Raw genomic sequence first — 57,671 nt, forward strand, 5'->3', positions numbered from 1 at the left:
TGAAGGAAAGGTACAACTCGGTCAAGACTGGCATTAATTGCCAAGAAATATTCAACGTTGAGAATCCGTCCGAACTGGTTAAGGTTGGAAGAAACAAGGTCAAAGGAAGGAACGTGGCGGCGTTCACGATGAACGCATTCGATGGAGAGTCGACGCTCGACTCTGCCACGGTTCAAGGTGTGACCGCCCAGCCACGCATATTGATCAGCGGATCGTATGCATTCAAGGATCAACTTGATTTGCTGCCAGGAGCAGGAAACCACGCCGGTGCCGTGTCCAACCTGGGAGCAATGAACGCGGCTGGTCGACCCAGGGAAGGCCAACAGCCGATCGTCATTCCCCGCGACGGCGACACCGAATACAAGGCTCTACCCAACATTGAAGCAAACATGAGGAAATTCATGGACAGCGTTGCTTCACTTGATAGCGCCTCGGTCAACAATCCAGAGAAAAAGCTTCGCATGGATATCAAGTTTCATACCGGACTTCCACCTTGTCTCTCATGTAGTTTTGCCATGGATGAATACATGCATGGGCTGAAGGAAAAGGTCGCGAAATGGAATCTCGAGAACCGCGGGCCCGGTCGCAATGGGATCCAGATTGACGTCAGCTTCAAGTACGGATTTGATCCGACCAAGACTGAGTGATGGTGATGAAGCGCGTGGACCAGCAGCGCGCTTCGCCCGCCGGAACTGGCCCCAAATGGGGCTTGACTTCGGCGGGCAAGCTCGCGATAAAGAAAGAAAACTGAAGGTTTCGAATTCAGAATGTATGGCGCAGACCGAGATTGAAGGCTCGGTCGCCACTGCCGTTGCCTGTGGCGTTGCCGACCGTGTAGCCTGCGCCGTTGCGATTCATCATATGGCCGTAGGCTGCATACACATCGGTGCGGCGCGACAGGTAATACCGGTAGCCAAGCGCCAGCTGCGTAGCATCCTGGCGGCCGATGGTGTTGTCGTGCTTTCGCAGCCAGGAAGCCATCCATATGCCTGCGCCCTGGGGAATGGACAGGCCCAGCATGATGCTGCGGCTGTCGTGGCTTGGCCCTGGCGGGACAGCATAGCCGAAGGAATTGGCACTGTCGCGCATCTGCGTGCTGTCCGGACCTTTGTCCCTGCCGACTGCAATATGGGTTTTCGCCACGCCAAAGTCATACACGGCAGCCAGCAGCGTGTTGCTGGCTGGCTCCTGGTCCGGCTCGGGCGCCGGGGCGGCCGGATTGCTGCGCCGATGGTGGCCCACGTGCACCGCCAGAGGCCCACTGGTATAGGAAAAAGCGCCACCGGCCGCGTGGCCGCCGCGCTGTTGGCCGCTTTTGTCACCGCTGGCATAAGCCAGTTCCACGTTCACCCCGTGCCATCTCGGCGAGGCGTACTTGACCGAACTTTCCATGGTACCGGCGAAGCCCATCAGGTTTTCGGTATCGCCCGCCATACCGGTGTCGAAAGGATCGGCGGCCGCCATGGCGAGGTACTGGGGCGTGAGCTGCAGCCCCAGCGTGACCGTGCCCAGCCGGCTTTCCAGGCCGACGTAAGCCTGGCGCCCAAACAGGCGGCCGCCCTGCCCCGCCTGGCCGGTATCGGCGCGAAAACCGCTTTCCAGCACAAAGACGGCGGCGCGGCCGCCGCCCAGATCTTCCCTGCCGCGCAGTCCAAAACGCGAGCCCGACTCGACGCCGCTGGTCAGCTTGGTAAGCGCCGCCTGTCCGCCGCTTTCATGCACCAGCGCCATGTCGATCACGCCATACAGTTCTACGCCCGTCCCGGCCGCCGCGGTCCCTGCCGATGCGCTGGCCGCCAGCGCTAGCATTACTTTCCTCATTGATTCGCTGCCTCATGAAATGGCCTGCGATGAGGCCGACGATCCGATGCTGCGCGAAGCGTCGCGCCGCTGCTGCAGCGCGCCGATTTCCCGGACCGAATGAAGCAGCGGCGGCGTTGCGTGCTTAGAACAGGACTCGCGCCAGGCCAGCTTTCTCGAACAGGTAATCGCGCGAAGCTTCCAGCTTGCGCGTCAACGAAGGCACATCGACGCCGACCAGCCGTCCCTGCCACTTGCGGATGCGGCCGGCCACCATCACGGTGTCGACGTTGCTGCGCTCCATCAAGGTCACCACCGCACCCGGCGCATGGTTGAGGGGGCTGACGTTCAAGGCTTCGCTGTCCAGCAGGATCAGGTCGGCCTGCTTACCAGGGCTCAGGCTGCCGGTTTGCGACGCCAGCCGGAGCGCCCGGGCGCCGCCAATGGTCGCCCACTGCAGCACTTCCCGTGCCGACACGGGAGCAAAGGTATGATCGCCTTCCAGTGCCAACTCGTTGACCAGGCCACGCTGCAGCGTCAGCGCGCATCGCATTTGCGTGAAGAAGTCGGCCGTCATGGTGCATTCCACATCCGAACTCAGGGATGGCATGATGCCTGCCGCCTGCGCGTGCAGCAGTGGCGGCGTGCCGTGGCGCATTGCCATTTCAATCGGCACCGCCAACGAGATGGCGGCACCGGCTTCGGCCACCGCTTTCCAGGCAGGCTGGTTGATACCGGTCATATGAATGATCAGGTTATCGTCCCGCAGCAGGCCGCGTGAAATCAGATCGTCCATCACAGCCTGCGATCCCATGCCGCCTACGCAGTGGAAGACTATCTGCAGGCCCAGTTCACGCGCGAGCTGCCAGGCGCGCTCCCATTCCGGCAGATAGACTTCGCCGCCCATCGCCAGCGTGACCTGGCTTTGCGTGCCGGCGAAGTATTCGCGCTGCAGGCGAAAAATGTCATGCGGGTACCTGCAAGCCAGGCCTTGCCCCTCAAAATACCCCAGGACAGCCCGCCGTCCGGCGTCGAGTAAAGCTGCTACGGCAGCGTCGGTATGTTCCGGCGAATGGTGGATCTGCGACACGTCGAGTACACTGGTGACCCCGGCATCGAGCTGGCTCAGCGAGCCATACAGCTCACTGATATACACATCTTCCGGGCGGTAGGCAGGCGCCAGCCGGCCCAGGATGCGCTCCATGTAGTTCGGGTATTCCGGCTGCGCCGGATCGCCGGACAGGATACCGTCGGCCAGGCTGCTGCGCAACGCCGTTTCAAACTGGTGGTGGTGGGTGTCGACGAAGCCCGGCACGACAATCTTGCCGCGTCCATCGATCGTTTGGACCGGGGCGCTGATACATTGCGCCAAACCGGATCCGATAGCGGCAATCGTGTCGCCGTCAATCAGGATGTCGGCACATGCGTAATCACCGATCTGGTTGTCCATGGTAAGGATGCAGGCGTCTTTGATCAAGACCTGGACGTGATCCTTGCCGCTGTCCTGCGGCATCGCTGCGGGCTGCGTTGGCGACCGCCCGGCTTCCGGCAGCCGCGCGAGCAAGATGGCGCCGGTCGCAGTTCGGCCATCGGCTTTCGAATGATGCTGGCACATTGGGGAATTCCTTTCTGGGTTGCAGTGTTCAACCTATCCTAGGCTGCGCATGCCGGACGGTGCCTGAGCAAGCTACTTTCCCGGACCGATTTACGGACTGCGATGGAACTTTCCCGCTGCTTGATCCACTACTTGACCCGCTGTTTGCCGAGCTTGCGAACCAGCGAACGGCGGTGCATGCCCAGCTGGCGCGCCGCCTCCGAGATGTTGTAGCCTGTCTCGGCCAGGACCGCATGGATATACTCCCATTCCAGGGTCTTGACAGAAGTGGCACGGCTACTGGCCGCAATGTCCGTAGTGCCGGCCACGTGGCCAAGTGCCGCTTCGATCTCATCGGTGTTGGAAGGCTTGGACAGGTACTGGATCGCGCCCAGCTTGATCGCTTCCACCGCCGTATTGATGCTGGCAAAGCCAGTCAATACTACGATGCGCATGGCGGGATCACGCCGGTGCAGCAGCTGCACGCAGGACAAGCCTGTCGCGTGGCCTTTCAGCTTGAGGTCGACCACGGCATAGGCAGGCGCATGGCACGCCAGCCGGTCGCAGACCTCGTCCAGGCTTTGCGCCAGCAGCACCTGGTAGCCGCGGCGTTCGAACGAACGCGCCAGCGTGCGCGCAAATGCGGCATCGTCTTCCACCAAAAGCAGGATGCGCCCGGCATCAGTTGTCATGGAGCTCCTCCAGCGTAATCGCCGCCAAAGGCAGGCGCAGGCAGACTTTGGCCCCGCCCCGGCCCAGATTGGCGGCCGCCAGCGTTCCGCCTAGCCTGCGCGCCACGTTCATGGCCAGGAATAGTCCCAGTCCACCGCCCTCGCGCCCTTTGCTGGAGTGGTATGGTTTGCCGAACTGGGCCAGCATTGCGGCAGTGAATCCAGGCCCCGCGTCTGTCACCCGCACTGCCAGCATTTCGCCGTCGATGCTTGCTTCCATGCGCAGCCATTGCGGCGAGGCTTCGAAAGCATTGTCCAGGAGATTGCAGATGGTCTGTTTTATGATGGAATCGGAAACGATACGCACATCGCGCCCGATCCGGTTGTCGAACTCGAAGTCCGCTACCGTCCTGGCGATGCGCCATTCCGCTGCCAGGCCGGACAGGAAGGCATTGATGGTGGTGGGTCTCGACAGCTCGCCACGCGTCTGGCCTGCGCAAAGCAGGATGCTGCTGACCGTCGTCTTGCAGCGTCGAAGCTGCGCTTCCATCTCGCCGAGCTCTGCGCGCAATGCACGATTGCTGCTGAATTCCGGCATCCGGCGCCAGTCGCCCAGAATGACCGCCATGGTCGCCAGCGGAGTGCCCAGTTCGTGCGCCGCGCCGGATGCAAGCAATCCCAAACGGACGACATGCTCCTCTTCTACCGCCTGCTGGCGCAGGTCGGCCAGCTTGCCGGCAGTGCGGCGCAGGTTGCAAATGATGCGGCCAGTAAACATCACCAGCAGTCCTGCGATGAGCACGAAGCACAGCAACACGCCTTGAATGTACAAGCTGAAGATGCCGGAGCCAAGGTCCGCCGGCAGCTCCAGCGGCCGCGAAAAGACCGCCAGCGCGGCCAGGCAGGCGGTGCTGGCGCCGACGACCAGCCAGCTCGAACGCTGGTCGAGCAGCAGCACGCTGAGCATCACCTGCAGCAGATACAGGAAGGCAAACGGATTGGAGATGCCCCCGCTCAGGTGCAATTGCACCGTCAGGCAGGCGACGTCGGCCAACAGTGCCCACAGCAGCTCGCCGTTCGAAACCGCGGCTTCGCCCCGACAGCGCAGCACGCTGGCAATATTGAAGACGGCCAGGCATCCGAGCACACTCAGCATGGCAGGCAGCGGCAGCGGCACGCCGCAGCTTACGCTGCAAACCATGATCGCCGCCCCCTGCCCCAGCGCAGCCAGCCAGCGCAGTGCAATCAACTGCCGCATGTTCTGCCGTCCGGAGGCGTGCAAGATGTTGCCGGCGACGGTGGATGCGGCACCGGCCGCGCCGTCCTCGCTCGCCAGGGAAGCCTTCATGGCGTATGGTGCATCATGCCATTGGTCATGCCTGGCATCATGTTGCTGTTCAGGTGATGCATGACCCAGAGCGAGCCACTGAGCATGATCGCCACCAGCACGAAGGTGAAGATGAGTGCCAGCAAGTTCCAGCCCCCTTCCGACCTGGCATTCATGTGCAGGAAGCACACCATGTGTACCACGATCTGTCCAACGGCCAGGCCAAGCAGGACATAGGCCGCCGTGCTGGAGTGGACGAACACATTGCCCATCACCAGCCAGAAGGAAACGGTGGTCATGATGGCAGCCAGTACGAAGCCGATGATGTATCCGCGCAGGCTGCCGTGCGCCGGATCGTGCTGCAGGTGTTCGCTCATGGCAGCACTCCCATCAGGTAGACAAAGGTGAACACGCCGACCCAGACCACATCGAGGAAGTGCCAGAACAGCGAAAGGCACATCAGGCGGCGCCGGTTCTCCGGCGACAGGCCATGCTTCTTCAGCTGGAACAGCAGCGTGACCAGCCACACGATGCCGAAGGCGACGTGCAGCCCATGGGTGCCGACCAGGGCAAAGAACGCGGTCAGGAAGCCGCTTTGCTGGGGCCCGGCGCCTTCCTGAACCAGGTGGATGAATTCAAACAGCTCGAAAAAGACGAAGGTTGCGCCAAGCACCCCGGTGATGGCCAGCCAGCCCATTACCTGCTTCAGCTTCTGCCTTTGCATCTCCAGCATGGCAAAGCCATAGGTGATCGATGACAGCAACAGCAGCGTGGTGTTGATGGCCACCAGCGGCAAGTCGAACAGTTCGGCCCCGGATGGCGCGTTCGCGTAGCTGCGTCCCAGCACCGCATACGCGGCGAACAGCACGGCGAAGATCAGGCAATCGCTCATCAGATATAGCCAGAAGCCCAGCATGGTCCCGTTCTGCGGATGATGATTGCGCACCAGGAAGCGCGCGCAAGGGTCGGCGGGCATCGCGCCCGCGACGATAGGATGATTGGTAGTCATAAGTTCAGGCGATTTTCAGGAGACGGGTACGCATTTCTTCCGTGTGCGCGACTTGATCCGCGGGAATGTAGTAGTCGCGCCGGTAGTTAAAGGTGTGGGCCACGATTGCCGCCAGCAGCACGGCAAAACACAGCCCGGCCGGCAGCCACATATGCCAGATCAGCGTGAAGCCGAGCGCGAAACTGAGCGCCGCCAGGATGAAGCCGGCGCGGGTATTCTTCGGCATATGGATCGCAGAAAATCCGGCCAGCGGACGCTGGAAGCCGTGCCTTTTCATATCAGTCCAGGCATCATTGTCGTGTACGCGCGGCGTGATGGCGAAGTTGTAATCCGGCGGCGGCGACGCGGTCGACCACTCCAGGGTACGGCCATCCCATGGATCGCCTGTGAGGTCGCGCAGCTGCTTGCGGCGCTTGAAGCTGACCGCAAACTGCACGGCCATCGCCGCAATGCCGACAGCGATCAGGACGGCGCCCACGGCAGCGACGATAAACCAGGGCTGCAGCGATGGATCGTCGAAGTGGCTCATGCGGCGCGTCACGCCCATCAGGCCCAGCACATACAGGGGCATGAAGGCCAGGTAGAAGCCGATCACCCAGCACCAGAACGAAACCTTGCCCCAGAAGGCGTCGAGCTGGTAGCCGAAGGCCTTTGGAAACCAGTAGTTGATGCCTGCGAACATGCCAAACAGGACGCCGCCGATGATCACATTGTGGAAGTGCGCGATCAGGAACAGCGAGTTGTGCAGCACGAAATCGGCCGGCGGAACCGCCAGCAGCACGCCGGTCATTCCGCCAATGACGAAAGTGATCATGAAGGCGACGGCCCACATCATCGGCAGCTCGAAGCGGATGCGGCCGCGATACATGGTGAACAGCCAGTTGAAGATCTTGGCGCCGGTCGGGATCGAAATGATCATCGTCGTAATGCCGAAGAAGGAATTGACGCTGGCGCCGGACCCCATGGTGAAGAAGTGGTGCAGCCACACCATGTAGGACAGGATCGTGATAACTACCGTCGCATACACCATCGATGTATAGCCGAACAGGCGCTTGCCGGAGAAGGTCGAGACGATTTCCGAGAAAATGCCGAAGCACGGCAGGATCAGGATGTAGACCTCGGGATGGCCCCAGATCCAGATCAGGTTCACGTACAGCATGGAATTGCCGCCAAGGTCATTGGTGAAGAAGTTGGTGCCGAACATACGGTCCAGGGTCAGCATGCCCAGCACGGCCGTCAGCACCGGGAAGGCGGCGACGATCAACACGTTGGTGCACAGCGCGGCCCAGGCAAAGACCGGCATCTTCATCAGCGTCATGCCGGGGGCGCGCAGCTTGACGATGGTGGCAATCAGGTTGATGCCCGACAGCAGCGTCCCGACGCCCGAGATCTGCAACGACCAGATGTAGTAGTCCACCCCGACATCGGGACTCGCCAGGATTCCGGACAAGGGCGGATAGGCCAGCCAGCCGGTGCGCGCGAACTCGCCCACGAACAGTGAAGTCATGGTCAGCATGCCGCCGAATGCAGTCATCCAGAACGAGAAGTTGTTCAGGAAGGGAAAGGCGACGTCGCGCGCACCGATCTGCATCGGCACCACGTAGTTCATCAGCCCCGTCACCAGCGGCATCGCGACGAAGAAGATCATGATCACGCCATGGGCCGTGAAAATCTGATCGTAGTGGTGCGGCGGAAGGTAGCCCAGGTTCTCGCCAAAGGCCATGGCTTGCTGCGCACGCATCATCAGCGCATCGGCAAAGCCGCGCAGCAGCATCACCAAGCCAAACACCATATACATGATGCCTACCTTTTTATGATCGACACTGGTGATCCAGTCGCGCCACAATGGCCCCCAAAGCCGGTAACGGGTCAGCAGGCCCAGGATGGCGGCGCCCGCGAGCGCCACCATGATGAAGGTACCCAGCAGAATCGGCTCGTGGATGGGAACCGCATCCCAGCCCAGCCTGCCAAATATCAATTGTTTCAGGTTAGCTTGTTCGTACATAGTCAGTTCTTTCTGGTTTTAGGGCTGGCGCACTCCACCCCGCTCGCGGCCTGGGTCAGGCGCTGCGCAGCGCGCTCCGCAGCCAGTTCGGCACTGCTGCGGTGGCGGGCGACCCGGGTCGCGTTTTCGGACATCATCTCGTTCATGCATACGGCGTTGCGGTCGACACAGCGGTTGACGATGGCGCTGTACAGGCCGTCCTCGACGGCGCCGTAATAGCGCACCTTGTCGCGCGTGCTGGGTTTTTCCAGCGCCGCATATGCGGCGCGGTCCAGCTGAACGGTACTGCGCTTGGCGCCTTGCACCCACTGCGCGAAGTCTTCGCCGCTCAAGCCATGGAACTTGAAGCGCATGCCCGAGAAACCGGCCCCGCTGTAATTGGAGGAAAAGCCGTCGTAGATGCCAGGCTTGTTGATCACGCCGTGCAACTGGGTTTCCATGCCGGGCATGGCGTAGATCTGTCCGGCCAGGGCAGGAATGAAGAAGGAGTTCATCACGCTCGATGCGCTGATCTTGAAATTGATCGGCACGTCGACCGGAGCCGCCAGCTCGTTCACGGTCGCGATGCCTTGCTCCGGATAGATGAACAGCCATTTCCAGTCCAGCGCCACCACTTGCACCTCCAGCGGCTTGACCGTAGCCGGCAGCGGGCGACGCGCATCCAGGCGCTGCAGCGGGCGATAGGGGTCGAGCGTGTGGGTAGCGATCCAGGTCAGCAGCCCCAGTACGATAATGATCAGCAGCGGACCGCCCCAGATCAACAGTTCCAGGACCGTCGAGTGATCCCAGTCCGGCGCATAACTGGCTGCGCTATTGCCCTTGCGGTAGCGCCAGGCAAACAGAACGGTCAAGGCGATGACCGGGACAATAATCAACAACATCAGCAAGGTGGACACCGCGATCAGGTGGCTTTGCTGAGCAGCGATGTCGCCCGAAGGCTTCATCACCACCGTATTGCAAGCGCCAAGTGCAGCCAGTGGCACCATGAAGAGCCCGCGAAGGAATAAGGAACGTAGCATACGAATAAGTCCTGTGTTGAATGGATTCGTGCTGCCACTCTATTCCTGCCCTGCGGTCCTGCACATTGGACACTTTGTCCGCTTCGTCGCGCAAACCTCGGACCGGATGACTGCCGCCAGGGCGCACACCGGTTTTCAACCCGAATTATTGCGAATTGGAAACTCAAAGCCGGCTTTGCCCCGCGTAAACCGGACCGATTAACGGCTTTGGCTGCTTGGCGCCGCTTGTGCGGCATCGGTAGCGATGACGATACTCAGCTTGCTGGCATCAATGTGCTTGCGGAAGGCGGCATTGACCTGCCGCAGGGTGAGCGCATTGAGCTGCGTTTCCTGAGCCTTGTTCCAGGCGAAGCCGCGGGCCATCTGCATCAGGCGCAGCCATTCCCAGGCCAGGGCGTCATCCTCCGCCCGCTGCTGGGCGCGCAGCCGGAGCATGGCGGCCTTGGCACTTTCCAGTTCAGCCCGGGTAAAGCCCTGCTTGAGCGCCCGCTCCAGCTCCTGGCGGATGGCTGCCTCCAGCCTGGCCATGTTTTGCGGCGCCGCCACCGCTTCGACCGTGAAAATGCCGGCATCGTCCCGCTCGCCGGCCCGCAGTGCAGAGCCCCCCCAGTACGACAGGCCTTCCCGTTCCCGGATCCGGTCCATCAGGCGCGACTTCGCCGCGCCGCCAAACATGAAGTTCGCGGCCTGCAGCGCCAGATAATCCGGATCGTCCAGGTTCAAGGCGACGTTCATGCGGGCACCGTACATGGCGTTTTCCTTGTCCGCTGCGGCAAGCACTTTGCGGACAGCCGGGATGGCGGCGTACCGGTCGAGGACAGGGGCGTATTCCGAATTGCTGCGCCAGCCGGCCAGCTCCTCGCTGACGGCGCCGAGCAATGCCTCTTTGTCGAAGTCGCCCACCACCGCCAGTGCGCCATGCGAGGCGCCATAAAACGCGGCATGAAATGCCTTCAGGTCCTCCAGGCTCAGGACCCGTACTTCGGCGATCTGTTGCTCGAGCGTCAGCACAGCCCGCGGGTCGCCTTTGGGCCATTGATTGAAATGCAGCTCCAGTTCGCGCCGCACCATCGATGTCGGCTCACCGCGCTGCGATTCAAGGCTGAGCAGCCACTGCTGGCGCATCTGGTCGAATTCCATTTGAGAGAAGGCCGGCTCCTTCAGCACATGGGCCATCAGGCGCATGGCGGCCGGCAGATGCTGCCGCGTGGTTTCGAAATTGAATGGCGTGCCGGTGATCTTCAATGCCGCCATCTCATCGGCCAGCTGCGCCCTTGTGTATTTGCTGGTCCCGCGCATGAGCATGGCGTTCACCGCCGTCGCCACGGTCTGCTTGCCGAACAGCGTATTCTCGTTCCCCCAATGCAGCTGCAGCTCCACGGTCACGGTCTCGCCCCGGTTTTTCTTGGACAACAGCGCGAGCTTCAGTCCTCCGACTTGCGTCAGCTGCGTGCGCGCCAGGATGTTGTCGTGACTGGTGTCGAAGTACGCCCCGGCTTGTTTCCCTGCCTCGCCGCGGTAGGCTCGCAGCAATTCGGCGGCAGTCGGCGCCGTACCGATCAGCGCGCGCTGGGGCGCGTCATCCGGCAGGAAGGTGCCTACGGTGCGGTTATCGCGCCTGTAATAGCGTTCCGCCGCCTGCATGATTTGCTGCCCCGTCACCGAGGCAATAACCTCGCTTTGGCGGAACAGCAGACGCCAGTCGCCCAAGGCAATGGCTTCGCTTAACGCGATGCCCAACTGCTGCGGATTGCTCAGCGCCTTGTCAAGCGAATTGGCAAACTCGCGCCGTGCGCGCTCGACCTCTTCCGTCTCTGGTGGTGCGCTGGCAAACCCCTCCACTGCGGAGACCAGCGCATCGCGTACCGGCGCTACCTCCTGCCCCGACCTGACGACGGCGCCGAACATTTGCATGCCGGGAGCCATGCCCGCCTGGCTGATCGCAAAGACATGGGCCGCTTTGCCCGTTTCCACCAGCAGTTTGTGCAGGCGGCCATTCGGGGCGTCGCTGAGGATGGAACTGGAGAATGCCAGCGCTTCGGCATCGCCGTGCAGGCCGGATGGCACCTTGTAGCCGACCATGACGATCTGCTGGTCACCGCTGCGCCGCACGGCAAACTGGCGCTCGCCATCCTGGGCCGGCTCAACGGTCCAGAATTGCGGCAGCTCGCGCTTGGGCTTTGGGATGGCGCCGAACGCCTTGCCGATCCAGGCCAGGGTTTGCGCCGGATCGAACTTGCCGGCGACCAGCAGTACCGCATTATCGGGCTGGTAATAGGTGCGATAAAAGGCGCGCAGCCTGCCAATGTCCACATGCTCGATATCGCTGCGGTTGCCGATGGTGGCGCGTCCATAGCTGTGCCAGTCGTAGGCCACACTTTCCATGCGCTTGTGCAGCACCTCGTAGGGATTGTTTTCGCCGAGCTCATACTCGTTGCGGACCACCGTCATTTCCGCGTCCAGGTCCTTCTTCGCGATAAAGGCGTTGGTCATCCGGTCGGCTTCCATATCCAGCACCCATTTGAGGTTGTCGGGGCTGGCCTGGAACACCTGGTAGTAGTTGGTGCGGTCCTGCGAGGTGGTGCCGTTGAAATCCATGCCGCGTACCGTGAATTGGTGCATGAGGTCGCGATGCCGTGGCGAGCCCTTGAACATCAGGTGCTCGAGCAAATGCGCCATACCGCTTTCGCCATAGTTCTCGTGGCGCGAGCCCGCCAGATAGGTCATGTTCACGGTCGCCGTTGGTTTGCCCGCATCGGGAAACAGAAGCACTTTCAGGCCGTTTGCCATGCGATATTCTGTGATGCCAGCCAGCGACGGACCTTGCGTCATGCCCGGCGGGATCGCCTGCCCGAACGCAGGAGGGAGGATGCATACTCCAAGCAGCAGCGGAGCCAGGTACCGGGTTGCCATTGTGTTTTAGTCCTAGAGTGAAAACCGCATTGGAATGGAGGGCAGTCCGACAGTCGCCCCGCTGCGCAAATTCCCAGACCAAAGGAAGCCTGCCCAAGCTTCATTTGGTCCGAATTCCTGACGGGGCATCAAGGCGCAAGACTGTTGTCGGATAAGCTACGGTTCGACTCTCTCCCCTCCATCCGGTGTCTTATGCTCCCCACCCGCCCCTTGCGAGCAGTCCATACTGCCGTATGCAACTGGTTTCGCGCCAGCTTCGACTTCATGCGCGTTGCACGCGTCGTGCTGCTGATGGCCCCTACGCTGGCGTGCTTCCTGTCCACTGGCGACAGCAGTAGCCTGAAAGCTGGCTTCTTGGGTGTGCTCTTGCTGTCCGCGGCGGAAAAAACACAGCCTTCGCTGTTCCTGCTCTTACTGCACGCTGGAGCCATCCTCGGTTCCGTTGCGCTTTTCAGCCTGGCTTATCCATATGCCTGGCTGTTTGTGCCGCTGTGCGCCGCTTACGGCGCGGCAGCCGGATGGCTCGGCCGCTGGGGGCCAGCCTGGCAATCGCTTGGCAATTATGGATTCCTGGCGGCGCTATACCTGGGCTGCGAGCTCAACGCAGGCGGCGGCATTATGCTGGCGGGCTACCTGCATTTGCTGTCCTGGTCGGGACTAGCGCTGGTCCCCACAGCGCTGGTGCTGGTGTGGAAGCTGTCCGCCAGCGAAGCCGGTGCTGCAGCCGCCCTGCGCGTCTTCTGCCGTCGCCACAATATGCTGCCGGCGCGCGCATCTGACACCGAGCGGGCCCGCACCGCCAGCGATGCCGCCGTGGTGCGCTGCGCGGCCGTGCTGCTGGCCGCAGCCCTGGTGCGCTATCTGCACCTGCCGGCCGGGGAATGGCTGATCTGGTCGGCTGCCAGCGTCGTCACCGGTTCGATGCCCAGCGTGCGGCGCAAGGCTGGCGACCGTGCTGTGGGCGTGCTGTGGGGCGCCGGCGCCGGCATGACACTGTGCTGGGTGGCCTTGCAGGCGGCACCCGCCATGCTGCACACCGGTCACGCACTGCCAGCCGTATGCACCCTGGTGACCGCCATTTCCCTCGGTTGCTGCCAACGCTATCGCCTGGCGTTTGGACTGCGCAGCATGATGTGCGTGGTTCTGGCGGCGACGTCTGGTTATGGGGTTGGGGTGGCCGTGCTGCGCTCAGCCAATGTGCTGGTGGGCGGGATGATCGGTGCCGCGCTGACCCTGCTGTATGAACAGCGCGGTGCCCGCATCCCAGGGCTCTGAATCTAAGGCAGGTCAGGCTGTTCCGAGCGCCTGAATTGACGCTCCAGCTTACGGCGGTAGTTCCGGTCCGTCGCCAGGCGCGCCTTCAACTCGCGGTCCTTTGCCGCATTGACGTTCATGCTGACGCAATCTGCGAATTCATCGGTACCTGTGCGATAACCATACTGCATGCAGGACGCCGCAGCGCGGCCGGCATAGTCGGTCTGCACCGGATAGCGGTGGTGGGCGCAAGCTGTCGCGCCCAGGCAGGTAGCGAAAGCCAGCAAAAGCGTACGCGCCAGGGGGCGCTTGCCGGAGTGGGAGTGTTGCATAGGTTTTCCTTGGAATCAGGGCGAATCGATTCGCCCCATGTCCGGACACTGTAGGGCCGTCGCCAAGACTGCCGGTGCGAAGCGCCAGATTTCAGACCAGTCCGCCGGAACCGGCGCGCGTAGGTTAATGGGTCCGAAAGTTCCGCTCCGGGCGCTGCGGTCCGTGCAATTGCAGCGATTATTTACTGGCGGCCTGGCCGCACGTTACCTTCGCATGCCAATTGATCGCGGCGCCCGCGCCGCCACGCCTATGTCCAAATACCGAACAGAAAATCCAGACTTCAATCCCAACCTGCTGCTCGACACCATGAAGGAATGGCTGGGAGTGCGCACCGACTGCCGCCTGGCACAGCGCCTGGCCGTTGGCGGGCCTTCGATTAGCAAGCTCCGCCACGGCAGGGTGCCGGTCTCCGCAGACCTTCTGGTGAGCATGCATGAGGAAACAGGCCTCAGTATCCGCGAGCTGCGCTTACTGGCCGGCGATCTTCGATGGCACACGGGAAAGTCCGCGCCAACGATGTTGCCGACGCAAGTGCCACGGATGTTGTCCGATCATGCCCGTCTTTGCGCCGAAATGGCACGCGTCCGAAAGCGCGTTTCCAGCGGCGTCGCGCTGCGCATTGCCGCCGGCACACCAGGCATGCACGATGCCCTTTACGGGTAACCATACGCCGCTCAATCATTGTTCCCCCCGGCGTAGCCGATCCGCAGTTCCCCACCATCGTTAAAAGGAGTAAGTTAATGAAAGCGCAGAAATGGGAAGGAGTCTTCCCCGCAGTAACCACCAAATTCCACGCGAATGAGGAACTGGACCACGCGGCAATGGAACAGCACTTTGCCTTCATGATCGACAGCGGCTGCCACGGCCTGGTGACCTGCGGTTCCCTGGGCGAAGCGAGTACCCTGTCCTTCGAAGAGAAGCTGGCTGTCGCCAAGACCGCCGTTAAAGTAGCCGACGGCCGCGTGCCGGTGCTGGCCAACGTCAGCGAAACCCGTACCGCCAATGCCGAGCGCTACGTGCAGGAAGCGCGCGACCTGGGCGTGGACGGCTTCATGGTGATGCCCTCCGTGCTGTACGCCGCCGACGCTTTCGAAGCCAAGGCCAACCTGCGTACCATCGCCAAGGCTGCCAAGCTGCCGATCATGGTGTACAACAACCCGGTCACCTACAAGGTCGACCTGACCCCGGCCGACTTCAAGGAGCTTTCCGACTGCGAAGAACTGGCCGCCATCAAGGAATCGACCGACAATATCCGCCGCGTCACCGACCTGCGCAACGCAGTGGGCGAGCGCTACCAGATCTTCATGGGCGTGGACGACCTCTCCTTTGAAGGCCTTGCGGTGGGTGCAAACGGCCTGCTGGCCGGCCTGGTGGTGGCCTTCCCCCGAGAAACCGTGGCCCTGTACGAACTAATGAAGGCTGGCCGCTACGCCGAAGCGCTGAAGCTGTACCAGTGGTTCATGCCGCTGCTGCACCTCGATGTCTCTAGTAAGCTCGTGCAAAACCTGAAACTGGTCGAGGCACTGGTCGGTGTCGGAAATGAAAACGTACGCCGCCCACGCCAGCCGCTGCGCGGAGCGGAGCGAGAGTTTGTCATCACGCTTGTCGAACAAGCGCTCGAGACCAGGCCATCGCTCACTTCGCTTGCAATGCAGACCCAGCCTCCGCAAGCATGATGCTATGGGCCTGCTCAAAGTCGAATCCATCCAGGCAGCGCTGTATTGCTGAAGCGCGCTCCTCCCCATAGCGCGCCGCGAATTCGCCGCGCAGGCCGGCGAAGCGCTCAATCGCTTCGCCATCCATGGCAGCCAGCAGTTGGGCAAGCTCCTGTAAGGCGTCGTGCCAGGCTTGTGGATCGCGCAGCGTCTGCGCCTCTTCCGCGCGCTGCTCCGGCAAGGCGGCAGTAATGCCCTGGCACACGCGCAGCAATTCCTCCTCCAGCGCCGAGACGTCGCCCTGCACCTGCGCCCATTCCAGATGCTTTTGCGCCGTCACTTCGGCCATTCCCGCCAATACCTGCACCTGGCGTACGCCCAGGTTGCCCGCTACCCCGCGCAGCGTGTGGGCCAGGAGTTCCGCGCCAATGTAGTCGTGCTGCTGGAAGGCGGCGGCGATGCGCTGCGCCGTACCGCATTCGTCGCGGGCAAAACGCCGCAGCAGGTCAGCCAGCAGCCCGGCATTGTCGCCGGCCACGGCACGCGCCGCATCCAGGTCGATGCCTGGCAATTCGGCAGGCAGTTCGCCGCTGCCGTCCATATCTGCGCTGGCGGGGCCTTCGTCGCTCAGGTAGTCTCGCAGATACTCCCGCAGCAGACGGTATAGTTCGGCCGGCTGCAAAGGCTTGCCAAGGTGCTCGTCGAAGCCCTCTTCCAGGCAGCGTAAACGGTCCTCCTGCATGGCGTTGGCGCTCAAGGCGACCACCGGCAGGTCGTCAAACGCCTTGTCGTCGCGCACATGCCGGATGGCCGAACTGCCATCCATTTCCGGCATCTGCAAATCCATGAAGACCAGCTTGTAGTATGCCGGGCCCACCAGCCGCAGACGGTCCAGCGCAATCCGGCCGTTGACCGCAGCGTCCACTTCGATGCCGCAGCCTTGCAGCAGTTCGGTGACGATCTGCCGGTTGATGTCGTTGTCTTCCACCAGCAGCACCCGCACATCGCGCAAGTGCGGTGTGCTCATGATCGTGCGGCGCACATGGGTCCCGGGACCTTCGGCCGCGTGGGCCCGTTCGAATTCGAGTTCGAAGTAGAAGCGGCTGCCGACGCCGGCTTCGCTTTCGACGTCGATGGTTCCGCCCATTAGCATGATCAGGTCGCGCGAAATGCTCAAGCCCAAGCCCGTGCCGCCGAATTGGCGGCTGGTCGAACCGTCGGCCTGCGAGAACGGTTTGAACAGCCGGTCCAGCTGCTCGGCCGTCATGCCGATGCCCGTATCCTGCACGCTGAATTCGAGCCGCACCCGGTCGGAGCGTGCCGGCGTGGCGCGTACGGTCAAGGTCACGGCGCCGTCGGATGTGAACTTGATCGCGTTATTCAGCAGGTTGATCAACACTTGCCCAAGGCGCAGCGGGTCGCCCCGCAAGTGGCGCGGCATGTCCTCTGGAAACTCGAAGCGGTAGTCCAGCCCCTTTTCGGCGGCGAAAGGCGCAGTCAGGGACAACACCTGCTCCAGGGTTTCACCCAGCTCGAAGTCGGTATGCTCGATATCGAGCTTGCCCGCCTCGATCTTGGAAAAGTCCAGGATATCGTTGATCACCCCCAGCAGCGTCTTGCCGGCCAGGTGGATCTTCTGCACATAATCGCGCTGCCTTGCCGACAGATCGGTGGACAACGCCAGGTACGACAGGCCCAGCACGGCATTCATCGGTGTGCGGATTTCGTGGCTCATATTGGCCAGGAAGCGCGACTTGGCTTGCGTGGCCTCCTCGGCCTTATCGCGCGCCGCCTGGGCTTCTTCCTTCTGCTGGAGCACTTCGGCGGTGCGCGCCGCCACTTCGGCAGTGCGTTCCTCCACGACGCGCTCCAGTGCAGCGCGCTGCGCGGCCAGCTGCCGAATGCGCCAGCGATAGAGTCCATACAGTCCACCCAGGAAAATCAAGCCTATGATGCACAGCGCCCACCAGGTCTGGTACCACGCGGGCAGCACGTCCACCTCAATCTGCAGCGGCGCCTCGACCCAGTTGCCGTTGTGGTCCGATCCGCGCACCTGCAAGGTATATCGGCCCGGGGAGAGATTGGTGTATGAGGCGATGCGGCGCCCCGCATCAGTATTGACCCAGTCCTTATCGAAACCGACCAGCCGATACGCGTAGCGATTCAGCTCGGGGGCGTGATAGTCCAGCGCCGCAAACTCGATCGCTATGCTGTTCGCGTCGGAGGCCACCGTCAGTGGAGGCCCTTTTCGCACATTCGAATACTGCAGCGGCAGCGGCTTTCCTCCGACCCGGATCGCGGTCGTAACTACCGGTGGCCGGCATTGGCGCGACTTAAAGCGCTCCGGCCAAATAATGCTGGCGCCACGGTCACCGCCGAACACCAGTTCACCTTCTCCAGTACGTGCACCGGCCTGCGCCCAGTAACTTGCAAGCGCCGCGCCTTCATTCTGCTTCAGCCTGTCGATTGCAAAAGTGGCGGGATCGATCCGGACAACGCCATCGTTCGTGCTGGCCCACATCATCCCTGCTGCATCGAGGCGCAGGTCGTTAATGTACCCGTTGAGCATGCCTTGGGCAGCCCCCAGCCAATGGAGCTGGGGCCGCCCGTCGGTGCCTCGCCTTTCCAGGATCTGCAACCCGCTGGCCGTACCGATCCATAGGCGGCCCTGTCGATCCGAGGCGAGCGTAGTCACATAATCGCTGACCAAGTGATGACCGTCGTCCGCCCCCGACCTGATCTGCTCCGACACGGTGCCGTTTGCCAGATCAACCCGGTTCAGGCCAGTACCTGTACCTACCCACAGCGTTTCATTCGATTCCGGCAGCAAGACGCTGACGCGTGGCCCGCTTAGCCCCTTCACCGCCCGCATTCCTGTCGGCCGCGCAAGAGTTCCGCCCATGATGAACAGCCCTTCGCGAATGGTACCGATCAAGAACGTGTGTCCCGCCAACCCAAGTGTACTGACGCCTGAACGAATTTCAGGCTCTGGCAACCGAACTCTCGCCACCCGCCTCCCGTCCGGACTGGAACGGTACAGATCTCCGCCAGCGCTAATTCCTATATCGCCGTTCGCGTCCGCAGCCATGGAATAGATGAAGCCGCGACGAATCCTGCTGTGGCTTTCTTCAGAAGCCACGCCCAGCCGCCTCACGGATCCCTTGGAGGGATCGACGATGTCCACCCCTCCGTTACTGGCCCCCAGCCACAAAGTACCGTCGGGACGCGCAAGCACTGCAGGATAGCCGTCCTGCATTGGAATGCCTGCGGTTAACTCGCTGATGATCAGCGTTTGCACCGCCAGCCCACCTTCATAGCGGGCAATTCCATGATCGCTTCCTAGCCAGAAGGCACCACTTCTGTCATGTAGAAAGGCGTAGACCGAATTCGACGGCAGGCTATCCTCACGAAGCGGATCATGTTTCAGCGTGCGGTACCGCAGGGTCGTTCCGTCAACGGCCACAACACCGACGCCAGGCACACTCGCCCAAATCTCGCCCGCAAACGGTTCGCCGAAACAAAAGACGGGCCCCGGCATTGGCACTTGCCGCGCAGTTCCAGTAGCCGTATCCAAGACAAAGACGCCGTCGTCTGCAGCCACCATCCAAAGCTTGCCGTCGCTGGCCAAAAACATCGTAACGATGACCGGCGGCCTCCCTGAGCGAACCGGCAAAGGCACCTCGACGAATTGCTCCCTTCCGGCGGCTTTTCGAACCAAGCCACGTGGCGAACCAACCCAAAGCGTCCCCTTGGCATCGCGCTCAAGCGACAGAACCACCTCCAATGGCTCCTCATCACCTTTGCCCGGCTTATAGGGACGATGGTGAGTTATGGCGCCTGCGGTGGGCGTGGCGCCGGCCGGCAAATGGTCAAGGCCTTCGTCAGTGGCAAGCCACAAGCCGCCGGCGCCGTCATCAACCATCTGATGCAAAGTCGCCGACGACAAACCAGCATTCTTCGGGTTGAAGACAATAAAACGGTCCCGTTCGCGATCATAGCGGGCCAGTCCGCCGCTAGCTGTTCCAACCCATACGTTGCCCTTCCTATCGATCAAGATGCACTTGATATAGTTATCGGGGAGGGAGTAGGGGTCACCCGGAATCGATTGGTATTTGATGAACCGGTAGCCATCCCAGCGCGCTAAGCCACCCTGGGTTCCGATCCATAGAAATCCATCCCTGTCCTGTGCGAGGGCGACGACAGGGGCATTGGCCAATCCGACCCGGACGGTTTGAAACGTCGGCGGTATCAGCGCTTCCCAACGCTTCGGAGCGCGCTCGGCGGTGGCTGCGCAAGATGCGGCCACGAACAGCAGGCCAAGTAAACCTGTGACGACGCGCAAAGCCGCAAACATTCGTTCAAAGTAGCAATTGTGAATGAACGCCATGGGCGGAACACTTCGCATGAAATGGTGGCCAGCACAAAGCCGCGTGCAAGAACTCTCCTCCGCGCCGCAGAGGATTACTTTCTATTTTACAACGCCAAGGCTATCACGTAACTTATTTCTAAAACAAGTGCCAAAGGGACTCGGCTAGGGGCCATCGACATTCTGCATGCATGCCTGGCTCCGTTCGGCGATGTTGACTACCCCGATATCGGACCAGGGGCGGCCCCTAGTGCAGAAAGACCTACTTTTCCAACGTCGCGGTCAAAATATCGTGGGCGCCGTCGAAATCAAACATGTCCAGGCAACGCTGCAGGTCAGCGGTTCTTTTCGTGCCATAGCGCGCTTGAAACTCACCACGCAGCGCAGCGAAACGTGCATTTGCTTCGCCATCCATGGCCGCCAGCAGTTGGGCCAGTTCCTGTAACGCCTCCTGCCACGCTAGCGGGGCACTCAATGCCGGCGCTTCTTCGAGCACCTGCTCCGGCAAGGCGGCTGCAATGCCTTGGCACACGCGCGCCATTTCCTCTGCCAGCGCCTCGACGTCGCGCTGCACCTGCGCCCATTCCACGTGGCTTTGCGCCGCCGCTTCGGCGGCTCCCGCCAGTTCCTGCACCTGGCGTGCGCCCAGATTGCCCGCCACGCCGCGCAGCGTATGCGCCATGAGTTCCGCGCTTGCGTAATCCTGCTGCTGGAACGCGGCCGCGATGCGCCGTGCCGTGCCATCTTCTTCCTGGGCAAAGCGGCGCAGCAGTTCGGCCAACAGACCGTCATTGTTGCCCGCCACCGTGCGTGCCACCGTCAGGTCGATGCCCGCTAGTTCGGCGGGCAGCTCCGCGCCCTCTTCCGCCCCCTCGTCTACCTGCGCCCCCTCACTGGCGGGAACGTCGTCGCTCAGCTTGTCTTTCAAATATTCGCGCAGCAGGCGATACAGTTCGGCCGGCTGCAACGGCTTGCCAAGGTGGTCGTCAAAGCCCTCTTGCAGGCAGCGCAAACGGTCCTCCTGCATGGCGTTGGCGCTCAAGGCGATCACCGGCAAGTCGTCGAAAGCGCGGTCGTTGCGCACATGCCGGGTGGCCGAGCTGCCATCCATTTCCGGCATCTGCAGGTCCATGAAGACCAGGTCGTAATAGGCCGGGCCCACCAAACGCAAACGGTCCAGGGCGACACGGCCGTTTACGGCGGCGTCCACTTCGATGCCGCAGCCTTGCAGCAATTCGGTGACGATCTGCCGGTTGATGTCATTGTCTTCCACCAGCAGCACGCGCGCGTCGCGGAAGTGCGGTGTGCTCATGATCGTACGGCGCACACTGGCGTCCAGGCTCACCGGCTGGTGCGCTCGATCGAACTCGAGCGCGAAGTGGAAGCGGCTGCCAACCCCGGTTTCGCTCTCCACATCGATCGCGCCGCCCATCAGCGTCACCAGGTCGCGCGAAATGCTCAAGCCCAGCCCCGTTCCGCCGAATTGGCGGGTGGTCGAACCGTCCGCTTGCGAGAACGGCTTGAACAGCCGCTCCAGCTGTTCGGCCGTCATGCCGATGCCGGTGTCCCGCACGCTGAATTCGAGCCGCACCCGTTCGGCTGCCGCCGGCATGGCGCGCACCGTCAGCGTCACGGCGCCTTCGGCAGTGAACTTGATCGCATTATTCAGCAGGTTGATCAACACTTGCCCAAGACGCAGCGGGTCGCCGCGCAGGTGGCACGGCACATCGTCGGCCAGCTCGAAGCGGTACTCCAGCCCTTTCTCGGCCGCGAAGGGCGCGGTCAGCGACGACACCTGTTCCAGCGCTTCATCCAGATCAAAATCGGTGCTTTCGATGTCGAGCTTGCCCGCTTCGATCTTGGAAAAGTCCAGGATGTCGTTAATCACGCCCAGCAGCGTTTTGCCGGCCAGGTGAATCTTCTGCACATAGTCGCGCTGCCTGGACGAAAGATTCGTGGCCAGCGCCAGGTACGACAGGCCCAGCACGGCATTCATCGGTGTGCGGATTTCGTGGCTCATATTGGCCAGGAAGCGCGACTTGGCCTGCGTTGCATCCTCCGCTTTGACCCGCGCCGCCTGGGCTTCTTCCTTCTGCTGGAGCACTTCGGCTGTACGCGCAGCCACTTCGGCGGTGCGTTCCTCCACGACGCGCTCCAGTGCAGCACGCTGCGCGTCCAGTTGCCGAATGCGCCAGCGATAGAGTCCATACAGTCCACCCAGGAAAATCAAGCCCATGATGCACAGCGCCCACCAGGTCTGGTACCACGCGGGCAGCACGTCCACTTCGATCTGCAGCGGCGCTTCGACCCAGTTGCCGTTGTGGTCCGATCCGCGCACCTGCAAGGTATATCGGCCCGGGGAGAGATTGGTGTATGAGGCGATGCGCCGCCCCGCGTCGGTATTAACCCAGTCCTTATTGAAACCGACAAGCCGATACGCGTAGCGATTCAGCTCGGGGGCGTGATAGTCCAGTGCCGCGAACTCAACCGCGAGGCTGTTGGCATCAGGCGCCACCGTCAGCGGCGCGCCCTTTCCTGTGTTCGAAAACTGCAGCGGAAGCGGCTTTCCTCCGACCCGGATCGCGGTCGTGACCAAGGGGGGCTTGCAGGGACGCGGTTGAAAGCGCTCAGGCCAAATGATGGTAGCGCCGTCTTCGTTTCCGAATATCAGCTCTCCCCGAGTTGTCAGCGCATCTGAGTTACTCAGATATCCAGCAAGAGCCGCTCCTTCGCTGCGCCACAGCCTATCAATTGCATAGCTGACCGGATCGATTCGAAAAATGCCACCTGCAGTAGTGGCCCACATCATCCCTGTCGCATCCATACGCACGTTGTCAACGGGAGAGTTAGGCATGCCTTGCTCAGGGCCTAGTCGCCGCAGCTGCGGACGCCCCTCGGCCGTTCGTCCTTCAAGCACCTGCAAGCCGCCACTTGTCCCAATCCACAATCGGCCCTGCCGGTCCAATGCCAGCGTCATCACGTTATCATGACTCAAGTGAAGGCCATCAGCCGGCCCCGATCTGAATTGCTCCACCAGGGTCGCACCGTCCGCGTCAACCCGGTTCAAACCCGTGTTAGTACCAACCCAGACCGTTCCATCCGAGGCCGCAAGAAGATCCGTCACAATTGGCCCGGTCAAGCCCATGACTGATTGAGTGCTTCCCGGCCGCGCCAGAGTACCGCTCAAAATGGCGACTCCACTGCCTAAGGTTCCAAGCCACACCTTGCGGCCCACCTGGGCCAGCGAAGTGTAAATGGTATTCGGGGCCAAGCCTGGCACGTGCACGCGCTCCACAGTTCGACGATCTGGCTTGACGCGATACAGCCCCGCCATGGTGGCTATCCCCACCTCGCCGACATCGTCCGTGACCATAGAAATGACCATTCCACCAGCAGGAAGTTGGCGCTCAGGATTGTCGTATCCTGCCTCAAGCCTTGTCATTGTCCCCTTATCAGGATCGACGATATTTACCTTGCCGTCGTTTACTCCCAGCCAAACAGTCCCATCCCGATGCACGAAAATCGTTGAGTAACTTTCCAATTCTTGGGTAATTTTGAGGGACTGCGCCGCTCTTCCGCTTTCATACCGCGCAAATCCCTTGGCGGTTGCGATCCAGAGCGCTCCAACCCCGTCGCGTAGAAAACCATTCACCGAGTCAGATGGCAAACTGTCGGGGCGATTTGGATCCCGCTTCAAACTGCGTTGTTTGAACGTAGCTGCATCGATGGCGATGATGCCCCCGCTCATTGCGCTAGACCAGATTTCACCGGGATATGGCTCACTGAGATATCGCGGAATGCCTGGCGTTAAAATCGTCTGGACAGTTCCTGTACGCGGGTCCAGAACGAAGAGTCGATTCTTCTGTGCCGCAATCCAGAGCTTGCCGTTACTAGCCATGAGCAGGCCCCCTAAGGTCGGCCTCTCGATATCGCCCAGACGCACTTCGTCAAAGCGCTGATTCGCGGCTTCCCTGCGCATCAGCCCTTGCGATGTAGCAAGCCATAACGTGCCGCTGGAATCGCAAACGAGCGCATTGACACTATCGGACAGCAACCCCTCCGCCCGCCCAAACCGCTTGACAGCTCCAGTAGCAGGTGAGGCATTCGGTGGCAAATGGAACAAGCCTCCGTTGGTAGCGACCCACAGAATGCCGGCCGCATCCTCGTCGATGTCGTTAATGCGCGTCCCCGACAAATCACCACTGGCCTTGCTGAAAACCACAAAGGCATCACGCTTCGAATCGAATCGCGCGAGACTTCCACTGATCGTTCCTACCCAGAGCCGGCCCTTCTTATCAACAAACAACTTGGTGACAACGTTGTCGGGCAATGAAGCGGGATCGCCGGAAATCGACTGGTACTCATGAAAGCGATAACCATCCCAGCGCGCCAGCCCTCCTTCCGTACCGACCCAGATAAATCCATCATGATCTTGGGCCATGGCTTTCACAACCGTGCTTGCCAGTCCGGCAGGGCCGGAAACTGTCTGAAATGAAGGCGGTGTCAAGGCCGCCCAGCGCTCCACCGTACCCTCTGCTTGGGCGGCGTTGCCGAGTGTCGATATCAGCATCACCGCCACTGCGACAATGATTCGCGACGCAACGCTCTGGTACCGATGGCGGCGAGGACGGATGAATACCATGTACTTAAGCGCCTAATAAAGATATGTGTTCAGTATAAAGAGCTGCGCGAAAGAAATCTCATCCACGTCACCGAGATTTATTTCAAATGAGAAATAGAGTGAAATATAAACACGCAATGAAATATTTGCAAGTATCCAGTGGGGCAGCCGTGTGGTTGAACTCAATTGCTTGGAGCCGGCACTTTGAAGGAACGCTCAGCATGGTGCTGAACGACTGGAGTCAACGGAAATGACAAGACAAATTGATGCTAACAGATCAAGTATCCGCGGTGCAATTAACCGCGGCAGTGCCGAAACTTCGCTTGATATTGCTGAACGCGAGTTTATTGAACTGAAAAACATGGCGCGCCGGCCCGAATTGAACTCGAAAGTGGTCGGCGGTTTCAACGATATATCTATCAGCGACCGCTGTCTTGAAGACAGCAAAGGAAGGAAGTTCAATGGTCACGAGGTAGGCAACAGTACTATTATCTGTGGCGCGCCTCAAAATAATCGGCCAGAGAGCATGTTGCAGTTTGCTGATGTGCTGACTGGCCAGAAGGTGGAGTGGATTATTGATCTGAGTCAGATCAAAGATATGCTGCACTCTGCCTACACACCAAAGAAGCCTATGACGTTCGGGACCCAGGATCAGTCGGCAACATTCCACCTGACAGATCCACAGCGGGGCATTCGCGGCATTGCGGATTCGGCGGCTCAGACAGGATTACTGGAAGTTTCCGTGGGCGGAAAGCAGCATGCAATCAATTATGTGAATATCCCTATCGAAGATTTTCAGGCTCCAACCGTCGAACAACTTCACGAAATCGCGGCCATGGTCAACAAGATCCAAGACAAGCTCAATGCCTCGGATTCAGGGGAAAAACTTGTAATTCACTGCACGGCTGGAGTGGGCCGTTCCGGCACTGCGATCACGGCGGCAAATTTGCGACGCAGCCGTCAGGAAGGCAAATTAACGTCAGCCAACTGGCTAGACGTGCTCAAAGAGCATATCGTAGACTTGCGCGAACAACGCAGCGATATGATGGTTCAAAGCTTGGCCCAATACAGTAGGTTGCGCGACTACGCGAAAGATCTGGCACATGGCCTTTATGATGCTTCAATCGGAAGCACGGGTCGGGTCCGACAAAACTCGGCGGTACAACTGATCGCTCAGAAGCAGTCGCGCCCTCAAGTTCCACCTCGGCCATCACCCCAGGCGTTGTCCGAGCTCGCTTCCAAGGTCGCGGCCGAGCAGCAAACAACCCCGCCGGTAGCCCAAAACCGACAACCATCAGCACCCGCAGTCCCGGATCAGCGGGGGCCCTCCACATCGAACGCTCAAAGCGGCCGCCCAAAGGAAAGGCCCGAGGTCCCGGTACGGCCGCTGCATTTGACGCAAGGATCGCAATCCACTCCGCCTTCAACCTCGCGTAACGCAGGTGAGGAATCGCGCCCACCCCCGTCGGTACTTCAGAGCCAGAAGCCTGCGCAGGCCAGAGTTACGGAACGGAGGGAGATAAGACGTGGACTGCGAAACGGATTCAAAGAGCAAAATACCTTTTCCTATCGCATGCTCAACACTTTATTTGGTGGCTTGGGAAATGGGGAGCAAAACCGTGTGCTGGCGAAACTAACTGCGGACAAGGGCACAATTAGGGAGTTGACATCAGACTTCAATGCAAAAGAGAATCAAAGGCGGGTGGACCTAGTTAGAAGCTATGGAATCGGTACAGTATCTAAAACAGAAAAAGCTCAACCCTCGCGGAATAGTGATGCTACAACGCATTCACAGCCATCCGCACCTCGCCCCCCGCAATTTCCTGATGTAAGTGACCCAGCACGCCTGAAAAAGGAGATCGCCCGCTTGCAAAATAAGACAACATCCCTTTCCTATCGCTTTCGCGACACGTTTCTCGGCGGTATTGGAAATAGATCTACGAAACGTAAGCTGGACGCGTTGCTTGAGAAGCAAGGTGCAATTAACCGTGCGAGAACGGCTCGCGAAGCCGAGGCCGCAGATATGAGTCTCCAACGAGTGAGAAGCGCTAGAATCGGCTGAACGCCTAATATCGGAACCAATCCATCGAAGAGTCCTAAAATGGCGTAAGGCTGAATCGGTATGCCGTGCGGCGCTCAACCGCAACAGCATATCCGAGCAAACGTTGACAAGGGCGCCGGACCGAAAGTCCAGCGCTCCCTGCCACTTAGCTAAACTTACTGCTGCTTGACCAGGGCACCGCTAGCGCCGACCAGAGGCATCGCAAAGCTTTGGCCTGAGATCATCCCAGCAGTCACATACGACGCGCCGAAAATCAGGCTCGGCGCGCGGTCGCCCGGGCGCAAGTTAACCAGCGCCGCCAGGCCATTCAGACTGCTGCGATCTCCCTGCGCCGGGCAAGCGGCGCCCTCGCCGTGCAGGTTGATGTTAAAGAGATTCTTGCCCGCACTGCTGGGAATGATCATGCCGCGGAAGGTGCAGCTTCCGATGGTTGCCCTGACCATCGCCATCGTAGCTCCCGCAGGGCCGCTGATGGTCAAAACTGGCCCTTCCCCCGCGGTGCCATAGCTGCCGTGCAGCAGATCCAATTGTTGCGCCTGATCGGAAGTGGCGCTGTAGTTGAATTGGTAGCTCGCCTGCTTCTCGCCCGCTTGACCGACCAGTTCGACAGTCAGGGAGTTTTGCGGATTGAAGCGCCCGCGCAAGATACCGCGCTGAGCAGCGCCCGACGCACCTTCCGGCGCATACAGCTTGGCTTCCACGGCGCCGTCATTAAGGTTCATATAACCGGTGACCAAGTCTTCGCGCAGCGTTCCGGTGACCTCGGCATAACCGCCCGGCGCGCCGCCGCCCGCCGGTGCCGATGAGAGGAAGAATGGCGTGCTGGGCGTACCGTTTGCCACCAGGGCAAAGCTGGCACGACCATCCGCTGCGGCACCGATCCAGATGCCGTTGGCCAGATTTTGATCGCCGCTCCCCGGCTTCGATTCATCAGGCTTGGTTGGATCGGTTACGGTACCGCCGCCGGTGTCTGGCTTGGTTGGATCGGTTACAGTGCCGCCACCGGTGTCCGGCTTGGTTGGGTCGGTTACGGTGCCACCACCGCTATCCGGTTTGGTTGGCTCGGTTGTGGTGCCGTGCCCGGTGTCGGTACCTGGGTGTGTCACAGTTGCCGTACCAGTGGCCGTACCACCACCACCTCCGCCTCCGCCTCCGCAACCAAAGAGAGCGATGCAAAGCGGTGCGACCGAAGCCAGTCGTACGATCTGTTTGTTCATGATGCCTTTTCCATTTTGATAGTTGTAGGGAAGCGGGCCCTGTGCCCTGCTTGATTCGGAATCGAGTATGGCCCAGGCTCTATGGCAAGTTTCCAGCGGGTGATAAAAACAGGACCGTTTAACGTCCGTCTTTTCTAAATGGTCTGGCCGGTAAACAATGCGTTGTAACGAGGTTCATGTGGCTGCCACGCCGGCGGGAGTCCTCCCGCGCCCGGTCGCGCCTCCGCGGACGCGGTATTTAGTTGCCGACAGAACTCACGCGCTGATCATTCATCAGGTCAAGGCGCTTCTGCACCCCGCCTTCCATCAGGATCACATGGCGCGGCTGCACTTCCTTCACGCTGACACCGGGCGACACCTCGGAACCGACCGGGAAGGCCTTGGTAGGCTGGCCGTCGGTCGAAATGATCGCCACGCTGCCACGGCCGCGGGTATCGGCCACCACGCCGCGCAACTGGTAATTGCTGACGGCTGCCAGCGCGGTATTCCCGCCAAACAGCCCACGCGCAGCGTCCATGTTCGCTTCCGGCGCCTGCGCCACCGGCACCGCCGCGATCGGGCGCTGCTTGGGCTTGAACAGCTGCATGCCCCAATAGGCCAGCGAGGCAGACAGCAGCGCGACGGCGGCCACACTGCAGATCAAAGGCAAACGTTTCAATTCGATTCTCCAGGTTCAGCGCACGAGCTGATTGATTTCGATGATCGGCATCAGCACGGCCAAGACGATCAGCAGCACCACCACGCCCATCGCCAGGATCAGCATCGGTTCCAGCAGGCCGGCGATGGTCAGCGTGCGGCGCTCCAGGTCCGATTCCTGTGCGCTGGCGGCGCGGTCCAGCATGGCGGGCAGTTCGCCGGTGATTTCGCCGGCACGGATCATGTGGATCAGCATCGGCGGAAAGTGCTTTTGCGCCGACAGCGACCGAGCCAGGCTGGCGCCTTCGCGCACCGAATCGCTGGCCTGCTCGACCAGCTGGCGCATGGCCACGTTGGACAGCGTGTCGCGGCTGGTTTCCAGTGCGCGCAGGATAGGCACTCCCGGCCTCCCACACGCGCACTTCCATGGCGTTCGCGCCGGTCTGCAGGTCCACCGCCGATTGCGCGCCGGACTGGCCGATCGCCGCCTGCCACAGCGCGTCCAGCTGCACCAGGTCGCGCGTGACAGCCGACTCGCTGCGCGACAACACATCGTCGCGGATGATGTAGCTCACTAACTGCAGCTGGGACGCTGCATTCTCCGACAACACGGTGCGGATGAAGACCAGGCGCGAATTATCGGCCAGGATGTTCTGGTGTTCGCGCAACAGCGGCTTGTCGGCAATCTGCTCCAGGTCGCTCTGCAGCTGGGCGAACGTGAGCTGGATGCCGCGCGTCTGCTCCATGTTTTGCGTGAGCTGCTCGCGCGAGCGCACGATGCCGTCGAGCCCGCGCCAGCCCATCACGGCGACGATCGCCAGCACGGTGATCGCGACCAGCAGTTCGACTAGGGTAAAGCCGCACGTATTCTTCATTCCTGCAGCACCAGTTGGACTAGCTTGACGATGCGCCGATCGGGTGCGCCCGCCTCGAACACGCTGACTTCGACCCGGCGCATGCGCGGGTTCGGCGAGATGATCACTTCTTCCTCGCAGATGAAATGCAGATCGGCCTGCGGGCATTCGTAGGACGTCTTGCCCGGCGCCGGCCAGCTCTTGGCAAGGCGCACCTGCACCAGCCGGTTCTCGGCCGACCAAGTGGCCATCATGGTGGTGCGCAGATTTTCGCTGTTCTGTGTCAGGCTGCCCATAGCACGCAGGGCTGCGCCCAGTGCGGTGCCGACAATCAGCAGCGCCACCAGCACTTCCAGCAGGGTGAAGCCTCGTTGCCGCATTATTGGTCCACAACGAAATGGCCGACGCCGTCGGCGCGGATGGAAGCGCGCAGGTCACCGCTAGCGATGGTCAGCACGAAGGGCCGGTCGACCGGCTCGCGGCCGAAGACAATGCGCAGGGTGCCGGACACATTGATCGGCGGGTCCGGCACCAGGGTCACGGGACCGAGCTCGAATGGGCGCTCGCGAAGCAGGTCATCCTGCGGCAGGGTCTCCCAGGTCCTGTCGTTGCGCACCAGGAAGCGGTAGCTGTCCGGTGCCGCCTCGAAGGCGATCGGCCGGTTGCGCACGATCGCCTCATCGCGCGCCCGCTGCAGCAGGAGCGCGATGCGCTGCGTTTCCTTCTGCATGGCCTGCGCCTGGGACGGCGCGACATTCATCACGGTCAGGCCGAGCGTGATGCCGATGATGACGAGCGCCACCAGCAACTCGATCAGCGTAAAGCCGCCTGAGCGTTCAGATTTCCCAGGAGCCGATATCAATATCATCGCCGGTGCCGCCTGGCAGGCCGTCGGCCCCATACGAGAACACATCGACTTCCCCCTTCACGCCCGGGGACTGGAACTGGTACGGATTGCCCCAGGGATCCTTCGGCATCTTCTCCAGGTACGGGGCCTTCCAGCCGTTGGCCACTGGGCCGGCGGTTGGCTTGGTCATCAAGGCTTGCAGGCCCTGTTCCGTGGTCGGATAGCGCCGGTTGTCCAGCTTGTACATCTTCAGCGCCTGCATGACGGTGGAGATTTCGACCTTGGCGGCGGCCGTCTTTGACTGGCCGACGCGATCGAGCACCTTAGGCAGCACTAGGGCCGCCAGCACGCCCATGATCACCACGACCACCATGATCTCGATCAATGTAAAACACCCGAATGGTGTTTTGTTCAAGTCCGCACAAATCAGCTTTCGTAAATCCGACGAAGTTTCGCAGTCTATCGGCTTCGCACACTTCGGAATAGGTGAACTGGTCCGAAAAAACCCACTCTGCTGCCTTTCTGTTCGCCGACACAGAAGGAAGACCAGAGTTCATGGCGAGCGAATTTGAACGGTGAAACGGTCTGACTTCCGCAGATCGACGCCCAAAGACCGGACGCCTCAAACAAAATGGCGCCCCAGCAAGAGTCATCACAAATCATACTTGCCTAAACCGAAACCACATCTTTAAACAAAGGACCTATTCTATGAATACTCAAGAATGGCAGGGTGTTTTCCCCGCAGTAACCACTAAATTCAATGCGGACGAAGAGCTCGACTACGCGGCGATGGAACGACACTTCTCGTACATGATCGATAATGGCTGTCATGGCCTCGTGACCTGCGGCTCCTTGGGCGAAGCGAGCACATTGTCCTTTGACGAAAAACTTGCCGTTGCACGGACTGCCGTCGCCGTCTCCAAAGGGCGCGTTCCCGTACTCGCCAATGTCAGCGAGACCCGTACTACCAACGCCGAACGCTACGCGCGTGAAGCACGCGACCTTGGCGTGGACGGTCTCATGGTGATGCCCTCCGTTCTGTATGCCGCCGACGCATTTGAAGCGAAGTCCAACCTCCGCACTATCGCCAAAGCTGCCAAACTTCCGATCATGGTCTACAACAATCCCGTTTCCTACAACGTTGACCTGACGCCGAGCGACTTTCTGGAGCTGTCCGACGTCGAGGAAATTGTCGCCATTAAAGAATCGAGCGACGATATCCGTCGCGTGCCGGATCTTCGCAGCACGGTGGGTACTCCCCTCTTAGAGGTGCTGACATGGCCAGGATTTTGGTTATCGAAGATTCGCCAGTAAACATGGAGGTGCTCACTGTCCTGCTTTCGAATGAAGGCCATGGACTGTTCCTCGCTGAACGCGCCCTTCCCGGAATCGAGATTGCCCGCCAGCAGCCGCTAGACCTGATACTCATGGCCATCAACATGCCAGGTGTCGACGGTATCGAAACAGCAAAGATGCTACGCGCACACCCAACAACGCGCGCCATTCCACTGATTGCCGTAACGGCCTTGGCCATGGCTGGCGACCGGGAACGCATTTTGGACGCCGGGTTCGATGACTACATTGCGAAGCCATTTGATCATGGCCAACTTCTGCAAAGGGTTGGGTATTTCACCGATCGCAGTTGACGGTGATCCTCACACCATCCTTGCGCTACGGGGTATCAATGCACTTGTCTCTTGATATGTATCTTGCCGTACAGACTAAGAGCGGACTGCGTGCTACAAGAAAATTAGTGAACCTGAATGGAGGTCATCATGAAGACGCTAATTATCCTATGCAGCGCTGTCATCAGCTTAAGTGGCTGTGTCGTTTCGCCACTTTACGGTGTCGAGGGACGGTACCACTCTCGAAGCTATGACCGGAGAGACGGCAACTACAATTACTATCACCACGGCTACCGTTATCGAGACAGCAGAGAGTATCAGGGAGATCCATACCGAAATTAAGTAGTTCCAAGATGCGCCACTCGATCCATCTCTACTACCGCTGAACGCTTAGCTGAAGAGGCATAAGCGCAACTTGGTATTTCAATTGCGCGAGAATGTGAAAGCAATGGGGACTGCATGCATACGATTACTCGCGTCGACCTGTCCGCCTCTCTCCAGTCCGCAACCGGCTTCACTTTTTCGAGGGATGCACAAAAATTCATCGAAAACCTTTTCGAAGAAATTGCACTCGCGCTCGAGCGGGGAGAAGAGGTCTCACTCCAAGGATTTGGCAAGTTTAGGATCCTCGCAAAAGCTGCGAGACCAGGCAGGAATCCGAGGACGATGGCGCCATGCACCGTGTGTGCCAGGCGGGTGGTGGTGTTTCATCCGGATTCCACGTTAATCAAGAATTGCCAACGCACTTGATTCGACTCGCGGAATTCGCCTCCAGGGAAATGGCGCCAGCCGGCTACTGTCAGTTGGACGCAATACCAAGATGCCGTACAATCGCTCGCTTTCCGACACCACGCAATGCAAAGATTGCCTGCTGAAATTTCAAACGCGGAACGGCGGCGCCATCTTCCCACTTGTGCACAGACGGGTCAGACGCGCCAATGAGTCGTCCCATTTCTGCGAGGGATAGTCCTAATCGACCGCGCACGGCGCATGGTAGCGAAAGCTTTGGCGGTGAAGCACTGCCGCGATGTTTTCTGCACTTCAGATGATTTGACAGCCGGTGGTCGCGGGGGCGTTTCTAGTGCCCTTTATCTTGCTTTTTAGCGCGCCAACTTCATCGCGCAGAAATCCCAGCTGGGCCTTGAATTGCCGCCCATCTCATTAATGATTCCTACTTTGCCTTCAATTCTTTGCAAGCAAGCAGGGAGATTGGGCCTTTAAAGCCTTAGAAATAGCGAAGCAAGACACTTCCATTGCATCAGCGTGAATTACCGCTTCCTGAGCGCGAACTATAGCTAAGTTGCCGCACGACAGCATTATCGGATTCTTGCGATTCTGACGCATATGGTAGTTCAGCATGTTGGTCTGAACAGTCATGCTTCCGGTGCTGATCCTGGGAACCACTCAGCACACGCGCAATTGTCTCGTCGCCGAATTTCTGATTGCGAAGATATGTTGACGCATAAGACAAGCCATGCGTACAGACCAAGTCAATGGCATGATCAATGACGGTTGTCTTCACTCGCTGTTGTCGGCGTTCCGTGGGAACTAACATGATCCAACTCCAATCTGATCCGACGGCACCAAGATAGCATATCCATAGTCCCCTTGCATGGTTGCCCTTTCGAATCGAACAAGGCCACCGGAAGACTTTGCATCTCGGCGTTCGGCACGGCCAGCCACTGACCAGGCACCGCGTCAGGCACCAGGCTACTCAGTATGTTCGCGGGACGCGAGCGGGTGTCGAGTGGCCAATCCTTTATCGATGCGGAGACCATCCAAGTCAACCACCTCGAAATCCCACCCCTGCCAGTGACAGATGTCGCCTGTTCGCGGAATAGTCCCGAGCAGAAGCATGATCATGCCACTGAGGGTGTTATACCGACTCTTTTCCTCTTCGGGCACGCTTTGAAGTGCCAGCCGGTCCTTCAGTTCGGGGACCGGAATCAATCCCTCTAGGAGCCAACTGCCATCCCTACGGACAACCGCCCAACTGTCTTCCGCGCACGGAGGTTTGAACTCGCCGGTAATGGCCTCCAAAACGTCTTGCAGCGTCACGATACCTTGCACTTCGCCATATTCATCCACAATGAACACGAGGTGGGTGCCAGTCTGCTTGAAGTGCTCCAGCAGCTCCATGCCCGTCAATGTTTCCGGAACGAAGACCGGCAACTGAAGATGGACTCCCAAGTCCAGTTGGGCACCTTGCCTTGCTTGGGTAAGCATTTGGCGCGCGCTGGCGATTCCAATTACCTGATGCCAGCCGCCCCTGAGTACCGGGAAGCGGGAATGTTCGCAATTGTCGAAGCGCGCCATATTGGTCACCAGCTCGTCATCAAGGTCAAAGTAGATGACATCATTGCGCGGTACCATAAAGGACGCCAACTGGCGATCCTCCAAACGAAAGACATTACGCACCATCTGGTGCTCCTGGACTTCGATAACACCGGATTCAAATCCTTCTTCGAGCATCATGTGCAGTTCCTCTTCCGTGATCGTCTGTGGACCAGCCTGTCGCACGCCCAAGCCTCGCAATATCAGCTGAGTGGATGCCGAAAGCAGTTTGACAAATGGCTTGACGATCCCTGCCAGAATCAGCATAGGACGTGCAACGACACGCGCTACCGGCTCTGGATTCAGTTGGCCCAGGCGCTTGGGAACTAGTTCGCCCAGCACGATCGAAAAATAGGTGATTGTGAGGACGACCAGAGCCGTTGACAGATTGTTGGACCAGGCAGAGGGGATGCCGAGAGACATCAACCATTCGCCAAACGGACGGGCAAGGGTCGCTTCGCCGACAATACCATTCAGGACACCTATCGACGTGATGCCTATCTGTACTGTGGACATGAATTTATTGGGATCAGCAAACCTGCCGAGGTATCAATTGTGATCCGGCTTGGCGGCAGAATTTTCAGTCCCCAATCTGCTCGGTCATTCTAACGCGCCTGACACATGATCCCTACTCCCTAGCCAGGCAATGTCTGGTGCCCCGTTTGCGTAGCTAGCGGTACATTGACCTTACCACTGCATTAACGATCACATTGACGAGATCGGAGGGACCTACGCCTCGCTCATCTTGTTAAAGAAAAGGCTTCCTAAAATGATGCTGTGCTGGCGTCGGAGAATTTCGCCCAGAGTGTCCGGTGATTCGGTCACTATCATTGCTGGGTTTCCCATCTATACTGATAAAGCAGAAATCATTTTCAATTCTTGGTCGATCGCACTTGACCAAGTCTTGCCGCCCGACGTTTGTGTGCTCGACTGGGCCATAAGTGCGGTAGGGAGCCAGAGATGCTGCACGAATTCCTGTCCAACAATCGCAGTGAACTCGTCGATCGCTGCAGAGCAAAGGTCGCCACACGTGAACATTCCGCGACAGCCGAGCAATTGCAAAATGGCGTCCCGATGTTTCTTGAACAGTTGATTTATACATTGAGGTCAGAGCAAGCAAGTAGCACGCTCCAGACTAAAACAATCTCGGTCAAGCTGGAACCCGCTCTGCCCCGCACTGAGGTTCAGGCATCGGCGACTCTGCACGGTCAGGACATGCTCGCACTGGGCTTTACGGTCGACGAAGTGGTTCACAACTATGGCGATCTGTGCCAAGCGATCACCGACTTGGCGGTCGAGCGCGACGCCCCGTTTGCCGTCGACGAATTCAGGACCTTGAATCGATGCCTCGACAATGCGATTGCCTATGCAGTCACTGCCTTTAGCCTGCAGCATGATTTCATTGAATCGGGCCGCCACAATGCCGAAGAAAACAAGCGGATGGGCTTCTTTGTCCACGAGCTACGCAACCTGCTTGGCACCGCCAAACTTGCCTATACGGCCTGCCGGACTGGCAACCTCAACCTGAATGGGGCAACTGGAGGAATTTTGGACCGCAGCCTGGACGGCTTAGACAGCCTGATTCAAACCACCGTTTCACTCGTGCGCAATGAGCACCTGGACGGAATGCGGGACATCTTTTCGGTTGCAGACTTTGCCGCAGAGATCGAAGCAGCATCAGTTTTGGCGGCAGTTGCGAAGCAGTGCCGGCTGACGATCATGCCAGTCGATCCGGAATTGGCGATAAAGGGCAATCGGTCGATGCTGTTGGCGGCCGTCGTGAACTTGTTGCAGAATGCCTTCAAGTTCACGCATCCGCACACCGAGGTCACGTTGACCTGCCATGCTGTCAATGACAATGTCCTAATTGAAGTATCCGACCATTGCGGCGGGCTAGGTGCCGAATTGGCCGAACGCATGTTCCAACCCTTTGAACAAGGCGGCGCCGATCGCTCGGGGCTCGGGTTAGGCCTGACGATCGCCAGGCAGTTCGTCGTGGCGAACGGTGGGCGCCTGAGCGTCCGCGATCTGCCCAATGTTGGCTGCGTGTTCACTGTCACACTGCCACGCCATACCATAACTGACAGCGTTAAGTAAGCGATGATCCAACTCGTGGACCCGGTTTCCCCTCGGACGTAAAACACTACATTCGCCTAGAAAATCCCCATGGCAGACACCGTGGCCAAACGGTGAATGATGTGCTCGCCACGAAGGCGCCATGACTCCGCTGACACACGCCAACACGCTCTATGTTCGTGCCACGGGATTCCAACTTCTAAGTTCCGCTTCGGGGCAACTGTCAGCTGAACGCGGTACTAAGGCGCTCGGCAATCGCTCGCTTTCCGACACAACGCAATGCAAAAATCGCCTGCTGATATTTCAGACGCGGAACGGCGCTCCGTGCACAGATGGAATCTGGCCTTGAAATCAGTTCTGATCATCGGACCGCTAGCGGGCGCCGCTATGTATTTCGCAACGGCGACCGGCTTTTCGTTCCCCCGTTTGCTGATGTCATCGGCGTTGTAGAAAGCTGCGTTTAAGAACACTCGCATAAAGCAGGTCGTTCTAAAAATCGACAGCCCTGGCGGAGCACCGGTCGAAGCAGAGCGGATTGTCAGCGCGTTCGTCACTTACAAACAGAAGTACCCAAACCAGTTACCGCGGTCATCGGGAATCTGGGCCCATCCGCAGCGTACATGGCGACCATGCACGCTGATCGTATTGTCGCGGGAAAGTACAGCCTGGTTGGCTCGATCGGTGCGATCCTCGCTCCATGGCAGCTTGATAAGGCGATCGCTCAACTGAAGGTATCGCACCGTGTCTATAGTTCGGGTCGCCTGAAGGCATTCTTGAATCCATTTACTCCGTTGACCAATGATTCGGACGCGAAGGCCACAGAGCTCGTAAACAAGGTCGGCGGCGCGTTTGTCCAGGATGTGCAGCAGCAAAGAGGGCGACATCTGAAGGCGGGGATAGACTTCGGTACCGGTGAAGTATGGAGCGGGATGGAAGCGAAGGCGCTTGGCCTCGTCGACGAGATCGGAACGATGGAGACGGTCGTTGGTGCACAGACAAACCTCAAGGAGTTCAACTTTGGCCCACGTGGTGAAGGGTTCGCTAGCCTCGGCAGCCGGTTCGTGGGAGCGATCTTTTCGGCCGTCAGCGACGCTCGAGTAGGCGCTGCCGCAGCCACAGAAGTCGTTGGCCCCAACGTTCTTGTGGCGCGACTTACGTGCAAGGAACTCATGGGCCTTGGAGGTACGGCCATGTTCGTGCCAATAGCCGGCGGATCCATGATTGGCCTGGCATATTGGCTGCAGGCTGGGAGGGCTGGCGTGCGCTTGTTCCCCAAGGATAAGGTAGTGCATGGTGGTCGACAAGTGCCGCGTACTGCGATTCACGAATGGGGCCCGAACAGGTGCTTCTTTGAGTACGATTTGTACACCACCCATTTCGGCTCGATCGTCAACGGCGAAGTGGAGAAGTTTTTGTTTGGTACCATTGACGACCAGGGGGCGAAAGCAGTCCGCGCGTTCGTGCGCGGGGATCACGCCGATGTACACGATTCGTTCCAGGAATTCTTTGAATACATGGCAGCGCAGAAGCTGCGCGCGCCCAAAGTCCTTGACTGGATCCGCTCATGCTACGGCTCTTTGGGCCAAGTCGACCTGATGGTCGAGATGCAGGCTTTGCGCCTGATGCATTGCACAATGTGAGTCGAGGGTGTGCGGGAGATCGTGTCGGCACATGACTCGGATGTGAAATTCATATTGACGGACCACCCCGTGACGGTCTACAACGCGGCGGTGGATCCCGCGTCTGAGCAGGGCACCTACCCACAAGATCCGCTGACAGCCGCCGTGGGCACCCAGACCGCGTTCGCGCTGCAAGCGTCTTGCCAGCACCGTCTGGACGCATCAATCACGCCCGGCCATGATCCAATTTTGGCACAGCATTTGTGCCCACAAATTTGATCATGGACACAAATTTTCAACCAGTCATTCAGCGCGGGCCACGCGGCAAATATCGCCAGCACACCCTGGAGTTCAAGCGCGCACTCGTGGAGATGACCTTATAACCCGGCGTGTCGGTGCCGCGGCTGGCGCGTGAGCATGGCGTCAATGCGAACCAGGTGTTCACTTGGAGGAAGCTGTACGAAGCAGGCGCAGCTTGTAGCAGCTGCGCCTGCGCAGTCCAGCGAATTGCTGCCGGTGGTCGTAGCGACGCAGGAACGGGTGCCGGAATCGGAAGCTGCGACCGGAACAATCACTCTTGAAATTGGACGTGTGCGCTTGCGCATCGAAGGCCAATCCAACGCCGCCACACTGATACAAGTATTGAAGCGTGTGCTGCGATGATCGGCCTGCCAGCGGGTACGAAGGTCTGGCTCGCAGCAGGCGTCACCGACATGCGCAGCGGTTTCAACGGTTTGGCGGCGAAAATGCAAACGGCCCTGGAAGAAGACCCGTTCAGTGGCCACGTGTTTGTGTTCCGTGGCAGGCGCGGCGACTTGATCAAGCTGCTGTGGTGGACCGGCGACGGCTTATGCTTACTGGCGAAGCGTCTGGAGCGCGGTCGCTTCATCTGGCCGCAAGCGTGTTCCTCGACATTCAAATGCCTGACATGGACGGCTATGAAACCGCGACTGCCATGCATGCCCTTCCTCAATGCGCAGAACTACCCATTGTTGCATGGACCGGTTGGGATGGCCCCGGTAGTCGAGAAGCCATGGCACACGCACGCATGGTATCCCGCCTGACGAAGCCCGTAGCACTGGAAGAGTTGCTAGCGATGTTGTCGCGCTTTGGCAGCAGAGACTCGCCCCGATAGAAATCGCATGCCGACACCTCCCGACGCACGTCTTTCGTCCGCAAACAGCGTTACGTCACGCCCCCTCTTCGCGCGATCGGTAACACCGGCAGGCCCGGAACACAGTGCTACCGCACTTCGCATTGACCAGGGCTGCGCCCTACAACCTGGTCACTGAACACGGGGAGGATCCCAAGCAGGCAATTCGATTCCGAGCGCATCGTCGATGCGTTCCTTCGCACGATGCAGGCCGAGCACACTCGCCGAGCGCATGGTCCAGGCAATCACTGTAACCTGGTATCGCGTCGGAATTGGATCACCGACTTTCCTGATGCTCAATCGGCAGTACCATTTTGCGCTAGGCTTGCCCAAAGTCGCCCTGACGGTCGAACAGTCAATTTCGTAACCACGATAGCGTTGCATATCCGGCTCCTTCGTGACGTCGCGCCCATTGCTGCGGGGACTTCTGGCGCTCGTCGAACGCCACGCTCACACTATCGAGCACCTGCCCCCTGCGTCTCAGCGCAGCCGCCACGCGACTGCCACATGGGTTGAATGCATCCGTCACGGCACACGATGTACGTTAGGCCCGCGTACCTTGGAATCATTCCTTGTACGCTGGAGCACTGCGGGACCCATCTCACCAAGACATCGCCAGGCCGGCGCCAGCTGGCGTAAAAGATCGCATCAGCGTGTGGCCGCACCGGAGGGCGACCGGGACTTCGCAAGTGAGTGTTCCTGCATTTCAGCCTGCCTGCGTTCACGCGTACTGCGGACCTTTAGCCGTTTCTCCCACCAACCGTAGTCCGACAAGGTTTCCTTTGCCACGTCCACACACCGCTCGTAGTCGGTGGAGAGCCTGGTGCATGGCGGGACCGGTGGTTCAATGCCTTGGGCGATGCAATAGCGTACCGCATCCTCCAGGTCTCCTTCATTGAGCAATTCCCGGCACGCCGTTGAGTGGATCAATGCAAGATTCATATCACTACCCATAACTCGCCAATTGTCGGGCAAATCGCTGCAAGGGGCGCGGACCGGAGCGCTCCGCATCCACGCACCAGGTTTGCAGGACTGCCAGGAGTTCTTCCTGCGTTGCCGGCGAACGTTCCCATAACTTCTCCAGCGCCTGCCGCGCCACATGCATGGTATTGAGTCGTGTGCTGTGTACGATCACCTGTTCCAGCTCCACCTTCTGCGTTCTGGTGAGCCGACACGGTGCGCGCCGCAGCAGACGCTTCGTCTGGACCAACGCCGCGTGGGGGATCAACTGCGCCAGTCCCATGCGTTCAGCCCGAAACACGTCCAAAGTCAGGACTGTCAGCTCGCGCATCAATACCGCACGATTGCCCAGGACCAGCTTCAAGGTCACCCGAGTCGGCACGAACTGCCCCGCGCATCGCCTCAAGCGCTCTGGTGGCCGGCGCAGCGTTGCCAGGCGCAACCACCGCAACAGGCTGATATAGGCCCAGCCGATATCGAGTTCAAACCAGCGAACCGAGAATTTTGCAGACGTCGGAAACGTGTGATGGTTGTTATGCAGCTCTTCCCCGCCAATCAGCAGGCCAAACGGAACGATATTGGTGGCGGCTTCCTTGCAGTCGTAATTGCGGTAGCCGGCACAGTGCCCTAAGCCGTTGACAACCCCGGCGGCCAGGAACGGAATCCACATCATCTGGCAAGCCCACAGCGTCAGGCCTGGCGCCCCGAACAAGACCAGTTCGATCAGTAGCAGCAAGCCGACGCCTTGCCAGGTGTAGCGGCCGTAGATCCGTCGTTCCAGCCAATCAGCCGGTCCCCCACCGCCGTAGCGATCCACCAGCGTGGGGTCACTTGTCGCGTCCCGGTACAGTTCTGCCCCGCGCCACAGAACTTGGTTGATCCCGACCACCACCGGGCTGTGCGGATCCTTCTCGGTTTCACAATGGGCGTGATGGCAGCGATGCACCGCCACCCACTCCCGCGTTACCATCCCTGTCGTCAGCCATAGCCAGAAGCGGAAACAATGGGCCACGAGCGGGCGTAAAGTCAGCGAGCGATGCGTCTGGCACCGGTGCAAATAGACCGTCACCGCGACGATCGTCACATGCGTCGTCACCAGCCCGATCAGCAGCAGCTGCCACCAGCTCAGCGCAAGCAATCCTTCGGCCATCCATTGCAGATACTGCTCCATACCGGAGCTCCTTCGCGACCACGGCCCTACAAGTTCGGATGTTCGGCGGCAAACGCGACCGCGTCACACAGTTGACCGTATCGATAGCCGCCGTAAAGGAAGTGGCCCTCGATAAAGTCAATACCATGCAGTCTCATCGTGCTTTCGTCTTCGTCAGTGGGTCGGTATGCGGCCACCCAGCTCGGTTGGAACGCCTCGTCGCGCAAGAAGCCTTCTTTGGCGTGTTCCGCGACCGCATAGCGCAAGGCATCCTGGAACACGACGTAACGGTGCTGCCGGAATGCGTACCTTTTCCCATCGAACGAGATCTCATATTGCGCAGCCAAGCTCTCATCGGACTGCTGGCGCGCATCTGTATTGTCCGCACTGTCCATAATCTTTCTCCCACGGCTATCCGTGCTCCCGTTCATTACCAGAATCTGACGCTGGGCCTTCGCCATCGCATCGGTATTGGCGTCTTCATAGGAGCTGAATGCGTCTTCCGGAAAAACAATCGATCGCGTCACCTTGTCCGGCCATTGCAGGCTCGTGCAATCCACCATCGGCGCCCTATGCTTGAGGATGGCGGTTGACGCGAACTTCAGCGAGCCGTCCTGGCACCTGAATTCGGCCCACCTCAGCAGGATTTTCCACCCCTGGAACCGGGAAGTTGAATGTTGGCGCATGGTACACTCCTTCGCTCGCGTTCAGGAACAGACTCCGGAAGGCGGTAGCAACGAGCGGGCCCACCTTTCCGGCGCGGCACACCGACAGCGTGCCAGGCGCAGGCATAACACCACTTCACGGCGTTGAGGGGCTTTGACGCGATTGCGCTGTCACGCTGCAATGCTGAGGAAGACCGGCACAAATTGGGAATGTTGGCTGGGTACCTGTTCCCCACTATACGCTCACAAGCGACGTTCACCTAATGATTTAGGCATCGCCCGCACCAATACACATTGCTTGCAATACTAGTCGACACTCTCATGCACCATCGGTGTGTCGACGGCGGAACATTACTGTCTCTCCACCGAGCAGTACCCGCAGCCCCCCCTTACGATGTTGAATGCTTCATCGCTTCGGCCTCATGGGCAGCCGTACGTTCTTCGCGCGCGGCGATCGGGTCGCCGCCGTTATCGACCAGGCCGGCTGCGCGTTCGGCGTCGGCATGTGCGCCTTCCGCTTCGGCTCGCTCACCTGGGTTCTCGCTAGCGGGGGGGCCAGCATGTCGTGCACCATGGCGCGCAGTTCTTCAACGTCTGGCTGCAAGCCGCGCCTTTCCCGTTGATGAATGTAGTGTTGAATTTCAGATTCCTGTTCGGCGCTCAAAGGTAGGCCGCGGAAGGAGAATTCCGGAACAGAGTCTTTCATGACGGATCTCCTTCTTGGTGACTCACACTGAGTGTACGCTTAAACGGGCGCATGCGTCGGCCTCTTGGAGATAGTCGTCGATCCACTCCCGCCCCCATGCCTTGGCGAAGGACACCGCGTCCGCCGCCGCACTCGCCACCCAGAGGTCATGGAATGCATACTCATCCAATGCATGGCCACATTCCTGCATCGCCAGCATGAATTTGCCAGCATACCGCCCGAGTTACCATATACATCAGAAGTCGGGGACGCCAGCGAGACGCCTGTCCGACAGCTAAGTTACAGTTCGCGCCTAAAATTTAGGCATCTGCGTTGATGCGACGACCGCATGGCTGACTAAGAAATCAATGCCACACCATGCTTGCGAAACCAAACGTCATCCGTCGAGCTGACATTGCCGCCAGTATGATTGTAATTAATGGTCAGTTCTTCATGGATTTCGATGTCTCGGGCGGCAATGAAATGGAGCTGCTGCTCTTCAGCAAGCGCAACGTACCTCAGATTTGCGGGATTGGCGTGGTTGTACATGCTGCCCCAACCAAGGGCTAAGCAACCCGCGGGTTCCCCCTTTGTCAAATGTCCCCAATTGAACAACAAACGCTTTACCTCCTCGGGAAACTGAGCCCAGTACGGGGAAAGCAGCACAACAGGCCAAGCTTCCACGAGTTCACCAGTCGATATCCGCCGACTAGCGAACACGCCCCTGCCTTTGAGGAGCCCGTGTCCTTGATGTAGCCGAGACAAGCCTTGATGTTCGTCATACCTACAGAACCTCCCGCTTTCCATGCATCGCGCGTGCAACGGCCAGGCTCCGCCGTAGAAAACATCACAATGTTCGGCGGTAATGCTGCAGCACCATGGCACGCCTATTATGGGCCTTTCGATCGACGGCGCGTTGTGCGCTTCTCTTGAAGAATCAGTTTCCTTCGCTGCACCACACGAATCTGACTGCAAAGTTGCTGCCAGAAAGTGGATTGTAATGTGTCATCGCGATGGTGAAACGCTTGTCTAACCGCTGCCGGCCGAATTCCCCTGCTTGGGCATCTCCACCTCCCGAAAGAATCGGGATGGTCCGGTTCAAGCGGTTTGCGCCCTACGATATCTGGCACAGAATGCCAGTGTGATGCGTGAATATCGATGACATGGGTGCGCGTGCGTACTGACGACTTCGACCATTCGGCGCATAGTGAATTCATTGCATCTGAGCGAAGTATTCGCCCTGTTGAATACACAGCCCGATTGGCTCTGCATATTCTTAGAAGGGAGTTTCGTATGGACGAATATTTGTCAGCGCAAGCTTGTGGCGACGCCGCATTGCACAGCAATGATAGGGACATGTCCGAACAGGTTCGTCTTGATGCTGCACTGGACGAAGCATTGTGTTGTACTTTCCCGGCGAGCGATCCCGTTGCTCTGGACTTCGCCATGACCTCGCATGTCTCAACGCGAGCCGAACTCATTAGGCGGGCATTCCCGCGGAGATCATCATGAACCCGGTCACATCATTCTTAGTCGGCGTCTGCCTGCTGGCGAGCACCGGCGCCCTTTACTGGGGGCGCCATACGTTGCCTTGCTCTTCTTCGCCCTCGGCGTTCTCATCGCACTATCGCTGAAGATGGCCAATGCGTGGGAAAAGTTTGTGATTTTGAGGCTGGGTAAGCTGCAGAGCGTCAAGGGGGCGGGCCTGTTTGCCGTCATTCCGATCATCGATAGCGTGGTTGCGATCATCGACGTGCGTATTCAGACCACTGCCTTTAACGCCGCCGAAGCGCTCACCCGAGACACCGTTCCCGTCAATGTCGACGCGATCATTTTCTGGCATGTAGGCGACGCGGAAAAAGCGGCGTTGGCGATCACTCATTATCGGGAAGCAATCGATCGCGTCGCACAAACGTCGTTGCGCGAAATGATCGGTGCATCGATGCTGGCGTCACTGTTATCTGAACGCAAAGAGGCTGATGCGCTGCTAAAGGATGTCATTGCGCGGAAGACGGCGGCATGGGGTATATCGGTCAGTTCCGTCGAGATCCGCGACGTAGCAATTCCCGTCGCTTTGCAAGACGCAATGTCTCGTCAGGCACAGGCAGAGCGCGAAAAGCAGGCTCGTGTCATTCTCGGCTTTGCCGAAGTAGCGATTGCCGGCAAGTTTGTCGAGGCGGCAGAGATGTATGCAGGGCATCCTGCAGCATTGCAGCTGCGGGCGATGAATATCATCTTTGAGACAACAAAAGAGCGCGGCGCCACAGTCCTGATCCCCAGCACGATGATCGATAGCTTGAATCCGCCTGCAACCATGGAGCGGCCAGCAAGGTTTGAACGAAGGGCATCGGGTCCAGAGGTAGCTATGAGCAAAGTTGCGGCCTGATTTAATTCTATTGATCCCCAGGAACACTCAGTACAAGTTCCTGAAGGCGCATGACTCGGTGAATGGGCGCCAACTGCCCTCCGCCCCCAAAGTATCGCCCAAGGATCATTGCGCGGCGTGGCATCAGCAAGCCCACTTACCACGCACGTTGCTGCCGCCGCCAAGTAAGCGCCAATTCATTCGTCAGACCGAAACGAAGGGATGACGGCGTCATCTACCGCGCGCTGGAAGGCCTGCATCAAGCTCAATGTCAGGCCTGTTTGGACAATGTGGCCGCATGTGCCGTGTGCCGTCCACTTCGCAAGAGCAAGCGCCTCACACTGCTCCTTCGTGTGCACTACGGTTTAGCGAAGGCGCGCTCCTTTGGTCCCGCGCTTATACTTGAGGAAGCCTAAGTACCGTTCATCGGATCGGTGCAATCTATTCTGGTTGACGTGAGCAACCAGAAAATCCGGCTGTGGGTGTGCGCCGTGAGCACGCTGCTTCGCAGTAGTGGTCTGCCCCTCGCGTAGCTAACTTTAGGTCAACCAATTATCGAGGCCTGCGCGCCGAGAACCGCAACGTGCATAGCATTTGAAGACCATGACTATCGTGTCGCCGAATCGATCCATATATATGCTTAGGCGATGGGGTGTCCCCATGCTATCGTCAATGGCTGCCCTGACTATAGCGATTCCAGTCCGCAGCAGTGTAATCACTGAAGCGGAGGCTATATGAAAGATTTCACTCGCCCTGACCAAGGCATGGCCTTGGCCGTCGATACAGCGATCAAAATGGCGACATCTTCCGGATGCTTACTCACATGGCAATACCTGCAAATGCACTCAGTTCCAAATGGTGTGGCGACGCGGGTACTCTCCCAGAGTGGCCCACGGCGCACTTCAACCACCAATGGCCGAGACATGTTACGGGAGCAAGGCCCAGCGAACGGCGAGAAAGTGCCGAACAGGCGACAAAACTGGCTGCGACAGGATTGCGAACCGTCCTAAAGTTCCGAGTACCAAGGACAAATATCACGCTTTCCGAAACGATCGATCAGGCTATCGAGATGGTGGGGGTTCACAATCGGTTCTACGCTGAAGCACTATTGCGCATCCATGCCGTCAAAACATCAGTCATCATGGGGGGTGCTATTTGACGTGGCACGCCGACGGAGCATTGGCTCTCCAACCATTCCTCTAGCGCCGGCACGTGGCATTCGATTGCTGCACTCAGTCCGAAGCAAACTCCCCACAACGGGACGCGATAGTAACAGAAGCGCAACTCGTCAATCTCTGCCTTTTCGCGTGGCGTCCTGAACAAGGTGACGGTGGATTTCGGCCGTCAACGTTTCGATTCGCTCTGCCATCGCCCTGGTGATTTCTGTCAGCTCAGTGTTCTGACGGAGCAGCTCCAACGTTTGTGCGGAATGCTTGGTCGATGCGACGGCGATCGCCTCGCGGTGCTTGGCGTCGGCTTCAGAATGCGCCTTGTCCCGCGCCGCCTGGCGCGTTTGTGCTAACAAGATAAGCGGTGCAGCATAAGCCGCCTGCAAGCTAAATGCCAGATTCAATAGGATGAAAGGGTAGACGTCAAAATGAACCAGCCCAAAGACATTGGCTGCGATCCACGTGGCGACAATGATGGTTTGCAGGCCAAGAAAAAGTGAGGTGCCGAGGAAGCGCGCGAAGGTTTCCGCCTTCAGCCCGAACGCGTCACTCCCAAACGTCTTGGATAAGTGTTCGTGCTGGCGATGAAAACGCAAATGATCGACATGTGATTCACCTGTCGAAGACAAGTTTTCGGTTTGAGATGAGTTCATACAACCTCCCAACATGCCCGGAATGATTCGCCCACTATAGCTCAACTTGGGATCGCAATTCCCAACTCGCTACCGTGGTGGGCATCGACGATCACTGCGCCAACGCGCCAGCGAGTTAAGGCGTACACTGAATACGAGTCATGACGTAGAAGCGCGGCCAAGGACGTCACGCGCCAGGCTTTCCATCGCCAGTCGACCAGTGCACGCACGATGTCCTAATACGTTGACGGAGAACATCATGAACAGTACAAAGAAAGTCCAGGACCCAACGCCTCACAAAGCGTTCCCTGGCAAAACAGGCGACATCAACAAGCAGCAGCAGAAAGCAACCCAGAATGAAGTCGCAGGTCGACATAAAAATGACGGCATCATGGGGCATCGTGGCACACGCTGAGGAGGTCCATGGGAGACATCTTTTCCAGTCCGACGATCTCATTGACGTAACGCTTTTTCCCTCACTCCTGAGGCTGCTGTGCAGCTATGCGCCATCCTCAGCGAGTCGCTGCATGTTGACTGCCGGCAGTCTGGCTGCAAAAGTATTGAAGTCAATCTTACTTTTGCTTCGAAGTGGTGGAAGTCCTGCCTGAAAACAGTGAGGAATTCACGCTTCATTTTGGTTTCCCTAGTAGACGCCACATTCCTCGTGCCGTTCGCCTGCTCACCGAATTTGCTATCAGTGATGCTGGAACAAGGCATGATGGTCCCACCGAAGCCTACGCCGCCAATCGGTACGTAGCAATGGAGGTCAGACGCGCCAATGAGTAGTCCCATTTCTGCGTGGGATTGCCCTAAGCGACTCCCAATGGTCGCGAAGCCTTTGGCCGTGAAGCGCTGCCGCGCAGTTTTCTGTACAAGCAACTGGACGCTTGGTTCAACGCTTATCTCCGACTGGAACACTGAGATACAGCGGTACCAGCCACATCGTTCGGGAAGCGATCCATTGAAAATTCCACCAACCGCTTCATGGCGCTTTACCTCGCAGAAGCCTCGCACTGCCGATCCAGCGCCAAGGTCTCCGACGACGCTGATGGTGCGTTCGACGCGCAGCACGAGCTGCAGTTCATGGCGATGAAGCGCGAAGTGCTGCGAATCGGGGGCTACACTCAGGAATGTTTCATTTCTCATGCACCTGAACTGAGCGCGATGGTCTATGCCGTCATTGATCTGATCAATATGTATCGACCGAGGTTCAGTTAGCTTAGGTTGAGCATTTGGCGCTTCCTGCGTTTGAACTGGACAATGCCGGGTCACCCTGCGTACCGCGAACGGAGCTGTAGCACAGCGCCAACACTGCATATGAAGATCGCGAGCACGACTCGCATGGCGAACACGAGCGTGCTAAGGTGAGTACATCACCTGTTGTGGCATTGGCCAACCGAAGCCAAGCCTTTGAGTGAACATGGAGACAACCGTGCCATTTTATCATCCGGAACGCCGAACGGGCGTTCGCATGGCAAGCGTCGTGGACGCAGCGCTTGACTTGGCAGAAAAATTCGGGTGGCGCTATGCCATCGCCTATCTCATTGGCGAACGCGTTCCTTCGCAGATCATCCAGCGTCTCCTCTCTGGCGACGGAAAAGTCAGAAGTCACTCCCCCGTTCTTCACGATTCTCCGTCCTGGTGGGGTTCCAACGTGGACGGTCTGCACAGCCTGTTTGAATCGCTGCGGCAGCGCGAGGCGACGACCGCGTACTGCAACGCCGACATGGCTCGTGCCCCGCGCGCCGACGCATACTACGAACTCGACTAAGAATCTGACTTCTTCTTGCAGGCCTTGCACGATGTCGAAGGCCGACTGCTCGCGATTCCATCTCGCGAATCGTTCGCCATTGCCGTCCATAGCCCGCTTGCGCAACAATGCCAATCGTATTATCCATCGCGCCGAAAGACAGGAAACCCATGGGTGTGCTAAGGACAACGAGTCGGCGGCGGGCTTCCCTATCGGGTACTTGAAACGATCGATCCGCACCAAGCTCTTTGGCAGCGTCTTTGCCTTTGTCCTTCTGTCGGCCATTGTTGTCGCCCTTCTCGCCGCCAACGTCGTGCGCACGAGCATGCAGCCGCAGATCGGCATGCAGCATGAATTACTAGTGCGCGGCGTAGCCGACGTGGTCTCGCCCGCAATCTCCGGAGACTCCGCCGCCCTGCGCCAACGCATCTTGATCGTTCCGTCGCTCACGAAGCACTTCTGGAACGTCGGTGTGATCGACCGACAAGCAAGGCAATGCGCTCACCAATGTCCGCGGCATAACCTCACGCAATGTGAACATTAGCTCCCGCGCGCATTCTAGCGTGCACCGGCCTCCAAACTGCCGGTTTTCTCGATACCGATCAAGACCAGCCCTGAACGACGCTTTTGAACTATTCGTCGACCAGGTTGGGCACCGGGTGTCCAGCGCGGTGCAGCGTCCGCCGCAACCCGATCGACCACTCCGGACACCGCCCTCTCAGCCTTCCTATCACTGGTGCGCGCGCACGATATCGCGGCAATCACGCAGTTCAGGAAAGTAAAGGAGAAGATGAGCGCCGCAATGTCCGTCGACACCGTTACGGCGATTCAGGAGGCATTAAACAAATTTGATTTTGATAAACCTTATGAGCTGCTGCAGGCATTCGGTGCAGACGCCAATTCATGACAGCGTGACCGATGCGCAAGCAAAGAGTGCATGGAGTTTAATATTTCGCAATCCATCGGTGGAAAAAACCACTAGCCTCAATCCATGGTTTACAAGAAGGCAGACCCTTTACCGCGTCGATCTCATTCCGGAACACACAATTGTTTCTATGGCGAGCCGCCGAGGGCGCTTGCTGGGCGGCGCGGTTGATCCCGTCCGTACAAATGATCCTGCCAATTGCGTGGGATGTGAGTACAGGAACGAATGCCATAAGCGCATGATCTTGGCGTCGCCTTCGGTGGCGAGATGGTGGGTCATGAGCCTAAGCTGGTAGCCAAGCATCAACGCCGCATGCCGGGTTTTGACGACCATGTGATCGGCATGTATGCCCGAGGCATGACAGTGCGGAAATCCAGGCACATTTACTGGAGCTGTACGGCACCGAAGTGTCGCCAGACCTGATCTCAACGATCACCGACGAGGTCATGGACGAAGTGACGCAGTGGCAGCAGCGTCCACTGGAAGCGATGTACCCAATCGTGTACTTCGATGCATTGCGCCTGAAGATCCGCGACGAAGGCACCGTCAAAAACAAGGCCGTGTACCTGGCGCTGGGCATTCGTGCCGACGGCCGCAAAGAAGTGCTGGGGCTGTGGATCGAGCAAACAGAGGGCGCCAAGTTCTGGCTGAAGGTCTTTAACGAACTGCGCAACCGTGCGCCTGGAGGATATCCTGATCGCCGTCGTTGATGGCCTTCGCGGCTTCCCTGAGGCGATTGAAGCGGTGTTCCCACAGGCGCATATCCAAACCTGCATCGTGCACCTGATTCGCAACTCGATGACGCTGGCCTCCTGGAAGGATCGTAAGGAGCTTGCGGCAGCGCTCAAGCCAATCTACCAGGCTTCTAACGCCGATGCGGCGGCAGCGGCGCTGGATGCCTTTGCGGCAGGCCCTTGGGGCCAACGCTTCCCGTCAGTGGTAGCCATGTGGCGCCGGCAGTGGGAGCAGGTAATTCCGTTCTTTGCCTACCCACCGGAAGTACGCTCGATCATTTACACAACGAACGCCATTGAGAGCCTGCATATGCGCTTGCGGAAGATCGTCAAGAATCGCGGACACTTCCCGAGCGACGAGGCAGCGACGAAATTGCTCAACCTGGCCTTGCGCAATATCGAAAAAGATTGGAAGATGCCGCAGCGGACCTGGAAGATGGCCGCCAATCAGTTTGCCATCCTGTTTGGGGAACGTTTTACCAACGCGCTCAATTAACTAACAGCGACCCCGGCACACAAAATTCCTGACAGGTCCAAATGATCGCGCTCAAGGGAATTGCCACGACGCAAAAACACGAATGTATTTATCCTTAGTACGACCACTACCGAGTTTTTGATCTCGACCTAGTGGCAGCCCCAATTACAAACATCCCTGCGAAAAGCATTAGATAGGTTTCCGGCTCCAGAACTGCCGATATAGTGAACTGGGTTTCGGGTATGAACATCCAATCACGGCCTTCATAAAACTGCTGTGCGCGACCGATCATCGAAAAGAAACCGGCCGTGGTGTCCATTGAAATCTCATTCCAAGTCCAGTTCGGACCACCGTTGTCGTCCCAGTAGTCCACGTAATTTCCACGAAGCGTCAATACGCCCCCAGGAGTATATGAAAACTCCGAAACGCCGCAGGTCACAGTTGGAATCGAAACGCAACCTAGCGCGTCTCGTCCCTGTAGCACGAGGGACGTCAACTCATTCAATTCATCTGACCATCGGCATCGGAGTCAGTAGCTTCAAAAGAGCCGCTTACCGTGGCATCGATAAATCGGAGGGTTAGCGTGTCAAAGAAACCCGACCAGGAAAAGTCCCAGTGGGTAGGGGCCGCGCGAGCTGATGTGATCGAGGAAATCAAGAGACCGCAGAAAACGAGCGCTTTGAACATCGCAATCCTCCAAGTCGTGTGGTTCCTGGCTAGCCAAACTCGGATATCATCATACGCAAACTGCCCCCCGCAAGTGCACGGAACTGCGATGGTCCGTGAAGTAGTAGTATGGCTTCGCGTCGGACGCGCATCTATTGCGCGATTCTGACTCAAGGTATCTCAGGGCAGCTATGGCGAACCGCCAACAGTTTTCGGCCATGTGTAACCTGAAGCCAAGTTCACTGGGGGCGGACCGTATCCTGAGTCGGCGCGCGCCCGCGATTCATTAGCGCTAGTAGCTCTTCGGAATTGACCGGCTTAACGACGTGGTGGTCAAAACCAGCCGCCAGCGACGTGCGTTTATCTTCGGCCTGGCCGTAGCCTGACACCGCGATTAACTGCGCGTCGGCCACGGCAGGTGTTTGCCGCAGCCTGCTCGCCAATTCTCGGCCGTCCATATCAGGCAATCCTATGTCCAGCAAACAGACATTGGGCCCTTCATTTGTAGCGACCTGGAATGCCTCAGCGGCCGTATGCGCGAGCACGACGCGATGGCCGGCGGTTTCCAGCAACATGCCAAGCATCCTCGCCGCGTCCACATTATCATCGACGATCAAAACACGCAGACCGGCGGTCTCGCCGACTGCATGCTGACCATCGCCGCTGACCTCAAGGGCTTGCTCCACGTGCTGTTCGAGAATCGGCAGTTTCACGGTAAATCGACTGCCCTTACCTGGCCCCGCGCTCTCGGCACGAATCGTTCCACCGTGAGCGTGCAGCAGCCTGCGCACCAGCGCAAGCCCGACGCCTAGCCCGCCTTCCGACCGGTTAGAAGTCCGCGCTCCCTGGATAAAGAGTTCAAACACTCTTCCGACGAGCTCCGGCGCCATCCCAATGCCGTTATCCGTCACGACAAGCTCCACTTCACGGAGCACCACGGAGAGGCGAACAGCAATTCGCCCGCCCGGCGGCGTGTATTTCGCGGCGTTAGTCAGCAAGTTGGTAATGATCTGCACCAGCCGCTTTTGATCACCGCAAACCCAAACCTGCCTAGGCGTCGCAGTCGCGGAAAGAGAGTGCGACAGGCGCTCGAAAAGCGGCGTGACCTGCTCGATCGCTGCCGCCAACACGTCGTTCAGATCGACTGGCTCATGAACCATATTGATTTGCCCACGCGTAACGCGTGCGACATCAAGCAAATCGTCGAGCAGGATTGCAAGGTGAGCAGCTTGTCGTTCAACGACTGACGCCACCTCCCTGACGCGGACGGCATCCGAATCAGCACTCAGAAGGGTTCTTGCTGCCGCAGTGATCGGCGCCAGTGGATTGCGCAACTCATGCGCCAGCATCGCGAGAAACTCGTCTTTCGCGCGATTCATACTAGTCATCTCCGACAGCAAATCTTCGCGTTCGCGGTACGCCTGCTGAAGCAACATCCGCTCGGTGGCATCACGCGTAAAGCAACGCGTATAGCGTAGTTTTCCATCTACGAAATAGGCATTGGAATGGATCAGAACGTGCTTGGTCGCGCCACTTCTACAGAGCAGTTGAGCAGGTTGGTCGCAAATGGTTTCGCCGGCTTGGAGGCGCAATAGTATAGTCGCGATCAATTCCTGATCCACATGGAATTCGGCGATATGGTGGCCAACATATTCCTCCCACCGGTAGCCAAGCATGGCCAACTCAGCCTTATTGGCCCAAACGATCGTGCCATCACTTCCGACGCGGTGAAGGCCCTCGGCCGCATTATTGACGAAATCAGCCAGCTCCTGCTCGCGGTGCCGCAAGGTGTGCACAGCATCGAGGGCACGAGTCAGTTCGCTCTGCAGGATGCGATTGTCCTGTTCCAGCTCAAGCGTGCGAACATCGCCCGCTTCCTCCCGCCCATGCGCGTTCGAACGGGCATGATCATGGACCCTGCATACTTGCTGAAACTTAGTCAACAGCTCGCGCGACGTGAAGACACTCCAGGGATAGGCGCAAAAGAGCAGAAAGTCGAATCGCTTCTGCAATTCGTTCCACAGTTGTTCAAGTCGAATAGCTGCTTCATACAGTCCACGATCACATAGGATGGCGACCATTTCGCCAAAGGCATGGACCAAGCGTCCATTGTGACATGCATCGCGTACGATCGTACCGACACTCAGATTGAAAAGTTCGGGATCGGGCCAGTCATTCACCATGAATTGGTCGAGGACAAGTTCGGCCTCGAGTACAACTAGCTTGCCCATCGTCCAGGGTCCCTGGTTAGCGGAAGTTCCGAAACCAGCCAAGCTTCGGCGCAAGATGGCAATATGCTCCTTCGTCGCGATAACGATTGAGACGCCGCCGGAGCGTAATGGGACGTCCAGGAACTCCGCCACCTCTTCGAGCAATTGCTCGTCCTGATCATAAAACCGAACGACATGGCGTTCCTTGCGCTGCTCTTGTATGGGTGGATCAAGTTCCAACTTACCTCCTTCCAGCCCATGCGGCGCGTTAGTTTAGACACCGCCTCGAACTCTAAGCTTCTCAAACGACATCGGAGGCCAGTCTAGCACGGCACACCCTGCGTTCGATTGCCGCACGCGACTAAACAGCTAAATAGCGAACTGTAAGTGACAGATCGTTGCGGTATCGTACGCACCGCTGCTATTGAAGTTCGATAGTTGCCCGCGCCGGGGCATCACTAATAGCCGAAAACAACGCATCTGTGATACAGCCGCCAAGGCGCCCTCTTCATCGCGCGGCCCGAAGTTGAAATTCTTGAGCTTAGATCGTGTCCCGATATAGCTTTCAAAGGTGCCAATTTCATCGTCAGCTTGGCGATGGACGCGACATGTATCCGGTGTTCCGCAACAGCGAAAAGGCGCCTAGCAGCACCAATCCTGCGGCGAACAGGAAGGGATGTGCCGGCTCGGGCACCGCCGGCGGCAACTCGGGGCCAGATACCTGCATCACATTGACGATTGTGTCATCGGTGATCCGGTAATCGGGGACATTCGAACTACCAGCAGCTACAAACACGGAACGTGTAAGCCGGTAGTTAGTCATTGGGGAAAGGTCACAAACCGAGTCATCTGTTGCGCCTCCAGATAAAGAAACTGCGCCCACCTCACCACAGGAAACGATAAGCAGAGCCGCGATACACTTCGAAGTGAGCCTCATACGACCTCCTATCCTCACGAAATGAAAACACTACTCCAACTGCTAGTAACAACAATCGTCGGCTTTGCTTTGGGCTGTGCGCTCCTGCGTGATGACGACGAACTGATGCTGGTCGCCGGCGCGATGACCGCCTCAGCATTCTTTACTCTCTATCTGATTCTATTCGCCGCCCACTCCATCTTCAAACGCCGCCCACAAAGTGCTTCCTACGCCGACTACTGCGAGGAGTCGTTGCTTGGCTTCGACTCACGTGGCGAGTTAAAAATCGAAAGCAAATATCCGGTCTAAGCGATCTATTCGTCCTTCCCGAGTTTTGCTTTTGCCGCCTTTACCAACTCACGTAGCTTTCTCGCGACTACATCCGGACCGCTAGTTACCTGCCTGTTCGCATTCTCGAACAATGACTGTTCCGATCGCAACGGCTCGTTTGGCATCGAGTGAATGCCTTTCGCTTCAAACCGCTCAATGCGTTTGTCAAACTCAGCGCTTATACCGATCCCCTTTTGGGCAACATCATCTCGCACCTTCGGAACGTGACCTTGGTCGATCGTCTCAGAAGGCGAACCGCCTGCAGCCTGGCGCGAACCGCTGTTACTCGTTCCGAATCTCGACTTGAATGCGTCAAAGTCCTTCTGTACGTTCCTTTCAATCTTGGGGTCTTGGGATATCGTCCGAAAACTGTCCTCAACATCCTGGAACGACCCGGGCAAAGCGGCGCCCCCTGTGTAGTCTTGTGGGCGAGGTCGCAAAATTTCCCAAGTACGTCTCCAGCTTGATAAGCTCTGCAGCGCTTCCTTTCCCCTCATTCCGAAGCAGCTTCTCGAATAGCTGAATATTCTGGGGATCTTTAGCCAAGTCTTTACTTAACAACTCGCCGCGCTGATAAGCGTCCGATACCGGCTATCAACTACGGCCGCTCATGGCGCTTTCCTGTCGACGCATTACACCAATATCTGCATCAGGAGGCAAACGCGCATTTGAACTCCAGCGTGACCACCACTTCAAAATTGCCTGGCCCACGATTGCGGCGGAGCCTCCCTGACCTGACTCGTACGGTTAAGGTGGCGTAGTCCAGAGGCGCTCTGCAAGGTCGGATCCACGCAAGGAAACGTAGCGCATGAACACGCGTGGATCTTTGTGCCCCGTAATACGCATGACTTCCTCCGTACGAAATAACCAACTCCCCCCCCGTCCTTCATCAGCACCCACCGGCAAGTAGCTTCGTGTCGCAGATCGTGCGCGGTCAAGTCATTGCACTCGGCGAACGCGAAGGCACGCCCCAGCGCGCGGCTTAACAGCGATGTCACGCGCGCCAATTCTTTGCTGTCTGCCCCATCAATCCACCAAGGGAAAATCGCCGCCTTGGCGCCGGCACCCTTGACTTCTTCGACGCGACGCTTCAGCAAGGCGTAAACATCAGGCAGCAGTGGGACATCACGCGCGGCACCAGTCTTGCTCCTGCGGATGTGCACGGTACGCATGTCCAGGCGTACATCCTGTACGCGCAAGGTGTACGCTTCGCGCAGACGCAAACCGGTGTTCACCAGTAAGAGGAAGAGGTCCATCAACGCAGCACCATCTGGCAGCTCAAGGGCGCGTTCGCGCCCCTCCCGCTTATCTCCGCGTAGCGCAGCGACAATACGCGCCTCTTCATCGGCCTCCAATCGCCGGTCGCGGCTCACGTCCTTCTTCGACGCGATGTTGTCGCGCGCTTCCAAGAGCAAGCCCTCATGCGCGTTATACGTCGAATAATTCTTCGGCAGCAGCCGCAATGGATTGGCAATGGGCTGTTCGCCGGCCTTGGCTTCTCGTTTTAAGAACCAGTCCAACAGGCGCGCAACAGCACCAACACGCTTACGGATCGTCCCAGGCGCCAGGTGATGCTCGAGTTTTAACGAACGCACCCAGTCTTCTGCCCACTGATATTTCAACACTCTGTCTGCCCGTTCGGCGCCGATTTGAAGCCGCAGCAAATGGAGAATGGCGCTATCCAACGCACTGACCGGAACCGCGGCCTGGTAATCTCGCATCAGTTTAGCCAACGTCTTGGAGCTGACGCGAACGCGCTGCGTCACCAAGTCGTGCGGCAAATGACCTTGCGCCAGCAACGCTTCCACCTGCTCGCCATAATTGCGCGCGTCCACTTTAAATGCCTTTGGGCAGAAGCCGGTGCTTGATTCGCAGTTCGTACTTTTCGCCCCATTTCCTGACCATCGCCATAGTTGCCTCCATGACATTGGGTGGCAAAGTGGCAGAAGACTGGCGTCGACGGCCAACTCGCGTAGACGGCCAACCGAGGCCGTATCAGGCTGGTTTTGCCACCCAAATGAGGTGGCAGAGAACCATTATGAGGCATTTTGACGCAAAAAAGCCGGGAAGTTCCCGGCTGATTCGCAAGCTAAGTGCTTGATTTGTTTGGAGGCGAGGGCCGGAATCGAACCGGCGTACACGGCTTTGCAGGCCGCTGCATAACCACTTTGCTACCCCGCCGTAAGGCTGGAAGAAACAACCGGCGAGGCCTGGTTCTTTCTAAGAATTCTGGAGCGGGAAAAGAGTCTCGAACTCTCGACCTCAACCTTGGCAAGGTTGCGCTCTACCAACTGAGCTATTCCCGCATGGGTTTGAAAAACTTGGAGCGGGAGAAGAGTCTCGAACTCTCGACCTCAACCTTGGCAAGGTTGCGCTCTACCAACTGAGCTACTCCCGCATGGAGTTATTTCATTTTACTACTGCTGCTCCAGTGAACTGGAGCGGGAGAAGAGTCTCGAACTCTCGACCTCAACCTTGGCAAGGTTGCGCTCTACCAACTGAGCTACTCCCGCATTTCAGAGGAACCGCATTATCGCAGAAACATTCTCATATTTCCAGTGCGATTATTACTGCTTCGTTACCGCTTTGTTGCCGATGACTTTTTGGAGCGGGAGAAGAGTCTCGAACTCTCGACCTCAACCTTGGCAAGGTTGCGCTCTACCAACTGAGCTACTCCCGCTTCGCATCGCTGCGTCGTCATCAACAGCAGGCCAGCATTATAGATGATCCAATGACGCTGTCAAGGGGCAATATTGTTATTTACGATAAGTTGCCCGACCGTTCCTTGATCATGGGCCACGCCTTTTTCAGGTAATAGAACATGGACCATACGGTCAGCACGCTGGCCAGCCACAGCAGCAGGTCGCCCCAGAAGCGGGTATCGATCGCGCCCCACAGCACGTCGTAGTACAGCAGCATCGGGATGGCGCTCATTTGCGCCGCCGTCTTGATCTTGCCGATCGAACTGACCGCCACCGATTTGGAGGCGCCAATCTGCGCCATCCACTCGCGCAGCGCCGAAATCGTAATTTCGCGGCCAATGATGATG

The 57,671-nt window shown here is 58.7% G+C and carries 46 protein-coding genes, 5 tRNA genes and 8 pseudogenes (2 of these 59 only partly in view); 21 read left to right on the top strand and 38 right to left on the bottom strand.

Features of this window, described 5'->3' with window-relative positions; all coding sequences use genetic code 11:
- Window positions 1-647 carry the 3' end of a hypothetical protein gene (locus ACN9MU_RS21205; protein ID WP_426343420.1) on the top strand. Its footprint begins 4,657 nt before the window's first position, so only the last 647 of its 5,304 coding nucleotides appear in the window; its start codon lies beyond the left edge, outside the window; its stop codon occupies window positions 645-647.
- Between the two features lie 115 nt (window positions 648-762).
- Here ACN9MU_RS21205 and ACN9MU_RS21210 read toward each other — a convergent pair whose 3' ends face one another.
- From ACN9MU_RS21210 to ACN9MU_RS21250, 9 genes are all read right to left on the bottom strand, one after another.
- Entirely contained in the window at window positions 763-1,821 is a 1,059-nt protein-coding gene (locus ACN9MU_RS21210) for a porin (RefSeq protein ID WP_426343421.1), read from the bottom strand.
- 124 nt (window positions 1,822-1,945) lie between these two features.
- Window positions 1,946-3,415, bottom strand: a complete 1,470-nt coding sequence (locus tag ACN9MU_RS21215; protein WP_426162423.1) for an amidohydrolase family protein — start codon at window positions 3,413-3,415, stop codon at window positions 1,946-1,948.
- A 128-nt stretch (window positions 3,416-3,543) separates the two neighbouring features.
- The gene (locus ACN9MU_RS21220; RefSeq protein WP_426336069.1) at window positions 3,544-4,086 is read right to left on the bottom strand and encodes a response regulator transcription factor; all 543 of its coding nucleotides are present in this window, start codon (window positions 4,084-4,086) and stop codon (window positions 3,544-3,546) included.
- Complete coding sequence (locus ACN9MU_RS21225) at window positions 4,076-5,413, bottom strand: ATP-binding protein (RefSeq protein WP_426343422.1); 1,338 nt, start codon at window positions 5,411-5,413, stop codon at window positions 4,076-4,078. Before ACN9MU_RS21225 ends, ACN9MU_RS21220 begins: the two co-directional genes overlap by 11 nt.
- A complete protein-coding gene (gene cyoD, locus ACN9MU_RS21230) occupies window positions 5,410-5,769 on the bottom strand; it encodes a cytochrome o ubiquinol oxidase subunit IV (protein ID WP_426343423.1) in 360 nt (119 codons plus the stop codon). Before cyoD ends, ACN9MU_RS21225 begins: the two co-directional genes overlap by 4 nt.
- Entirely contained in the window at window positions 5,766-6,368 is a 603-nt protein-coding gene (cyoC, locus tag ACN9MU_RS21235; protein ID WP_426172259.1) for a cytochrome o ubiquinol oxidase subunit III, read from the bottom strand. The genes cyoD and cyoC overlap by 4 nt, the downstream gene beginning before the upstream one ends.
- A 37-nt stretch (window positions 6,369-6,405) precedes the next feature.
- Window positions 6,406-8,406 (bottom strand): cytochrome o ubiquinol oxidase subunit I, encoded by a 2,001-nt coding sequence (gene cyoB, locus ACN9MU_RS21240; RefSeq protein ID WP_426336072.1) that lies wholly within the window; start codon window positions 8,404-8,406, stop codon window positions 6,406-6,408.
- A 2-nt stretch (window positions 8,407-8,408) separates the two neighbouring features.
- Window positions 8,409-9,425, bottom strand: a complete 1,017-nt coding sequence (gene cyoA / locus ACN9MU_RS21245; RefSeq protein ID WP_426343424.1) for a ubiquinol oxidase subunit II — start codon at window positions 9,423-9,425, stop codon at window positions 8,409-8,411.
- Window positions 9,426-9,623: 198 nt separating this feature from the next.
- Entirely contained in the window at window positions 9,624-12,338 is a 2,715-nt protein-coding gene (locus ACN9MU_RS21250) for a M16 family metallopeptidase (protein WP_426343425.1), read from the bottom strand.
- Window positions 12,339-12,530: 192 nt separating this feature from the next.
- Between ACN9MU_RS21250 and ACN9MU_RS21255 the strand changes: the two genes are divergently transcribed.
- Window positions 12,531-13,613, top strand: a complete 1,083-nt coding sequence (locus ACN9MU_RS21255; RefSeq protein ID WP_426343426.1) for an FUSC family protein — start codon at window positions 12,531-12,533, stop codon at window positions 13,611-13,613.
- A gap of 2 nt (window positions 13,614-13,615) precedes the next feature.
- On the opposite strand, the gene ACN9MU_RS21260 is transcribed toward ACN9MU_RS21255, so the two are convergent.
- Window positions 13,616-13,924 (bottom strand): hypothetical protein, encoded by a 309-nt coding sequence (locus tag ACN9MU_RS21260; protein ID WP_426162431.1) that lies wholly within the window; start codon window positions 13,922-13,924, stop codon window positions 13,616-13,618.
- Window positions 13,925-14,138: 214 nt separating this feature from the next.
- Between ACN9MU_RS21260 and ACN9MU_RS21265 the strand changes: the two genes are divergently transcribed.
- On the top strand, window positions 14,139-14,588 hold the full coding sequence (locus ACN9MU_RS21265) for a helix-turn-helix domain-containing protein (protein ID WP_426343427.1): 450 nt from the start codon (window positions 14,139-14,141) through the stop codon (window positions 14,586-14,588).
- 77 nt (window positions 14,589-14,665) lie between these two features.
- A complete protein-coding gene (locus tag ACN9MU_RS21270) occupies window positions 14,666-15,601 on the top strand; it encodes a dihydrodipicolinate synthase family protein (protein WP_426162433.1) in 936 nt (311 codons plus the stop codon).
- On the opposite strand, the gene ACN9MU_RS21275 is transcribed toward ACN9MU_RS21270, so the two are convergent.
- Both ACN9MU_RS21275 and ACN9MU_RS21280 read right to left on the bottom strand, forming a co-directional pair.
- Entirely contained in the window at window positions 15,561-19,967 is a 4,407-nt protein-coding gene (locus tag ACN9MU_RS21275) for a two-component regulator propeller domain-containing protein (RefSeq protein ID WP_426162434.1), read from the bottom strand. The two genes, ACN9MU_RS21270 and ACN9MU_RS21275, sit on opposite strands and share 41 nt — an antisense overlap.
- A gap of 241 nt (window positions 19,968-20,208) precedes the next feature.
- A complete protein-coding gene (locus ACN9MU_RS21280) occupies window positions 20,209-24,588 on the bottom strand; it encodes a two-component regulator propeller domain-containing protein (protein ID WP_426343428.1) in 4,380 nt (1,459 codons plus the stop codon).
- Window positions 24,589-24,817: 229 nt separating this feature from the next.
- Between ACN9MU_RS21280 and ACN9MU_RS21285 the strand changes: the two genes are divergently transcribed.
- A complete protein-coding gene (locus tag ACN9MU_RS21285; protein WP_426343429.1) occupies window positions 24,818-26,629 on the top strand; it encodes a protein-tyrosine phosphatase family protein in 1,812 nt (603 codons plus the stop codon).
- A gap of 155 nt (window positions 26,630-26,784) precedes the next feature.
- Here the strand turns inward: ACN9MU_RS21285 and ACN9MU_RS21290 are convergent, their stop codons facing one another.
- The 3 genes and pseudogenes from ACN9MU_RS21290 to ACN9MU_RS21300 form a co-directional block, all read right to left on the bottom strand.
- Window positions 26,785-27,846, bottom strand: coding sequence for a hypothetical protein (locus ACN9MU_RS21290; RefSeq protein ID WP_426318506.1), 1,062 nt, complete (start codon window positions 27,844-27,846; stop codon window positions 26,785-26,787).
- Between the two features lie 238 nt (window positions 27,847-28,084).
- Window positions 28,085-28,504 (bottom strand): type II secretion system protein N, encoded by a 420-nt coding sequence (locus ACN9MU_RS21295; protein ID WP_426343430.1) that lies wholly within the window; start codon window positions 28,502-28,504, stop codon window positions 28,085-28,087.
- A gap of 15 nt (window positions 28,505-28,519) precedes the next feature.
- Window positions 28,520-28,885: pseudogene (locus tag ACN9MU_RS21300) on the bottom strand (type II secretion system F family protein); the annotation flags it as partial.
- Between the two features lie 253 nt (window positions 28,886-29,138).
- On the opposite strand from ACN9MU_RS21300, the gene ACN9MU_RS21305 reads away from it, so the two are divergent.
- The gene (locus ACN9MU_RS21305; RefSeq protein WP_426343431.1) at window positions 29,139-29,333 is read left to right on the top strand and encodes a hypothetical protein; all 195 of its coding nucleotides are present in this window, start codon (window positions 29,139-29,141) and stop codon (window positions 29,331-29,333) included.
- Here ACN9MU_RS21305 and ACN9MU_RS21310 read toward each other — a convergent pair.
- The 4 genes and pseudogenes from ACN9MU_RS21310 to gspG all read right to left on the bottom strand — a co-directional run.
- A pseudogene (locus tag ACN9MU_RS21310) lies at window positions 29,310-29,357 on the bottom strand (prepilin-type N-terminal cleavage/methylation domain-containing protein); the annotation flags it as partial. The gene ACN9MU_RS21305 and the pseudogene ACN9MU_RS21310 sit on opposite strands and share 24 nt — an antisense overlap.
- Window positions 29,354-29,716, bottom strand: coding sequence for a type II secretion system minor pseudopilin GspI (gene gspI / locus ACN9MU_RS21315; RefSeq protein WP_426162441.1), 363 nt, complete (start codon window positions 29,714-29,716; stop codon window positions 29,354-29,356). The pseudogene ACN9MU_RS21310 and the gene gspI, both read right to left, overlap by 4 nt.
- Window positions 29,716-30,204 carry a GspH/FimT family pseudopilin gene (locus tag ACN9MU_RS21320; protein ID WP_426336081.1) on the bottom strand — a complete coding sequence of 163 codons (489 nt, stop codon included), beginning with the start codon at window positions 30,202-30,204 and terminating at the stop codon, window positions 29,716-29,718. Before ACN9MU_RS21320 ends, gspI begins: the two co-directional genes overlap by 1 nt.
- The gene (gene gspG, locus ACN9MU_RS21325) at window positions 30,173-30,610 is read right to left on the bottom strand and encodes a type II secretion system major pseudopilin GspG (RefSeq protein ID WP_426344898.1); all 438 of its coding nucleotides are present in this window, start codon (window positions 30,608-30,610) and stop codon (window positions 30,173-30,175) included. Before gspG ends, ACN9MU_RS21320 begins: the two co-directional genes overlap by 32 nt.
- A 281-nt stretch (window positions 30,611-30,891) precedes the next feature.
- Here gspG and ACN9MU_RS21330 point away from each other — a divergent pair.
- The 3 genes and pseudogenes from ACN9MU_RS21330 to ACN9MU_RS21340 form a co-directional block, all read left to right on the top strand.
- Window positions 30,892-31,437 (top strand): annotated as a pseudogene (locus ACN9MU_RS21330) (dihydrodipicolinate synthase family protein); the annotation flags it as partial.
- A gap of 23 nt (window positions 31,438-31,460) precedes the next feature.
- A complete protein-coding gene (locus tag ACN9MU_RS21335) occupies window positions 31,461-31,829 on the top strand; it encodes a response regulator (RefSeq protein ID WP_426336082.1) in 369 nt (122 codons plus the stop codon).
- Between the two features lie 438 nt (window positions 31,830-32,267).
- Complete coding sequence (locus tag ACN9MU_RS21340) at window positions 32,268-32,558, top strand: HU family DNA-binding protein (protein WP_426162443.1); 291 nt, start codon at window positions 32,268-32,270, stop codon at window positions 32,556-32,558.
- A 960-nt stretch (window positions 32,559-33,518) separates the two neighbouring features.
- Here ACN9MU_RS21340 and ACN9MU_RS21345 read toward each other — a convergent pair.
- The gene (locus ACN9MU_RS21345) at window positions 33,519-34,229 is read right to left on the bottom strand and encodes a hemolysin family protein (RefSeq protein ID WP_426337651.1); all 711 of its coding nucleotides are present in this window, start codon (window positions 34,227-34,229) and stop codon (window positions 33,519-33,521) included.
- Between the two features lie 18 nt (window positions 34,230-34,247).
- Window positions 34,248-34,664: pseudogene (locus ACN9MU_RS21350) on the bottom strand (CNNM domain-containing protein); the annotation flags it as partial.
- Window positions 34,665-35,102: 438 nt separating this feature from the next.
- On the opposite strand from ACN9MU_RS21350, the gene ACN9MU_RS21355 reads away from it, so the two are divergent.
- The 5 genes and pseudogenes from ACN9MU_RS21355 (at window position 35,103) to ACN9MU_RS21375 (ending at window position 38,972) form a co-directional block, all read left to right on the top strand.
- On the top strand, window positions 35,103-36,239 hold the full coding sequence (locus tag ACN9MU_RS21355; RefSeq protein ID WP_426343432.1) for a sensor histidine kinase: 1,137 nt from the start codon (window positions 35,103-35,105) through the stop codon (window positions 36,237-36,239).
- A 563-nt stretch (window positions 36,240-36,802) separates the two neighbouring features.
- A pseudogene (locus tag ACN9MU_RS21360) lies at window positions 36,803-37,858 on the top strand (S49 family peptidase); the annotation flags it as partial.
- Window positions 37,859-38,232: 374 nt separating this feature from the next.
- Window positions 38,233-38,418, top strand: coding sequence for a transposase (locus ACN9MU_RS21365; RefSeq protein WP_426162447.1), 186 nt, complete (start codon window positions 38,233-38,235; stop codon window positions 38,416-38,418).
- 78 nt (window positions 38,419-38,496) lie between these two features.
- Window positions 38,497-38,766, top strand: a pseudogene (gene tnpB / locus ACN9MU_RS21370) (IS66 family insertion sequence element accessory protein TnpB); the annotation flags it as partial.
- Window positions 38,767-38,792: 26 nt separating this feature from the next.
- Entirely contained in the window at window positions 38,793-38,972 is a 180-nt protein-coding gene (locus ACN9MU_RS21375; RefSeq protein WP_426318512.1) for a hypothetical protein, read from the top strand.
- 150 nt (window positions 38,973-39,122) lie between these two features.
- Here the strand turns inward: ACN9MU_RS21375 and ACN9MU_RS21380 are convergent, their stop codons facing one another.
- From ACN9MU_RS21380 to ACN9MU_RS21405, 6 genes are all read right to left on the bottom strand, one after another.
- Complete coding sequence (locus ACN9MU_RS21380; RefSeq protein ID WP_426162448.1) at window positions 39,123-39,374, bottom strand: hypothetical protein; 252 nt, start codon at window positions 39,372-39,374, stop codon at window positions 39,123-39,125.
- 562 nt (window positions 39,375-39,936) lie between these two features.
- Entirely contained in the window at window positions 39,937-41,121 is a 1,185-nt protein-coding gene (locus ACN9MU_RS21385) for a DesA family fatty acid desaturase (RefSeq protein WP_426162449.1), read from the bottom strand.
- Between the two features lie 26 nt (window positions 41,122-41,147).
- A complete protein-coding gene (locus tag ACN9MU_RS21390; protein ID WP_426343433.1) occupies window positions 41,148-41,786 on the bottom strand; it encodes a hypothetical protein in 639 nt (212 codons plus the stop codon).
- Window positions 41,787-42,171: 385 nt separating this feature from the next.
- On the bottom strand, window positions 42,172-42,471 hold the full coding sequence (locus ACN9MU_RS21395) for a hypothetical protein (RefSeq protein ID WP_426343434.1): 300 nt from the start codon (window positions 42,469-42,471) through the stop codon (window positions 42,172-42,174).
- A gap of 22 nt (window positions 42,472-42,493) precedes the next feature.
- Entirely contained in the window at window positions 42,494-42,670 is a 177-nt protein-coding gene (locus tag ACN9MU_RS21400) for a hypothetical protein (RefSeq protein ID WP_426162452.1), read from the bottom strand.
- A gap of 137 nt (window positions 42,671-42,807) precedes the next feature.
- Window positions 42,808-43,257: an SET domain-containing protein-lysine N-methyltransferase gene (locus ACN9MU_RS21405; RefSeq protein WP_426343435.1), complete on the bottom strand. Its 450-nt coding sequence runs from the start codon at window positions 43,255-43,257 to the stop codon at window positions 42,808-42,810.
- 701 nt (window positions 43,258-43,958) lie between these two features.
- Here ACN9MU_RS21405 and ACN9MU_RS21410 point away from each other — a divergent pair.
- Window positions 43,959-44,836, top strand: a pseudogene (locus ACN9MU_RS21410) (slipin family protein).
- 1,267 nt (window positions 44,837-46,103) lie between these two features.
- On the opposite strand, the gene ACN9MU_RS21415 reads toward ACN9MU_RS21410, so the two are convergent.
- The gene (locus ACN9MU_RS21415; protein ID WP_426162454.1) at window positions 46,104-46,637 is read right to left on the bottom strand and encodes a DUF1003 domain-containing protein; all 534 of its coding nucleotides are present in this window, start codon (window positions 46,635-46,637) and stop codon (window positions 46,104-46,106) included.
- A 238-nt stretch (window positions 46,638-46,875) separates the two neighbouring features.
- Between ACN9MU_RS21415 and ACN9MU_RS21420 the strand changes: the two genes are divergently transcribed.
- The 5 genes and pseudogenes from ACN9MU_RS21420 to ACN9MU_RS21440 all read left to right on the top strand — a co-directional run.
- Window positions 46,876-47,031 carry a hypothetical protein gene (locus ACN9MU_RS21420; RefSeq protein WP_426162455.1) on the top strand — a complete coding sequence of 52 codons (156 nt, stop codon included), beginning with the start codon at window positions 46,876-46,878 and terminating at the stop codon, window positions 47,029-47,031.
- A 569-nt stretch (window positions 47,032-47,600) separates the two neighbouring features.
- Entirely contained in the window at window positions 47,601-47,834 is a 234-nt protein-coding gene (locus tag ACN9MU_RS21425) for a hypothetical protein (protein ID WP_426162456.1), read from the top strand.
- 202 nt (window positions 47,835-48,036) lie between these two features.
- The gene (locus tag ACN9MU_RS21430; RefSeq protein WP_426162457.1) at window positions 48,037-48,387 is read left to right on the top strand and encodes a hypothetical protein; all 351 of its coding nucleotides are present in this window, start codon (window positions 48,037-48,039) and stop codon (window positions 48,385-48,387) included.
- A gap of 31 nt (window positions 48,388-48,418) precedes the next feature.
- Entirely contained in the window at window positions 48,419-48,910 is a 492-nt protein-coding gene (locus ACN9MU_RS21435; protein WP_426162458.1) for a hypothetical protein, read from the top strand.
- 660 nt (window positions 48,911-49,570) lie between these two features.
- Window positions 49,571-50,521 (top strand): annotated as a pseudogene (locus tag ACN9MU_RS21440) (IS256 family transposase); the annotation flags it as partial.
- Window positions 50,522-51,001: 480 nt separating this feature from the next.
- On the opposite strand, the gene ACN9MU_RS21445 reads toward ACN9MU_RS21440, so the two are convergent.
- From ACN9MU_RS21445 to ACN9MU_RS21455, 3 genes are all read right to left on the bottom strand, one after another.
- Window positions 51,002-51,187, bottom strand: a complete 186-nt coding sequence (locus tag ACN9MU_RS21445; protein WP_426162459.1) for a hypothetical protein — start codon at window positions 51,185-51,187, stop codon at window positions 51,002-51,004.
- 218 nt (window positions 51,188-51,405) lie between these two features.
- A complete protein-coding gene (locus tag ACN9MU_RS21450) occupies window positions 51,406-53,616 on the bottom strand; it encodes an ATP-binding protein (RefSeq protein WP_426162460.1) in 2,211 nt (736 codons plus the stop codon).
- 346 nt (window positions 53,617-53,962) lie between these two features.
- Window positions 53,963-54,313: a PEP-CTERM sorting domain-containing protein gene (locus ACN9MU_RS21455; RefSeq protein WP_426162461.1), complete on the bottom strand. Its 351-nt coding sequence runs from the start codon at window positions 54,311-54,313 to the stop codon at window positions 53,963-53,965.
- A 21-nt stretch (window positions 54,314-54,334) separates the two neighbouring features.
- Here ACN9MU_RS21455 and ACN9MU_RS21460 point away from each other — a divergent pair, with 21 nt between their 5' ends.
- Window positions 54,335-54,601, top strand: coding sequence for a hypothetical protein (locus ACN9MU_RS21460; protein ID WP_426162462.1), 267 nt, complete (start codon window positions 54,335-54,337; stop codon window positions 54,599-54,601).
- Between the two features lie 713 nt (window positions 54,602-55,314).
- On the opposite strand, the gene ACN9MU_RS21465 is transcribed toward ACN9MU_RS21460, so the two are convergent.
- The 7 genes from ACN9MU_RS21465 to pgsA form a co-directional block, all read right to left on the bottom strand.
- Window positions 55,315-56,457, bottom strand: coding sequence for a site-specific integrase (locus ACN9MU_RS21465; protein WP_426162463.1), 1,143 nt, complete (start codon window positions 56,455-56,457; stop codon window positions 55,315-55,317).
- A 272-nt stretch (window positions 56,458-56,729) separates the two neighbouring features.
- Window positions 56,730-56,803, bottom strand: a tRNA-Cys gene (locus tag ACN9MU_RS21470).
- Between the two features lie 49 nt (window positions 56,804-56,852).
- Window positions 56,853-56,928: transfer RNA gene (locus ACN9MU_RS21475), tRNA-Gly, on the bottom strand.
- 16 nt (window positions 56,929-56,944) lie between these two features.
- Window positions 56,945-57,020: transfer RNA gene (locus ACN9MU_RS21480), tRNA-Gly, on the bottom strand.
- Between the two features lie 39 nt (window positions 57,021-57,059).
- Window positions 57,060-57,135 (bottom strand) — tRNA-Gly (locus tag ACN9MU_RS21485).
- 91 nt (window positions 57,136-57,226) lie between these two features.
- Window positions 57,227-57,302 (bottom strand) — tRNA-Gly (locus ACN9MU_RS21490).
- 80 nt (window positions 57,303-57,382) lie between these two features.
- Window positions 57,383-57,671: the final stretch of a CDP-diacylglycerol--glycerol-3-phosphate 3-phosphatidyltransferase gene (pgsA, locus tag ACN9MU_RS21495; protein WP_426336088.1), read on the bottom strand. 302 nt of this gene lie beyond the right edge of the window; 289 of the gene's 591 nt are visible here — the last part of the coding sequence; the start codon falls outside the window, past its right edge; the stop codon is at window positions 57,383-57,385.

Origin of the sequence: Pseudoduganella sp. R-32, from assembly GCF_049913245.1 — a bacterium.
In the GTDB taxonomy this organism is placed as follows: Bacteria; Pseudomonadota; Gammaproteobacteria; order Burkholderiales; family Burkholderiaceae_D; genus Rugamonas.

Bases quoted from the DNA above. Each gene is read 5' to 3' on its own strand.
- cyoD (WP_426343423.1), bottom strand. From the start codon at position 5,769: ATGAGCGAACACCTGCAGCACGATCCGGCGCACGGCAGCCTGCGCGGA.
- ACN9MU_RS21290 (WP_426318506.1), bottom strand. From the start codon at position 27,846: ATGAACAAACAGATCGTACGACTGGCTTCGGTCGCACCGCTTTGCATC.
- ACN9MU_RS21405 (WP_426343435.1), bottom strand. From the start codon at position 43,257: ATGGAAAGCGGGAGGTTCTGTAGGTATGACGAACATCAAGGCTTGTCT.
- ACN9MU_RS21385 (WP_426162449.1), bottom strand. From the start codon at position 41,121: ATGGAGCAGTATCTGCAATGGATGGCCGAAGGATTGCTTGCGCTGAGC.
- ACN9MU_RS21280 (WP_426343428.1), bottom strand. From the start codon at position 24,588: ATGGTATTCATCCGTCCTCGCCGCCATCGGTACCAGAGCGTTGCGTCG.
- ACN9MU_RS21400 (WP_426162452.1), bottom strand. From the start codon at position 42,670: ATGCTGGCGATGCAGGAATGTGGCCATGCATTGGATGAGTATGCATTC.
- ACN9MU_RS21250 (WP_426343425.1), bottom strand. From the start codon at position 12,338: ATGGCAACCCGGTACCTGGCTCCGCTGCTGCTTGGAGTATGCATCCTC.
- ACN9MU_RS21420 (WP_426162455.1), top strand. From the start codon at position 46,876: ATGAACAGTACAAAGAAAGTCCAGGACCCAACGCCTCACAAAGCGTTC.
- ACN9MU_RS21265 (WP_426343427.1), top strand. From the start codon at position 14,139: ATGCCAATTGATCGCGGCGCCCGCGCCGCCACGCCTATGTCCAAATAC.
- ACN9MU_RS21225 (WP_426343422.1), bottom strand. From the start codon at position 5,413: ATGAAGGCTTCCCTGGCGAGCGAGGACGGCGCGGCCGGTGCCGCATCC.
- ACN9MU_RS21380 (WP_426162448.1), bottom strand. From the start codon at position 39,374: ATGCAACGCTATCGTGGTTACGAAATTGACTGTTCGACCGTCAGGGCG.
- ACN9MU_RS21355 (WP_426343432.1), top strand. From the start codon at position 35,103: ATGCTGCACGAATTCCTGTCCAACAATCGCAGTGAACTCGTCGATCGC.
- ACN9MU_RS21375 (WP_426318512.1), top strand. From the start codon at position 38,793: ATGCATGCCCTTCCTCAATGCGCAGAACTACCCATTGTTGCATGGACC.
- ACN9MU_RS21275 (WP_426162434.1), bottom strand. From the start codon at position 19,967: ATGGCGTTCATTCACAATTGCTACTTTGAACGAATGTTTGCGGCTTTG.
- ACN9MU_RS21445 (WP_426162459.1), bottom strand. From the start codon at position 51,187: ATGTTCAAAGCGCTCGTTTTCTGCGGTCTCTTGATTTCCTCGATCACA.
- cyoA (WP_426343424.1), bottom strand. From the start codon at position 9,425: ATGCTACGTTCCTTATTCCTTCGCGGGCTCTTCATGGTGCCACTGGCT.
- ACN9MU_RS21215 (WP_426162423.1), bottom strand. From the start codon at position 3,415: ATGTGCCAGCATCATTCGAAAGCCGATGGCCGAACTGCGACCGGCGCC.
- ACN9MU_RS21345 (WP_426337651.1), bottom strand. From the start codon at position 34,229: ATGGTGCGTAATGTCTTTCGTTTGGAGGATCGCCAGTTGGCGTCCTTT.
- ACN9MU_RS21435 (WP_426162458.1), top strand. From the start codon at position 48,419: ATGTCGAAGGCCGACTGCTCGCGATTCCATCTCGCGAATCGTTCGCCA.
- ACN9MU_RS21220 (WP_426336069.1), bottom strand. From the start codon at position 4,086: ATGACAACTGATGCCGGGCGCATCCTGCTTTTGGTGGAAGACGATGCC.
- ACN9MU_RS21425 (WP_426162456.1), top strand. From the start codon at position 47,601: ATGGCGCTTTACCTCGCAGAAGCCTCGCACTGCCGATCCAGCGCCAAG.
- ACN9MU_RS21430 (WP_426162457.1), top strand. From the start codon at position 48,037: ATGGAGACAACCGTGCCATTTTATCATCCGGAACGCCGAACGGGCGTT.
- ACN9MU_RS21415 (WP_426162454.1), bottom strand. From the start codon at position 46,637: ATGAACTCATCTCAAACCGAAAACTTGTCTTCGACAGGTGAATCACAT.
- ACN9MU_RS21255 (WP_426343426.1), top strand. From the start codon at position 12,531: ATGCTCCCCACCCGCCCCTTGCGAGCAGTCCATACTGCCGTATGCAAC.
- ACN9MU_RS21320 (WP_426336081.1), bottom strand. From the start codon at position 30,204: ATGATATTGATATCGGCTCCTGGGAAATCTGAACGCTCAGGCGGCTTT.
- ACN9MU_RS21395 (WP_426343434.1), bottom strand. From the start codon at position 42,471: ATGAAAGACTCTGTTCCGGAATTCTCCTTCCGCGGCCTACCTTTGAGC.
- ACN9MU_RS21285 (WP_426343429.1), top strand. From the start codon at position 24,818: ATGACAAGACAAATTGATGCTAACAGATCAAGTATCCGCGGTGCAATT.
- ACN9MU_RS21390 (WP_426343433.1), bottom strand. From the start codon at position 41,786: ATGCGCCAACATTCAACTTCCCGGTTCCAGGGGTGGAAAATCCTGCTG.
- ACN9MU_RS21340 (WP_426162443.1), top strand. From the start codon at position 32,268: ATGCATACGATTACTCGCGTCGACCTGTCCGCCTCTCTCCAGTCCGCA.
- ACN9MU_RS21335 (WP_426336082.1), top strand. From the start codon at position 31,461: ATGGCCAGGATTTTGGTTATCGAAGATTCGCCAGTAAACATGGAGGTG.
- ACN9MU_RS21455 (WP_426162461.1), bottom strand. From the start codon at position 54,313: ATGAGGCTCACTTCGAAGTGTATCGCGGCTCTGCTTATCGTTTCCTGT.
- gspI (WP_426162441.1), bottom strand. From the start codon at position 29,716: ATGCGGCAACGAGGCTTCACCCTGCTGGAAGTGCTGGTGGCGCTGCTG.
- ACN9MU_RS21270 (WP_426162433.1), top strand. From the start codon at position 14,666: ATGAAAGCGCAGAAATGGGAAGGAGTCTTCCCCGCAGTAACCACCAAA.
- cyoB (WP_426336072.1), bottom strand. From the start codon at position 8,406: ATGTACGAACAAGCTAACCTGAAACAATTGATATTTGGCAGGCTGGGC.
- ACN9MU_RS21210 (WP_426343421.1), bottom strand. From the start codon at position 1,821: ATGAGGAAAGTAATGCTAGCGCTGGCGGCCAGCGCATCGGCAGGGACC.
- ACN9MU_RS21460 (WP_426162462.1), top strand. From the start codon at position 54,335: ATGAAAACACTACTCCAACTGCTAGTAACAACAATCGTCGGCTTTGCT.
- cyoC (WP_426172259.1), bottom strand. From the start codon at position 6,368: ATGCCCGCCGACCCTTGCGCGCGCTTCCTGGTGCGCAATCATCATCCG.
- ACN9MU_RS21260 (WP_426162431.1), bottom strand. From the start codon at position 13,924: ATGCAACACTCCCACTCCGGCAAGCGCCCCCTGGCGCGTACGCTTTTG.